The 53,554-nt window shown below is 70.0% G+C and carries 66 protein-coding genes (1 of these 66 cut by a window edge); 54 read left to right on the forward strand and 12 right to left on the reverse strand.

Going from position 1 to position 53,554, the window contains the following annotated elements; genetic code table 11:
* Positions 1–277: 277 nt before the first annotated feature.
* On the reverse strand, positions 278–772 hold the full coding sequence (locus ALMP_RS04060) for a helix-turn-helix transcriptional regulator (protein WP_264924682.1): 495 nt from the start codon (positions 770–772) through the stop codon (positions 278–280).
* Positions 773–1,017: 245 nt separating this feature from the next.
* Here ALMP_RS04060 and ALMP_RS04065 point away from each other — a divergent pair, with 245 nt between their 5' ends.
* The 4 genes from ALMP_RS04065 (at position 1,018) to ALMP_RS04080 (ending at position 2,963) form a co-directional block, all read left to right on the forward strand.
* The gene (locus tag ALMP_RS04065; RefSeq protein ID WP_264924683.1) at positions 1,018–1,365 is read left to right on the forward strand and encodes a WhiB family transcriptional regulator; all 348 of its coding nucleotides are present in this window, start codon (positions 1,018–1,020) and stop codon (positions 1,363–1,365) included.
* Between the two features lie 130 nt (positions 1,366–1,495).
* Positions 1,496–2,116, forward strand: a complete 621-nt coding sequence (locus tag ALMP_RS04070; RefSeq protein ID WP_264924913.1) for a hypothetical protein — start codon at positions 1,496–1,498, stop codon at positions 2,114–2,116.
* On the forward strand, positions 2,113–2,322 hold the full coding sequence (locus ALMP_RS04075; RefSeq protein WP_264924685.1) for a hypothetical protein: 210 nt from the start codon (positions 2,113–2,115) through the stop codon (positions 2,320–2,322). The genes ALMP_RS04070 and ALMP_RS04075 overlap by 4 nt, the downstream gene beginning before the upstream one ends.
* Before the next feature lie 155 nt (positions 2,323–2,477).
* Positions 2,478–2,963 (forward strand): DUF1707 and DUF4190 domain-containing protein, encoded by a 486-nt coding sequence (locus ALMP_RS04080; RefSeq protein ID WP_264924914.1) that lies wholly within the window; start codon positions 2,478–2,480, stop codon positions 2,961–2,963.
* A gap of 102 nt (positions 2,964–3,065) precedes the next feature.
* On the opposite strand, the gene ALMP_RS04085 is transcribed toward ALMP_RS04080, so the two are convergent.
* The gene (locus ALMP_RS04085) at positions 3,066–4,343 is read right to left on the reverse strand and encodes a glycosyltransferase family 39 protein (RefSeq protein WP_264924686.1); all 1,278 of its coding nucleotides are present in this window, start codon (positions 4,341–4,343) and stop codon (positions 3,066–3,068) included.
* 129 nt (positions 4,344–4,472) lie between these two features.
* On the opposite strand from ALMP_RS04085, the gene ALMP_RS04090 reads away from it, so the two are divergent.
* The 36 genes from ALMP_RS04090 to truA all read left to right on the forward strand — a co-directional run bounded on the left by ALMP_RS04090 (position 4,473) and on the right by truA (position 28,101).
* Positions 4,473–5,495 (forward strand): glycosyltransferase family 2 protein, encoded by a 1,023-nt coding sequence (locus ALMP_RS04090; protein ID WP_264924687.1) that lies wholly within the window; start codon positions 4,473–4,475, stop codon positions 5,493–5,495.
* Between the two features lie 254 nt (positions 5,496–5,749).
* Positions 5,750–6,121 (forward strand): 30S ribosomal protein S12, encoded by a 372-nt coding sequence (rpsL, locus tag ALMP_RS04095; protein ID WP_003948652.1) that lies wholly within the window; start codon positions 5,750–5,752, stop codon positions 6,119–6,121.
* Between the two features lie 2 nt (positions 6,122–6,123).
* Positions 6,124–6,594, forward strand: coding sequence for a 30S ribosomal protein S7 (gene rpsG, locus ALMP_RS04100; RefSeq protein WP_264924788.1), 471 nt, complete (start codon positions 6,124–6,126; stop codon positions 6,592–6,594).
* Positions 6,595–6,633: 39 nt separating this feature from the next.
* On the forward strand, positions 6,634–8,760 hold the full coding sequence (fusA, locus tag ALMP_RS04105) for an elongation factor G (protein ID WP_264924790.1): 2,127 nt from the start codon (positions 6,634–6,636) through the stop codon (positions 8,758–8,760).
* 155 nt (positions 8,761–8,915) lie between these two features.
* Positions 8,916–10,109: an elongation factor Tu gene (tuf, locus tag ALMP_RS04110; protein ID WP_264924792.1), complete on the forward strand. Its 1,194-nt coding sequence runs from the start codon at positions 8,916–8,918 to the stop codon at positions 10,107–10,109.
* Between the two features lie 610 nt (positions 10,110–10,719).
* Positions 10,720–11,028 (forward strand): 30S ribosomal protein S10, encoded by a 309-nt coding sequence (gene rpsJ, locus ALMP_RS04115; RefSeq protein ID WP_003948644.1) that lies wholly within the window; start codon positions 10,720–10,722, stop codon positions 11,026–11,028.
* A gap of 16 nt (positions 11,029–11,044) precedes the next feature.
* Positions 11,045–11,689, forward strand: coding sequence for a 50S ribosomal protein L3 (rplC, locus tag ALMP_RS04120; RefSeq protein ID WP_014674369.1), 645 nt, complete (start codon positions 11,045–11,047; stop codon positions 11,687–11,689).
* An 8-nt stretch (positions 11,690–11,697) separates the two neighbouring features.
* The gene (rplD, locus tag ALMP_RS04125; protein WP_264924821.1) at positions 11,698–12,363 is read left to right on the forward strand and encodes a 50S ribosomal protein L4; all 666 of its coding nucleotides are present in this window, start codon (positions 11,698–11,700) and stop codon (positions 12,361–12,363) included.
* Positions 12,363–12,782: a 50S ribosomal protein L23 gene (gene rplW, locus ALMP_RS04130; protein WP_264924822.1), complete on the forward strand. Its 420-nt coding sequence runs from the start codon at positions 12,363–12,365 to the stop codon at positions 12,780–12,782. The genes rplD and rplW overlap by 1 nt, the downstream gene beginning before the upstream one ends.
* A gap of 40 nt (positions 12,783–12,822) precedes the next feature.
* Entirely contained in the window at positions 12,823–13,659 is an 837-nt protein-coding gene (gene rplB / locus ALMP_RS04135; RefSeq protein ID WP_264924823.1) for a 50S ribosomal protein L2, read from the forward strand.
* Between the two features lie 12 nt (positions 13,660–13,671).
* The gene (gene rpsS, locus ALMP_RS04140) at positions 13,672–13,953 is read left to right on the forward strand and encodes a 30S ribosomal protein S19 (protein ID WP_023547380.1); all 282 of its coding nucleotides are present in this window, start codon (positions 13,672–13,674) and stop codon (positions 13,951–13,953) included.
* A gap of 45 nt (positions 13,954–13,998) precedes the next feature.
* The gene (gene rplV / locus ALMP_RS04145) at positions 13,999–14,346 is read left to right on the forward strand and encodes a 50S ribosomal protein L22 (RefSeq protein WP_003998827.1); all 348 of its coding nucleotides are present in this window, start codon (positions 13,999–14,001) and stop codon (positions 14,344–14,346) included.
* Complete coding sequence (rpsC, locus tag ALMP_RS04150; protein WP_189933361.1) at positions 14,346–15,170, forward strand: 30S ribosomal protein S3; 825 nt, start codon at positions 14,346–14,348, stop codon at positions 15,168–15,170. Before rplV ends, rpsC begins: the two co-directional genes overlap by 1 nt.
* Positions 15,171–15,175: 5 nt before the next feature.
* Positions 15,176–15,595: a 50S ribosomal protein L16 gene (gene rplP, locus ALMP_RS04155; RefSeq protein WP_009190136.1), complete on the forward strand. Its 420-nt coding sequence runs from the start codon at positions 15,176–15,178 to the stop codon at positions 15,593–15,595.
* On the forward strand, positions 15,595–15,819 hold the full coding sequence (gene rpmC / locus ALMP_RS04160) for a 50S ribosomal protein L29 (protein ID WP_003974259.1): 225 nt from the start codon (positions 15,595–15,597) through the stop codon (positions 15,817–15,819). The genes rplP and rpmC overlap by 1 nt, the downstream gene beginning before the upstream one ends.
* Complete coding sequence (gene rpsQ, locus ALMP_RS04165) at positions 15,819–16,106, forward strand: 30S ribosomal protein S17 (RefSeq protein ID WP_030641193.1); 288 nt, start codon at positions 15,819–15,821, stop codon at positions 16,104–16,106. The genes rpmC and rpsQ overlap by 1 nt, the downstream gene beginning before the upstream one ends.
* 96 nt (positions 16,107–16,202) lie before the next feature.
* The gene (rplN, locus tag ALMP_RS04170) at positions 16,203–16,571 is read left to right on the forward strand and encodes a 50S ribosomal protein L14 (RefSeq protein WP_003998823.1); all 369 of its coding nucleotides are present in this window, start codon (positions 16,203–16,205) and stop codon (positions 16,569–16,571) included.
* A gap of 2 nt (positions 16,572–16,573) precedes the next feature.
* On the forward strand, positions 16,574–16,897 hold the full coding sequence (rplX, locus tag ALMP_RS04175; RefSeq protein ID WP_055517275.1) for a 50S ribosomal protein L24: 324 nt from the start codon (positions 16,574–16,576) through the stop codon (positions 16,895–16,897).
* Positions 16,897–17,454, forward strand: a complete 558-nt coding sequence (gene rplE / locus ALMP_RS04180; protein ID WP_007494758.1) for a 50S ribosomal protein L5 — start codon at positions 16,897–16,899, stop codon at positions 17,452–17,454. The genes rplX and rplE overlap by 1 nt, the downstream gene beginning before the upstream one ends.
* A 5-nt stretch (positions 17,455–17,459) precedes the next feature.
* Positions 17,460–17,645, forward strand: a complete 186-nt coding sequence (locus ALMP_RS04185; RefSeq protein WP_003948630.1) for a type Z 30S ribosomal protein S14 — start codon at positions 17,460–17,462, stop codon at positions 17,643–17,645.
* Positions 17,646–17,857: 212 nt separating this feature from the next.
* Positions 17,858–18,256, forward strand: a complete 399-nt coding sequence (gene rpsH / locus ALMP_RS04190; protein ID WP_116148541.1) for a 30S ribosomal protein S8 — start codon at positions 17,858–17,860, stop codon at positions 18,254–18,256.
* Positions 18,257–18,280: 24 nt separating this feature from the next.
* Positions 18,281–18,820: a 50S ribosomal protein L6 gene (gene rplF, locus ALMP_RS04195; protein WP_264924824.1), complete on the forward strand. Its 540-nt coding sequence runs from the start codon at positions 18,281–18,283 to the stop codon at positions 18,818–18,820.
* A gap of 3 nt (positions 18,821–18,823) precedes the next feature.
* Entirely contained in the window at positions 18,824–19,207 is a 384-nt protein-coding gene (gene rplR, locus ALMP_RS04200) for a 50S ribosomal protein L18 (RefSeq protein ID WP_019980869.1), read from the forward strand.
* A 36-nt stretch (positions 19,208–19,243) separates the two neighbouring features.
* Entirely contained in the window at positions 19,244–19,849 is a 606-nt protein-coding gene (gene rpsE, locus ALMP_RS04205) for a 30S ribosomal protein S5 (protein WP_014674381.1), read from the forward strand.
* 2 nt (positions 19,850–19,851) lie between these two features.
* Positions 19,852–20,034: a 50S ribosomal protein L30 gene (rpmD, locus tag ALMP_RS04210; RefSeq protein WP_009190145.1), complete on the forward strand. Its 183-nt coding sequence runs from the start codon at positions 19,852–19,854 to the stop codon at positions 20,032–20,034.
* Between the two features lie 2 nt (positions 20,035–20,036).
* The gene (gene rplO / locus ALMP_RS04215; protein ID WP_067018996.1) at positions 20,037–20,492 is read left to right on the forward strand and encodes a 50S ribosomal protein L15; all 456 of its coding nucleotides are present in this window, start codon (positions 20,037–20,039) and stop codon (positions 20,490–20,492) included.
* A gap of 243 nt (positions 20,493–20,735) precedes the next feature.
* Positions 20,736–22,049: a preprotein translocase subunit SecY gene (gene secY, locus ALMP_RS04220; protein ID WP_264924825.1), complete on the forward strand. Its 1,314-nt coding sequence runs from the start codon at positions 20,736–20,738 to the stop codon at positions 22,047–22,049.
* Positions 22,049–22,711, forward strand: a complete 663-nt coding sequence (locus ALMP_RS04225; RefSeq protein WP_264924826.1) for an adenylate kinase — start codon at positions 22,049–22,051, stop codon at positions 22,709–22,711. Before secY ends, ALMP_RS04225 begins: the two co-directional genes overlap by 1 nt.
* Before the next feature lie 135 nt (positions 22,712–22,846).
* A complete protein-coding gene (gene map, locus ALMP_RS04230; RefSeq protein ID WP_264924827.1) occupies positions 22,847–23,683 on the forward strand; it encodes a type I methionyl aminopeptidase in 837 nt (278 codons plus the stop codon).
* A 152-nt stretch (positions 23,684–23,835) separates the two neighbouring features.
* Complete coding sequence (gene infA / locus ALMP_RS04235; RefSeq protein WP_003948620.1) at positions 23,836–24,057, forward strand: translation initiation factor IF-1; 222 nt, start codon at positions 23,836–23,838, stop codon at positions 24,055–24,057.
* 70 nt (positions 24,058–24,127) lie between these two features.
* Positions 24,128–24,241 carry a 50S ribosomal protein L36 gene (gene rpmJ / locus ALMP_RS04240; RefSeq protein ID WP_003998809.1) on the forward strand — a complete coding sequence of 38 codons (114 nt, stop codon included), beginning with the start codon at positions 24,128–24,130 and terminating at the stop codon, positions 24,239–24,241.
* Between the two features lie 200 nt (positions 24,242–24,441).
* A complete protein-coding gene (gene rpsM / locus ALMP_RS04245; RefSeq protein ID WP_030788235.1) occupies positions 24,442–24,822 on the forward strand; it encodes a 30S ribosomal protein S13 in 381 nt (126 codons plus the stop codon).
* Between the two features lie 68 nt (positions 24,823–24,890).
* Positions 24,891–25,295: a 30S ribosomal protein S11 gene (gene rpsK, locus ALMP_RS04250; protein WP_010354218.1), complete on the forward strand. Its 405-nt coding sequence runs from the start codon at positions 24,891–24,893 to the stop codon at positions 25,293–25,295.
* A 123-nt stretch (positions 25,296–25,418) separates the two neighbouring features.
* Positions 25,419–26,441: a DNA-directed RNA polymerase subunit alpha gene (locus ALMP_RS04255; protein ID WP_003966937.1), complete on the forward strand. Its 1,023-nt coding sequence runs from the start codon at positions 25,419–25,421 to the stop codon at positions 26,439–26,441.
* A gap of 182 nt (positions 26,442–26,623) precedes the next feature.
* Positions 26,624–27,154 carry a 50S ribosomal protein L17 gene (gene rplQ, locus ALMP_RS04260; protein WP_264924828.1) on the forward strand — a complete coding sequence of 177 codons (531 nt, stop codon included), beginning with the start codon at positions 26,624–26,626 and terminating at the stop codon, positions 27,152–27,154.
* An 89-nt stretch (positions 27,155–27,243) separates the two neighbouring features.
* On the forward strand, positions 27,244–28,101 hold the full coding sequence (truA, locus tag ALMP_RS04265) for a tRNA pseudouridine(38-40) synthase TruA (RefSeq protein WP_264924829.1): 858 nt from the start codon (positions 27,244–27,246) through the stop codon (positions 28,099–28,101).
* 6 nt (positions 28,102–28,107) lie between these two features.
* Here truA and ALMP_RS04270 read toward each other — a convergent pair whose 3' ends face one another.
* Positions 28,108–28,986 carry a hypothetical protein gene (locus ALMP_RS04270; RefSeq protein ID WP_264924830.1) on the reverse strand — a complete coding sequence of 293 codons (879 nt, stop codon included), beginning with the start codon at positions 28,984–28,986 and terminating at the stop codon, positions 28,108–28,110.
* A gap of 456 nt (positions 28,987–29,442) precedes the next feature.
* On the opposite strand from ALMP_RS04270, the gene rplM reads away from it, so the two are divergent.
* From rplM to glmM, 3 genes are all read left to right on the forward strand, one after another.
* Positions 29,443–29,886 carry a 50S ribosomal protein L13 gene (rplM, locus tag ALMP_RS04275; protein WP_019329618.1) on the forward strand — a complete coding sequence of 148 codons (444 nt, stop codon included), beginning with the start codon at positions 29,443–29,445 and terminating at the stop codon, positions 29,884–29,886.
* Between the two features lie 42 nt (positions 29,887–29,928).
* The gene (gene rpsI, locus ALMP_RS04280; RefSeq protein ID WP_030173946.1) at positions 29,929–30,441 is read left to right on the forward strand and encodes a 30S ribosomal protein S9; all 513 of its coding nucleotides are present in this window, start codon (positions 29,929–29,931) and stop codon (positions 30,439–30,441) included.
* Between the two features lie 215 nt (positions 30,442–30,656).
* Positions 30,657–32,015, forward strand: coding sequence for a phosphoglucosamine mutase (gene glmM / locus ALMP_RS04285; RefSeq protein ID WP_264924831.1), 1,359 nt, complete (start codon positions 30,657–30,659; stop codon positions 32,013–32,015).
* 136 nt (positions 32,016–32,151) lie between these two features.
* Here glmM and ALMP_RS04290 read toward each other — a convergent pair whose 3' ends face one another.
* From ALMP_RS04290 to ALMP_RS04300, 3 genes are read right to left on the reverse strand one after another with little or no spacing between them, the layout of a single operon-like run.
* A complete protein-coding gene (locus ALMP_RS04290; protein WP_264924832.1) occupies positions 32,152–32,964 on the reverse strand; it encodes an ABC transporter permease in 813 nt (270 codons plus the stop codon).
* Positions 32,961–33,917 carry an ATP-binding cassette domain-containing protein gene (locus tag ALMP_RS04295; protein ID WP_264924833.1) on the reverse strand — a complete coding sequence of 319 codons (957 nt, stop codon included), beginning with the start codon at positions 33,915–33,917 and terminating at the stop codon, positions 32,961–32,963. The genes ALMP_RS04290 and ALMP_RS04295 overlap by 4 nt, the downstream gene beginning before the upstream one ends.
* Positions 33,918–33,946: 29 nt before the next feature.
* Entirely contained in the window at positions 33,947–34,618 is a 672-nt protein-coding gene (locus ALMP_RS04300; protein ID WP_264924834.1) for a DUF4097 domain-containing protein, read from the reverse strand.
* Between the two features lie 224 nt (positions 34,619–34,842).
* On the opposite strand from ALMP_RS04300, the gene ALMP_RS44305 reads away from it, so the two are divergent.
* Positions 34,843–35,580: a GbsR/MarR family transcriptional regulator gene (locus tag ALMP_RS44305; protein WP_375803426.1), complete on the forward strand. Its 738-nt coding sequence runs from the start codon at positions 34,843–34,845 to the stop codon at positions 35,578–35,580.
* Here ALMP_RS44305 and ALMP_RS04315 read toward each other — a convergent pair.
* On the reverse strand, positions 35,577–36,518 hold the full coding sequence (locus ALMP_RS04315; protein ID WP_264924835.1) for a DUF389 domain-containing protein: 942 nt from the start codon (positions 36,516–36,518) through the stop codon (positions 35,577–35,579). The genes ALMP_RS44305 and ALMP_RS04315 overlap by 4 nt on opposite strands.
* 16 nt (positions 36,519–36,534) lie before the next feature.
* Positions 36,535–37,524: a type I pantothenate kinase gene (gene coaA, locus ALMP_RS04320; RefSeq protein WP_264924836.1), complete on the reverse strand. Its 990-nt coding sequence runs from the start codon at positions 37,522–37,524 to the stop codon at positions 36,535–36,537.
* 181 nt (positions 37,525–37,705) lie between these two features.
* Here coaA and glmS point away from each other — a divergent pair, with 181 nt between their 5' ends.
* Positions 37,706–39,553, forward strand: coding sequence for a glutamine--fructose-6-phosphate transaminase (isomerizing) (gene glmS / locus ALMP_RS04325; RefSeq protein WP_264924837.1), 1,848 nt, complete (start codon positions 37,706–37,708; stop codon positions 39,551–39,553).
* 61 nt (positions 39,554–39,614) lie between these two features.
* On the opposite strand, the gene ALMP_RS04330 is transcribed toward glmS, so the two are convergent.
* The 3 genes from ALMP_RS04330 to ALMP_RS04340 all read right to left on the reverse strand — a co-directional run bounded on the left by ALMP_RS04330 (position 39,615) and on the right by ALMP_RS04340 (position 44,961).
* Positions 39,615–41,351: a pitrilysin family protein gene (locus ALMP_RS04330; RefSeq protein WP_264924838.1), complete on the reverse strand. Its 1,737-nt coding sequence runs from the start codon at positions 41,349–41,351 to the stop codon at positions 39,615–39,617.
* A gap of 13 nt (positions 41,352–41,364) precedes the next feature.
* Positions 41,365–42,324, reverse strand: a complete 960-nt coding sequence (locus ALMP_RS04335; RefSeq protein ID WP_264924839.1) for a hypothetical protein — start codon at positions 42,322–42,324, stop codon at positions 41,365–41,367.
* A gap of 177 nt (positions 42,325–42,501) precedes the next feature.
* Positions 42,502–44,961 carry a hypothetical protein gene (locus tag ALMP_RS04340; protein WP_264924840.1) on the reverse strand — a complete coding sequence of 820 codons (2,460 nt, stop codon included), beginning with the start codon at positions 44,959–44,961 and terminating at the stop codon, positions 42,502–42,504.
* Between the two features lie 131 nt (positions 44,962–45,092).
* Between ALMP_RS04340 and ALMP_RS04345 the strand changes: the two genes are divergently transcribed.
* From ALMP_RS04345 to ALMP_RS04370, 6 genes are all read left to right on the forward strand, one after another.
* Positions 45,093–45,464, forward strand: coding sequence for a holo-ACP synthase (locus ALMP_RS04345; protein WP_264924841.1), 372 nt, complete (start codon positions 45,093–45,095; stop codon positions 45,462–45,464).
* 22 nt (positions 45,465–45,486) lie between these two features.
* Positions 45,487–46,920, forward strand: a complete 1,434-nt coding sequence (locus ALMP_RS04350; RefSeq protein ID WP_264924842.1) for an NAD(P)H-hydrate dehydratase — start codon at positions 45,487–45,489, stop codon at positions 46,918–46,920.
* 109 nt (positions 46,921–47,029) lie between these two features.
* Positions 47,030–48,226, forward strand: coding sequence for an alanine racemase (gene alr / locus ALMP_RS04355; RefSeq protein WP_264924843.1), 1,197 nt, complete (start codon positions 47,030–47,032; stop codon positions 48,224–48,226).
* A gap of 154 nt (positions 48,227–48,380) precedes the next feature.
* A complete protein-coding gene (locus ALMP_RS04360; protein ID WP_264924844.1) occupies positions 48,381–49,634 on the forward strand; it encodes an alpha/beta fold hydrolase in 1,254 nt (417 codons plus the stop codon).
* Positions 49,600–50,112, forward strand: a complete 513-nt coding sequence (gene tsaE / locus ALMP_RS04365; protein WP_264924845.1) for a tRNA (adenosine(37)-N6)-threonylcarbamoyltransferase complex ATPase subunit type 1 TsaE — start codon at positions 49,600–49,602, stop codon at positions 50,110–50,112. The genes ALMP_RS04360 and tsaE overlap by 35 nt, the downstream gene beginning before the upstream one ends.
* A gap of 140 nt (positions 50,113–50,252) precedes the next feature.
* Entirely contained in the window at positions 50,253–50,438 is a 186-nt protein-coding gene (locus ALMP_RS04370) for a hypothetical protein (RefSeq protein WP_264924846.1), read from the forward strand.
* A gap of 241 nt (positions 50,439–50,679) precedes the next feature.
* Here the strand turns inward: ALMP_RS04370 and ALMP_RS04375 are convergent, their stop codons facing one another.
* Positions 50,680–51,228 carry a hypothetical protein gene (locus ALMP_RS04375; protein ID WP_264924847.1) on the reverse strand — a complete coding sequence of 183 codons (549 nt, stop codon included), beginning with the start codon at positions 51,226–51,228 and terminating at the stop codon, positions 50,680–50,682.
* Positions 51,229–51,393: 165 nt separating this feature from the next.
* On the opposite strand from ALMP_RS04375, the gene tsaB reads away from it, so the two are divergent.
* The 3 genes in view from tsaB to tsaD are tightly spaced (at most 44 nt apart) and all read left to right on the forward strand, a layout consistent with a single transcriptional unit that may run on beyond the window.
* The gene (gene tsaB, locus ALMP_RS04380; RefSeq protein ID WP_264924848.1) at positions 51,394–52,050 is read left to right on the forward strand and encodes a tRNA (adenosine(37)-N6)-threonylcarbamoyltransferase complex dimerization subunit type 1 TsaB; all 657 of its coding nucleotides are present in this window, start codon (positions 51,394–51,396) and stop codon (positions 52,048–52,050) included.
* A 44-nt stretch (positions 52,051–52,094) separates the two neighbouring features.
* Positions 52,095–52,568, forward strand: coding sequence for a ribosomal protein S18-alanine N-acetyltransferase (gene rimI, locus ALMP_RS04385; RefSeq protein ID WP_264924916.1), 474 nt, complete (start codon positions 52,095–52,097; stop codon positions 52,566–52,568).
* On the forward strand, positions 52,561–53,554 hold the 5' portion of the coding sequence (gene tsaD, locus ALMP_RS04390) for a tRNA (adenosine(37)-N6)-threonylcarbamoyltransferase complex transferase subunit TsaD (protein WP_264924849.1). 110 nt of this gene lie beyond the right edge of the window; only the first 994 of its 1,104 coding nucleotides appear in the window; it begins with the start codon at positions 52,561–52,563; the stop codon falls past the right edge of the window. Before rimI ends, tsaD begins: the two co-directional genes overlap by 8 nt.

Below are 53,554 nucleotides of genomic sequence, written 5' to 3' on the forward strand. Positions count from 1 at the left end.
GGGGGAGGGGGGAGGCCGGCTGCGGGGAGGGGGCTGCGGGCTGTGCCGGCCGGCTGTGGAGATCGGGGGCTGGGGGGGGGCGGCGTACTGCGGTGAGGGATGAGCGGCGCCGCGACTACAAGGGGCACCCGTCGGCCCACGGGTGCTCGTAGTCGGCGTCTTCGCCGGCGGAGTCGGTCGACCTCGTCGTTCGCCGGCGTCGGTCGACAGCCTCGGTCAACGGCGTCGGTCAACGGCGTCGGTCGACAGCGTCGGTCAACGGCGTCGGCCGCCGGGGTCAGTCGACGCCGTGGGACGCCGCGGTCGCGGCCTCCACCGGCACCCGCCGGTCCTCGCGCTCCGGCTGCGCCGCGATCTCGTCGTCGTTCGGCAGGAACTGCTCCACGACTCTGACGAACATCTCCCGCCGGTCTGCGGGTACTCCCAGGAGATCGGCGACCTCCTCCAAGGTGGGGCGGCGGCCGAACTCCGCGCTGGGCGCGGGGGCGGCCGGATGGTCGTGCGGGTCGGCCAGTTCCTCGGCGGTCAGCCGGCCGGAGCGGATGAGCATGTCGCGAACGGGGACACCGAGCACGCGCGCGAGGCGGCGTGTGGTCTCCAGGTCGGGCATGCTCTGCCGTTGCAGCAGACGGGTGACGGCTGCGCGGTGAACGCCCGCCTCGTCCGCGATCCGGGACTTCCCGCCGCCGCGTGGGCTGTCGATGTCGTAGCCGCGGTCGCGCATCAGGTCTTCGACCCACGCGGCGAACGCGTCCAGATCCTGGGTGGTCATCTCTGCTCGCTTCCTTCGGGGGTGGCAAGAGTTTAGCTTGCTTGCGCGCGCGGTATTACGTGCTCTCGTGCAAGCACTGCGCAAAGTGCGGGCCCTTCATGGAGATTCGTGGAGATTTCGGGAGGGCGGCGGAGCGTCGAAGTCCGGAAGTTTGTTGCGTGCACGCACGCAATCTGTACTCTGGAGTGCGTTCACTTCGTACGGCTCGTTCACCGGACCGTCTTCCGAACCGACAGGGGGGTCCCATGCCCATGCCCGACATCAGCTCCTGCCCGCCGGACCGCCCACGTCCGTCGCGCCCCGCCGGCTGGCAGACCGCCGCCGCCTGCGCCGGGCTCCCCCCGCGCGTCGTCTTCTCCAAGAAGGCCAAGGAGGCCGCCCCCGCCCTGCGCGCCTGCGTCGCCTGCACGGTGCGCCGCGCCTGCGAGGAAGCGGTGGCCCCGGCGGAGAGCTGGTTCGACGGCGTCTGCGGCGGCCGCCTCTGGCGCTCGGGCCGCCCGGTCCCACACATGCCCCCGACCACCGCCATGCCCGCCCCCACCGCCCTGCCCACCCCCATCGCCCCCACCGCCCAAGGAGGCCTCCTTGGCTGAGAACCGATCGAGGCAGGGGCGGCCCGGCGTGCGGCGAGTGAGCGGGGGGCACCCCGCTGACGCCGATCTCGTCAAGGAGCACCCCACCAACACCCACCTCTCCGACACCCACCCCGTCACCCAGGCCGCCCTGTGGATCACGCAGCTGCTCCAGCAGCTCCCCGAGCTCTCGGCGGAGCTGGTGCCCGGCCGCGCCGCGCCCGCCCAGCGGCCGTCGCCGCCGCCCCCGGCCGGTCTCGGCGCGCGGATCCGCGAGGAGCGCGAGGAGGCGCTGCTCCTCCAGCAGCACGGCCTCGTCGCCCCCGGCCACAGCGCCGCCCCCCTCCGCCTGTACGTGTCCGACGCGCTGCGCGACATCTCCGACGGCGTGGTCGAACTGGAGGAGGCCGTCCGTGACCGTCTCCGCCTGCCCCGCCCGCGCCGGGCGCCGGTGCCCGAGCGGCTCAAGCGGATCGCGGCCCTCCTCGACCGCGTCGCCGCAGACCCCGTCCTGGCCGCCCATGTGCGCGACGAGACCCGGCGGATGGCACGCCGCTGCGCCCGCGCCCTGGGCGACACCGAGACCGTCGTACGGATCTCCGGACGCTGCCCCTGGTGCGACTCGGTGTCGCTGCGGGCCTTCCCCGACCGCGGGGCCGTCCTGTGCGTCAACCCGGCCTGCCGCTGTTCCGAGCGGGACTGCGGCTGCCACGACGACCCTGCCTACCGGCACACCTGGGACGAGCGCGAATGGGAGGCGACGGCACGATGAGCGACGACAGGCAGCAGCGACCGACCCTGATCCCCGGCCCGCTGGCCGCCCAGGAGGTGGGCGTCGCCCCCGCGACCATCCGCAAATGGGTCCAGCTCGGCCACCTCCGACCCGCGGGCAAGGCGGGTCGGGCCCAGCTCTTCCGCCTGGAGGACGTCTTCGCGGCCGAACGCGCGGCACGGGGCACGAACCGCCGGACGCGGTGAGGCACCGGCGCCACAAGAGAAGCGAGCGGAGGGGGAACCGCTGCCGTCCACGGAGCGTTGGGGAATGATGGAGGCAATCACGCCATCCGGGGGAGGTGTCCGTGTCCTATCCAACGCCATGGCAGCCGTGGCAGGGGCAGAGCAGTGCGTCGTCCATGCTCGCCTCCCACGCGGATCGTGAGCGCGCCGTGGACGTGCTCAGAGCGGGTTTCAGCGAGGGGCGCCTCCAGCAACCCGAGTTCGACCGCCGGGTCGCCCGCGCGTACGAGGCCCGTACGGTCGGTGAGCTGTCCCTGCTCGTCGCCGACCTGCCGCAGGGCCCGCTGGGCATGCAGCCGTCGGCACAGCCGGTGCCGACGTTCGGCCCGGCCGTGCCGCGTACGTTCCTGCCCGCCCCTCCGCCGCCCACGAACGGCAAGGCGATCGGCTCCATGGTCTGCGGTGTCCTCACCACCATGACCATGGGGCTCACCGGCATCCCGGCGGTGATTCTCGGCCACTCGGCCCGCGCCGAGATCCGCCGCACCGGCGAGGGCGGTGACGGCTTCGCCATGGCCGGCCTGGTCCTGGGCTGGCTCTCCGTCGCGGGCTGGGCGGTCCTGATCGCCCTCCTGACCCTGGCCTCGATCGGCTCGGGCTGACCCCCGCCCCGATCGGCTCGGGGTGACCCCGGCCACGATCGGGCCCCCGCCCACGATCGGCTCCGGCCGACCCCTGCCCACGGGCGGCCGGAACCCGCTCCGCTACGGAATGCCCAGCTCGAACATCACAAAGTGCGCGTACCACCCCGACGCCAGAGCCGCCGTGGAGAAGAACACCGCCAGGCTCGGCCACTTCAGGCGGCCCATCGCCGCCGCCGGAGCGAGCAGGAGAGGGAAGCAGGGCAGCAGATAGCGCGGGGTGTTGCCGAAGATCTGCTGCGTGCCCAGCACGGTGACGATGCTCGCCAGCGTGTACGCCACCAGCACCAGCGGCGGCCTCTTGCGCAGCATCAGCGCGATCAGGAACGGCAGCGCCAGCACCACCTGGACGGCGATCAGGTCGGGCACGGAGAAGGCGAACAGGTAGTCGTGCTTGCCGATCGCCGTGTTGCCCAGCACGTCCAGCGTGTACTTGCCGAAGTCGAAGTAGTGCGCCCACCCCTCCCGCTGGAGTGTGAAGTACGCCGTCAGGTCGCCCATGCTCAGGCCGACCCAGGCGACGTAGGTGAGCAGGCCGAGCGGCGCGACGACCATGGCGTACACCGGGCCGACGACGCCGTGTTCGCGTCGGCTCTCCCGCCGGGCCAGCGTCACCAGCGCGGCCAGCCCCACCGCCCCGATCAGCGCGGCCGACGTCGGCCGGTTCAGCCCGGCGACGAAGGCGAGCAGCCCCGCCGCCACCCAGCGGCGCTTCATCACGCAGTAGCAGCACCAGGCCGCGATCGCCACGAACAGCGACTCCGAGTAGACCGCCCACTCGACACCCGCGCCGGGCACCACCGCCCACAGCCCGGCGGCGATCGTGCCCGCCCGGACCCCCGCGAGCAGCGAGATCACGGCGTAGATGCCGGCGGCCGCGACGAAGGAGGCGAGGACCGAGACGAGGATCCCGGAGCCGAGCAGGCTCAGCCCCGTCACCTCCGACACCCCCCGGATCAGACCCGGGTACAGCGGGAAGAAGGCGACGGAGTTCTGCTTGACCGTGAACAGCCCGCCCGGGTCGAGCCGCTCCAGCGGACTCGGGTCGTAGCCCTTCTCGGCGACCTGGAGATACCACCAACCGTCCCAGGTGGCGAGCACGTCCCACCAGTGGGCACCGCCGCCGAAGCGCGGATTCTTCTTCTGGTACTCGTCGGCCGCCTCCAGCAGGAACACGAAGACGGTGAGACCGACGAGCTTCAGGGTGCCGTACAGGAGCAGCGGGGCAAGGTACGGTCGTAGACCGGCCGGCACCGTGAGGCGGCGGACCCCTCGGGGCCGCTCCTCCTGCCCGCCGGGCACGGCGGGATCCGTCGCCGCGTCGCTGGAAGCCGTGCTCATGAGTGTGGACCCCCCTCGGCCCCGATCGCCGGACCTCCGGGGAGGAACCACTGTCCGGATGATCGTGAAGTGTCAGTCATAAGATCACAACAGAGTCGCACACGCGCACCACAGGTTGGGGGAGGGCGGGTGGCTGGAGCAGAGCCGACCGTCTTGTCGGTCGTCATACCGATGTACAACGAGGAAGAGGTCCTTCCCGCGTTGGTCAGCAGGCTGCGTCCGGTCCTCGCCGACCTCGGTGTCGCCTACGAGGTCGTCGCCGTCGACGACGGCAGCACCGACCGCACCGCCGAACTGCTCAGCGCGTTCCGGCTGGGCTGGCCGCAGCTGCGCGTGATCGGCCTGCGCCGCAACTCCGGCCACCAGGCCGCCCTCACCGCCGGCCTGGACCGCGCCGTCGGAGCGTACGTCGTCAGCCTCGACGCCGACCTCCAGGACCCGCCGGAGAAGATCCCCGAGATGCTCGCGCTGGCCCGCGGTGAGGACCTGGACATCGTCTACGGCATCCGGGCCGACCGCGCCAGCGACACCGGCTTCAAACGGTGGACGGCCGGCGTGTACTACCGCCTGGTCCGCCGCCTGGCAGGCCCTGCGGTCCCCGCGCAGGCGGGCGACTTCCGGCTGCTCAGCCGAGCCGCGGTGGACGCCCTGAAGGCCCTGCCGGACCAGCAGCGGGTCTACCGCCTGCTGGTGCCCTGGCTCGGTTTCCCCAGCGGCCAGGTCACCTATGAGCGCGCCCCGCGCCCGGCCGGCCAGAGCAAGTACCCCCTCGGCCGGATGATCCGCCTCGCCGTCGACAGCGTCACCGGCTTCTCCGCGGCGCCCCTGCGCATCGCCACCTGGCTCGGCGGCTTCGCCTTCCTGGTCTGCATCGGGCTGATGGTCTACACCCTCAGCGCCCACGCCTTCGACCACACGGTCCCCGGCTGGACCTCCCTCTTCACCGGCGTCCTGTTCATCGGCGCGGTCCAGCTGGTCTGTGTGGGTCTCCTCGGCGAGTACGTGGGCCGCATCTACACGGCCGTCCAGAACCGCCCGACGTACTTCATCGGCCATGACACCGCCCAGGAGACCGCCCCGGACACGGCCCGGAAGCCCGAAGGGGCCCCCGACGTCCCGCTACCACACCCCTCGACGACTTCGCGGACGTAACCGCTGCGTGTCGGGGCTGCGCCTTTTGTTTTGACCGGAGTCATTGCGCTGGGTACGCTCAGACCTTGTGCCTGGGGTGTGCCCTGGCCCTCGTGCGTGCCTGCAAACCGCATCGGGGTCCGTGAGCGGCCACCGTAATCTGCGCCTCTTTCTGCCTGGCGGCGGGAGTCCGCGGGATTCGACACACCCGACCGCGTGGGTCGGCAAAGTTCCAGGTTAGCTGTACCCATCGGCACACAGAAACCGGAGAAGTAGTGCCTACGATCCAGCAGCTGGTCCGCAAGGGCCGGCAGGACAAGGTCGAGAAGAACAAGACGCCCGCACTCGAGGGTTCCCCTCAGCGTCGCGGCGTCTGCACGCGTGTGTTCACGACCACCCCGAAGAAGCCGAACTCGGCCCTGCGTAAGGTCGCGCGTGTGCGTCTGACCAGCGGGATCGAGGTCACCGCTTACATTCCGGGTGAGGGACACAACCTGCAGGAGCACTCCATCGTGCTCGTGCGCGGCGGCCGTGTGAAGGACCTGCCGGGTGTTCGCTACAAGATCATCCGCGGCTCCCTCGACACCCAGGGTGTCAAGAACCGCAAGCAGGCCCGCAGCCGTTACGGCGCCAAGAAGGAGAAGTAAGAATGCCTCGTAAGGGCCCCGCCCCGAAGCGCCCGGTCATCATCGACCCGGTCTACGGTTCTCCTCTGGTGACCTCCCTGATCAACAAGGTGCTGCTGAACGGCAAGCGCTCGACCGCCGAGCGCATCGTCTACGGCGCCATGGAGGGCCTGCGCGAGAAGACCGGCAACGACCCGGTCATCACGCTCAAGCGCGCTCTCGAGAACATCAAGCCGACCATCGAGGTCAAGTCCCGCCGTGTCGGTGGCGCCACCTACCAGGTCCCGGTCGAGGTCAAGCCCGGCCGTGCCAACACCCTGGCGCTGCGCTGGCTCGTCGGTTACTCCCGCGCCCGTCGCGAGAAGACCATGACCGAGCGTCTGCTGAACGAGCTCCTCGACGCGTCCAACGGCCTCGGCGCCGCTGTGAAGAAGCGCGAGGACACGCACAAGATGGCCGAGTCCAACAAGGCCTTCGCGCACTACCGCTGGTAGTCGCAGTCCACATCGAGACCGAGAGAAGACTGAAGCCTTATGGCTACCACTTCGCTTGACCTGGCCAAGGTGCGCAACATCGGCATCATGGCCCACATCGACGCGGGCAAGACGACCACCACCGAGCGGATCCTGTTCTACACCGGTGTCTCGTACAAGATCGGTGAGGTCCACGACGGCGCTGCCACCATGGACTGGATGGAGCAGGAGCAGGAGCGTGGCATCACGATCACCTCTGCTGCCACCACCTGCCACTGGCCGCTGGAAGACGTCGACCACACCATCAACATCATCGACACGCCGGGCCACGTCGACTTCACCGTCGAGGTGGAGCGTTCCCTGCGCGTGCTCGACGGTGCCGTGACGGTGTTCGACGGCGTCGCCGGCGTCGAGCCCCAGTCCGAGACCGTGTGGCGTCAGGCGGACCGCTACGGCGTTCCGCGTATCTGCTTCGTCAACAAGCTCGACCGCACCGGTGCCGAGTTCCACCGCTGCGTCGACATGATCGTCGACCGCCTGGGCGCGCAGCCGATCGTCATGCAGCTCCCGATCGGTGCCGAGGCCGACTTCCAGGGTGTCGTGGACCTGGTCCGCATGAAGGCCCTGGTCTGGTCCGCCGAGGCGACCAAGGGCGAGATGTACGACGTCGTCGACATCCCGGCCACCCACACCGAGGCTGCCGAGGAGTGGCGCGGCAAGCTGCTCGAGGCCGTCGCCGAGAACGACGAGGAGCTCATGGAGCTGTACCTCGAGGGCACCGAGCCCTCCGAGGAGCAGCTCTACGCGGCGATCCGTCGGATCACCATCGCGTCCGGCAAGGGCGGCGGCACCACCGTCACCCCCGTGTTCTGCGGTACCGCGTTCAAGAACAAGGGTGTCCAGCCCCTGCTCGACGCGGTCGTGCGCTACCTGCCGTCGCCGGTCGACATCGAGGCCATCGAGGGCCACGACGTCAAGGACCCGGAGACGGTCGTCAAGCGCAAGCCCTCCGACGATGAGCCGCTGTCGGCGCTGGCGTTCAAGATCATGAGCGACCCGCACCTCGGCAAGCTCACCTTCGTGCGCGTCTACTCCGGCCGCCTCGAGTCCGGCTCCGCCGTGCTCAACTCGGTCAAGGGCCGCAAGGAGCGCATCGGCAAGATCTACCGCATGCACGCCAACAAGCGTGAGGAGATCGAGTCGGTGGGCGCCGGCGACATCGTCGCCGTCATGGGCCTGAAGCAGACCACCACCGGTGAGACGCTCTGCGACGAGAAGAACCCGGTCATCCTGGAGTCCATGGACTTCCCGGCGCCGGTCATCCAGGTCGCCATCGAGCCCAAGTCGAAGGGCGACCAGGAGAAGCTGGGCATCGCGATCCAGCGCCTCGCCGAGGAGGACCCGTCCTTCCAGGTCCACTCCGACGAGGAGACCGGCCAGACCATCATCGGCGGCATGGGCGAGCTGCACCTCGAGGTGCTGGTCGACCGTATGCGCCGTGAGTTCAAGGTCGAGGCCAACGTCGGCAAGCCGCAGGTCGCCTACCGCGAGACGATCCGCAAGGCCGTCGAGAAGGTCGAGTACACCCACAAGAAGCAGACGGGTGGTACCGGCCAGTTCGCTCGCGTCATCATCGGCATCGAGCCGATCGAGGGCGGCGACACGTCGTACGAGTTCGTCAACAAGGTCACCGGTGGCCGTGTGCCGAAGGAGTACATCCCCTCGGTCGACGCCGGCGCGCAGGAGGCCATGCAGTTCGGCATCCTCGCCGGTTACGAGATGACCGGCGTGCGCGTCACCCTGATCGACGGTGCCTACCACGAGGTCGACTCCTCCGAGCTCGCCTTCAAGATCGCCGGTTCGCAGGCCTTCAAGGAGGCCGCGCGCAAGGCCAGCCCCGTGCTGCTCGAGCCGATGATGGCCGTCGAGGTCACCACGCCCGAGGACTACATGGGTGAGGTCATCGGCGACATCAACTCCCGCCGTGGCCAGATCCAGGCCATGGAGGAGCGGGCCGGTGCCCGCGTCGTCAAGGGCCTCGTGCCCCTGTCGGAGATGTTCGGCTACGTCGGCGACCTCCGCAGCAAGACGTCGGGTCGCGCAAGCTACTCGATGCAGTTCGACTCCTACGCCGAGGTTCCGCGGAACGTCGCCGAGGAGATCATCGCGAAGGCCAAGGGCGAGTAACGCACCCCGTTCACACGCTTTAGGCTTGACTCCGGAGCCTCGCGGGGCGAACACCCGCCGACGCGGGTGTTCGTCCCGAGGCCCGGGCTTTCCAGCAAAGATCACCTGGCGCCGATGAAGTAAGGCGTACAGAACCACTCCACAGGAGGACCCCAGTGGCGAAGGCGAAGTTCGAGCGGACTAAGCCGCACGTCAACATCGGCACCATCGGTCACATCGACCACGGTAAGACGACCCTCACGGCCGCCATTACCAAGGTGCTGCACGACAAGTACCCGGACCTGAACGAGGCCTCGGCCTTCGACCAGATCGACAAGGCTCCTGAGGAGCGTCAGCGCGGTATCACCATCTCCATCGCGCACGTCGAGTACCAGACGGAGGCGCGTCACTACGCCCACGTCGACTGCCCGGGTCACGCGGACTACATCAAGAACATGATCACCGGTGCCGCGCAGATGGACGGCGCGATCCTCGTGGTCGCCGCCACCGACGGCCCGATGCCGCAGACCAAGGAGCACGTGCTCCTGGCCCGCCAGGTCGGCGTGCCGTACATCGTCGTCGCCCTGAACAAGGCCGACATGGTCGACGACGAGGAGATCCTGGAGCTCGTCGAGCTCGAGGTCCGTGAGCTCCTCTCCGAGTACGAGTTCCCGGGCGACGACGTCCCGGTCGTCAAGGTCTCGGCGCTGAAGGCGCTCGAGGGCGACGCCGAGTGGGGCCAGTCCGTCCTGGAGCTGATGGACGCCGTCGACAGCGCGATCCCGGAGCCGGAGCGCGACGTCGACAAGCCGTTCCTCATGCCGATCGAGGACGTCTTCACGATCACCGGTCGCGGTACGGTCGTCACCGGCCGTATCGAGCGTGGTGTCCTGAAGGTCAACGAGACCGTGGACATCATCGGCATCAAGACCGAGAAGACCTCCACCACGGTCACCGGCATCGAGATGTTCCGCAAGCTGCTCGACGAGGGCCAGGCCGGTGAGAACGTCGGTCTGCTGCTCCGCGGCATCAAGCGCGAGGACGTCGAGCGCGGCCAGGTCATCATCAAGCCGGGCTCGGTCACCCCGCACACCGAGTTCGAGGCGCAGGCCTACATCCTCTCCAAGGACGAGGGTGGCCGCCACACGCCGTTCTTCAACAACTACCGCCCGCAGTTCTACTTCCGTACGACGGACGTGACCGGCGTCGTGACCCTCCCCGAGGGCACCGAGATGGTCATGCCGGGTGACAACACCGAGATGAAGGTGGAGCTCATCCAGCCCATCGCCATGGAAGAGGGCCTGAAGTTCGCCATCCGTGAGGGTGGTCGTACCGTGGGCGCCGGCCAGGTCATCAAGATCACGAAGTGATCTTGACCTGGTAGCTCCAGCTGCGAGCTCCTGAGGGGGCCCGTACGACTCCGGTCGTACGGGCCCTTTCGCGTGGGCGCCGAGGGCCCGGCTGCGCTTCGTGCCGGGGCGGCGCGAGGTGCGGTGCCGGAGGCGCGGTGGGAGGCCTCTGGAGCGGCGCGTTCCGCTGGTGAGCCGCCGTGGACTGCCGGGCGCCCGGGTTTGACCTACGTCACTCCCGGGGTATTCTCTCCGGCTCGATTGGCGGAGCGCCTGCCCTGTATGGCAGACTAGCGGGGTTGCTCGGTCGAGTGTTGATGCTGCGCGCCTCCCGCCGGGAGGACCGGAAGCGAGTCCCACAGTACTCGTCGCCCTAACTGCCTGCGGGCAGCACTGGGGCGGACGTACGGGAATCTTCCGGGAAGCGTGGGCGCGGCACCGGCCAGGCACCCGGTGGGCCTTCCGCCCCCGGCTTGCGGTACCGGAAGGGCCGTGTGCATTCCGCAGGGATGTTCGAACAAGGGACATCTGTGTCAGCGGAAGCGCGACACGCCCGACCGCGTGGGTCGGAGGGGCGGGTAGGGGAACACCAGGTTCCAGAGCGTAAGAGAGACAGGACTACTGAGTAGCCATGGCGGGACAGAAGATCCGCATCCGGCTCAAGGCCTACGACCACGAGGTCATCGACTCCTCGGCGAAGAAGATCGTCGAGACGGTGACCCGCACTGGTGCGTCGGTCGCGGGCCCGGTGCCGCTGCCCACTGAGAAGAACGTGTACTGCGTCATCAAGTCGCCGCACAAGTACAAGGACTCGCGCGAGCACTTCGAGATGCGCACGCACAAGCGCCTGATCGACATCCTCGACCCGACCCCCAAGACCGTTGACTCTCTGATGCGACTCGACCTCCCGGCCGGTGTCGACATCGAGATCAAGCTCTGAGGCCGGTGATCTGAGAATGGCTAAGCAGATCAAGGGCATCCTGGGCGAGAAGCTCGGCATGACGCAGGTGTGGGACGAGAACAACCGCGTTGTTCCCGTCACCGTCGTCAAGGCCGGTCCGAATGTCGTGACCCAGGTCCGCACCAACGACGTCGACGGTTACGAGTCCGTCCAGATCGCCTTCGGCGAGATCGACCCGCGCAAGGTGAACAAGCCCCTCAAGGGCCACTTCGCCAAGGCCGACGTCACCCCCCGTCGCCACCTCGTCGAGATCCGCACCGCGGACGCCTCCGAGTACACGCTGGGCCAGGAGATCACCGCTGAGGTGTTCGAGGCCGGCGTGAAGGTCGACGTGACCGGCAAGAGCAAGGGCAAGGGCTTCGCCGGTGTCATGAAGCGCCACAACTTCCGTGGCCTCGGCGCCGGACACGGCACCCAGCGCAAGCACCGCTCCCCCGGTTCCATCGGCGGCTGCGCCACCCCGGGTCGTGTGTTCAAGGGCCTCCGCATGGCGGGTCGCATGGGCAACGAGCGGGTCACCACCCAGAACCTGACCGTCCACGCCGTTGACGCGGAGAAGGGTCTGCTGCTCATCAAGGGCGCGGTTCCCGGTCCGAACGGCGGCCTCGTCCTGGTCCGCACCGCGGCCAAGGGGGCCTGAGGTAACCGATGAGCACTGTTGACATCCTTTCGCCTGCCGGCGAGAAGACCGGTAGCGTCGAGCTCCCCGCGGAGATCTTCGGCGTGGAGAAGGTCAGCATCCCGCTGATCCACCAGGTCGTCGTCGCGCAGAACGCGGCTGCCCGCCAGGGCACGCACAAGACCAAGACCCGCGGTGAAGTCCGTGGTGGCGGCAAGAAGCCGTACCGCCAGAAGGGCACCGGCCGCGCCCGTCAGGGCTCGACCCGCGCGCCGCAGTTCGCCGGTGGTGGCGTCGTGCACGGTCCCGTGCCGCGCGACTACTCGCAGCGGACCCCGAAGAAGATGAAGGCTGCCGCCCTGCGTCACGCCCTCACCGATCGGGCCCGTCACAACCGCATCCACGTCGTCACCGGCGTGGTCGAGGGCGAGACCCCCTCCACGAAGGCCGCCAAGACGCTGTTCGGCAAGATCTCGGAGCGCAAGAACCTGCTCCTGGTCGTCGACCGCGCCGACGAGGCCGCGTGGCTGTCCGCCCGCAACCTGCCCCAGGTCCACATCCTGGAGCCGGGCCAGCTGAACACGTACGACGTGATCGTCTCGGACGACGTGGTCTTCACCCAGGCCGCTCTCGAGTCCTTCGTCGCCGGGCCGTCGACTGGCCGGTCTAACGACACCGAAGGGAGTGACGCCTGATGGCTACGCGTCACCCGAGCATCGCCTCCAAGGCCGCCAAGGCCGCCAAGGCCGCGCGCGTCGCCAAGGCGCGCCGCCACGCCGCCGAGGGCAAGAACACCGTCGTCACCGCTCCCAGCAAGGCGTACACGGACCCCCGTGACGTTCTGCTGAAGCCGGTCGTGTCGGAGAAGAGCTACGCGCTCCTCGACGAGAACAAGTACACGTTCATCGTCGACCCGAACGCCAACAAGACCCAGATCAAGCAGGCCGTCCAGGCGGTCTTCTCGGTCAAGGTCACCGGGGTCAACACGATCAACCGCCAGGGCAAGCGCAAGCGGACCCGCACCGGTTTCGGCCAGCGTGCCGCCACCAAGCGCGCGATCGTGACCCTTGCCGAGGGCGACCGTATCGACATCTTCGGCGGTCCGACCGCCTGAGGGCGGTCCGGATCGTCCGATATCGGACGAGGACTGAGAAATGGGAATCCGCAAGTACAAGCCGACTACGCCGGGCCGTCGTGGTTCCAGCGTCGCCGACTTCGTCGAGGTCACGCGGTCCACGCCGGAGAAGTCGTTGGTCCGCCCCCTGCACAGCAAGGGTGGCCGTAACAACTCCGGTCGTGTGACCGTCCGCCACCAGGGTGGTGGCCACAAGCGCGCCTACCGCGTGATCGACTTCCGTCGTCACGACAAGGACGGCGTGCCGGCGAAGGTCGCGCACATCGAGTACGACCCCAACCGCACCGCGCGCATCGCGCTCCTGCACTACGCGGACGGCGAGAAGCGCTACATCATCGCGCCGCGTGGCCTGAACCAGGGCGACCGCGTCGAGAACGGTGCCGGGGCCGACATCAAGCCGGGCAACAACCTGGCCCTCCGCAACATCCCGGTCGGTACCACGATCCACGCGATCGAGCTCCGTCCCGGTGGCGGTGCCAAGTTCGCCCGCTCCGCCGGTGCCTCCGTGCAGCTGCTCGCGAAGGAGGGCTCGATGGCCCACCTCCGCATGCCGTCCGGTGAGATCCGCCTGGTCGACCAGCGCTGCCGCGCCACGGTCGGCGAGGTCGGCAACGCCGAGCAGAGCAACATCAACTGGGGCAAGGCCGGCCGCAAGCGCTGGCTGGGCGTCCGCCCGACCGTTCGCGGTGTGGCGATGAACCCGGTTGACCACCCGCACGGTGGTGGTGAGGGCAAGACCTCCGGTGGTCGCCACCCGGTCTCCCCGTGGGGTCAGAAGGAAGGTCGTACTCGTTCGCCCAAGAAGGCGTCGAACAAGTACATCGTCCGCCGCCGCAAGACGAACAAGAAGCGCTAGGAGCGGGTTTAGATGCCGCGCAGTCTCAAGAAGGGGCCCTTCGTCGACGACCACCTGATCAAGAAGGTGGACGCCCAGAACGAAGCCGGCACCAAGAACGTCATCAAGACCTGGTCCCGTCGCTCCATGATCGTGCCGGCCATGCTCGGCCACACGCTCGCGGTGCACAACGGCAAGACCCACATCCCGGTGTTCGTCACCGAGTCGATGGTCGGTCACAAGCTCGGCGAGTTCTCGCCGACGCGCACCTTCCGGGGTCACGTCAAGGAAGACCGGAAGTCGAAGCGCCGCTAGTAGCGGATCGCATTCAGACACGTAAGTAACTCTGAAGGGACAACCATGGAAGCCAGGGCCCAGGCGCGGTACATCCGCGTCACGCCCATGAAGGCCCGCCGTGTGGTGGACCTCATCCGTGGCATGGACGCCACGGAGGCCCAGGCTGTTCTGCGATTCGCTCCGCAGGCAGCCTCCGTGCCGGTCGGCAAGGTGCTCGACAGCGCCATCGCCAACGCCGCGCACAACTACGACCACACGGACGCCTCGTCGCTGTTCATCAGCGAGGCGTACGTCGACGAGGGTCCGACCCTGAAGCGGTTCCGTCCGCGCGCCCAGGGCCGTGCCTACCGGATCCGCAAGCGGACCAGCCACATCACCGTGGTCGTCGCCAGCAAGGAAGGAACCCGGTAATGGGCCAGAAGGTTAACCCGCATGGGTTCCGGCTCGGTGTCACCACGGACTTCAAGTCCCGCTGGTACGCCGACAAGCTGTACAAGGACTACGTCAAGGAAGACGTCGCCATCCGTCGGATGATGACGTCCGGCATGGAGCGCGCCGGCATCTCCAAGGTCGAGATCGAGCGCACCCGTGACCGCGTCCGCGTGGACATCCACACCGCGCGTCCGGGCATCGTCATCGGCCGCCGTGGCGCCGAGGCCGACCGCATCCGCGGCGACCTCGAGAAGCTCACGGGCAAGCAGGTCCAGCTGAACATCCTCGAGGTCAAGAACCCCGAGACGGACGCTCAGCTCGTGGCCCAGGCCGTCGCCGAGCAGCTCTCCTCCCGCGTCTCCTTCCGCCGCGCCATGCGTAAGAGCATGCAGTCGGCGATGAAGGCCGGCGCCAAGGGCATCAAGATCCAGTGCGGTGGCCGCCTCGGCGGTGCCGAGATGTCCCGCTCGGAGTTCTACCGCGAGGGCCGCGTGCCCCTGCACACGCTCCGCGCGAACGTGGACTACGGCTTCTTCGAGGCCAAGACGACCTTCGGCCGCATCGGTGTGAAGGTCTGGATCTACAAGGGCGACGTGAAGAACATCGCCGAGGTCCGCGCCGAGAACGCTGCCGCCCGTGCGGGTAACCGCCCGGCCCGCGGTGGCGCCGACCGCCCGGCCCGTGGTGGCCGTGGTGGCGAGCGGCGCGGTCGCAAGCCGCAGCAGCAGGCTCCCGCCGCCGAGGCCCCCCAGGCCGAGGCCGGTGCCGCCGCTCCGGCTGAGAGCACCGGAACGGAGGCCTGACCACCATGCTGATCCCCCGTAGGGTCAAGCACCGCAAGCAGCACCACCCCAAGCGCAACGGTATGTCGAAGGGTGGAACGCAGGTTGCGTTCGGCGAGTACGGCATCCAGGCGCTGACCCCGGCCTACGTGACGAACCGCCAGATCGAGGCGGCCCGTATCGCGATGACCCGTCACATCAAGCGTGGCGGCAAGGTCTGGATCAACATCTACCCGGACCGTCCCCTCACCAAGAAGCCGGCCGAGACCCGCATGGGTTCCGGTAAGGGTTCTCCGGAGTGGTGGATCGCGAACGTCAAGCCCGGACGTGTGATGTTCGAGCTGTCGTACCCCAACGAGAAGATCGCCCGTGAGGCGCTGACCCGTGCGGCCCACAAGCTGCCGATGAAGTGCCGGATCGTCAAGCGCGAGGCAGGTGAAGCGTGATGTCGGCCGGTACCAAGGCGTCCGAGCTGCGCGAGCTGGGCAACGAGGAGCTTCTGGCGAAGCTCCGCGAGGCCAAGGAAGAGCTGTTCAACCTCCGCTTCCAGGCGGCGACGGGTCAGCTCGAGAACCACGGTCGGCTGAAGGCCGTCCGCAAGGACATCGCGCGGATCTACACCCTGATGCGTGAGCGCGAGCTGGGCATCGAGACGGTGGAGAGCGCCTGATGAGCGAGAGCAACGTGACTGAGCAGAACACCGAAGCCCGAGGCTTCCGCAAGACCCGTGAGGGTCTGGTCGTCAGCGACAAGATGGACAAGACCGTCGTCGTCGCCGTCGAGGACCGTGTGAAGCACGCGCTGTACGGCAAGGTCATCCGCCGTACCAACAAGCTCAAGGCCCACGACGAGCAGAACGCCGCGGGTGTCGGCGACCGCGTCCTCCTCATGGAGACCCGGCCGCTGTCCGCGACGAAGCGCTGGCGCGTCGTCGAGATCCTCGAGAAGGCCAAGTAATTCCTGCGGGGCAAACCCCGCAGGTCAGTTCCGCCAGGCTCCGGGGGCCGCTGAAAGACGGCCCCCGGGGAACCGGCAGACGATCAGGAGATAGACGTGATCCAGCAGGAGTCGCGACTGCGTGTCGCCGACAACACTGGTGCGAAGGAGATCCTTTGCATCCGTGTGCTCGGTGGCTCCGGTCGCCGCTACGCGGGCATCGGTGACGTCATCGTCGCCACCGTCAAGGACGCGATCCCCGGTGGCAACGTGAAGAAGGGTGACGTCGTCAAGGCGGTCATCGTTCGCACCGTCAAGGAGCGCCGCCGTCCGGACGGCTCGTACATCCGCTTCGACGAGAACGCCGCCGTCATTCTGAAGAACGACGGCGACCCTCGCGGCACCCGCATCTTCGGCCCGGTCGGCCGTGAGCTGCGCGAGAAGAAGTTCATGAAGATCATCTCGCTCGCGCCGGAGGTGCTGTAAGCATGAAGATCAAGAAGGGCGACCTGGTCCAGGTCATCACCGGTAAGGACAAGGGCAAGCAGGGCAAGGTCATCGCGGCCTTCCCCCGCGAGGACCGCGTCCTGGTCGAGGGTGTCAACCGGGTCAAGAAGCACACGAAGGCCGGCCCGACCGCCAAGGGCTCGCAGGCCGGCGGCATCGTGACCACCGAGGCGCCGATCCACGTCTCCAACGTCCAGCTGGTCGTGGAGAAGGACGGCAAGAAGGTCGTCACGCGTGTCGGTTACCGCTTCGACGACGAGGGCAACAAGATCCGCGTTGCCAAGCGGACGGGTGAGGACATCTGATGGCTACCACCACCACTCCGCGTCTGAAGACGAAGTACCGCGAGGAGATCGCGGGCAAGCTGCGTGACGAGTTCAAGTACGAGAACGTCATGCAGATCCCCGGCCTCGTCAAGATCGTGGTCAACATGGGTGTCGGCGACGCCGCCCGTGACTCGAAGCTGATCGAGGGCGCGATCCGCGACCTGACCACCATCACCGGTCAGAAGCCGGCCGTCACCAAGGCCCGCAAGTCCATCGCGCAGTTCAAGCTGCGTGAGGGTCAGCCGATCGGTGCCCACGTCACGCTCCGTGGCGACCGCATGTGGGAGTTCCTGGACCGCACCCTGTCGCTCGCGCTGCCGCGCATCCGCGACTTCCGCGGCCTGTCCCCCAAGCAGTTCGACGGCCGTGGCAACTACACCTTCGGTCTCACGGAGCAGGTCATGTTCCACGAGATCGACCAGGACAAGATCGACCGCGTCCGGGGTATGGACATCACCGTGGTCACCACGGCGACCAACGACGCTGAGGGCCGCGCGCTCCTTCGTCACCTCGGCTTCCCGTTCAAGGAGGCGTGAGCGAGATGGCGAAGAAGGCTCTCATCGCGAAGGCTGCTCGCAAGCCCAAGTTCGGTGTGCGTGGCTACACGCGCTGCCAGCGCTGCGGCCGTCCCCACTCCGTGTACCGCAAGTTCGGCCTCTGCCGCGTGTGCCTTCGTGAGATGGCTCACCGTGGCGAGCTGCCGGGCGTGACCAAGAGCTCCTGGTAGTCCCCACTTTCGGGGATTTCCCGGGCTCTCGGTAAGCAACTGGGTGGACAGGGGCCCACCCCCGCATGGCTTAGGCTTGTGGGGTTGGGCGCCTGTCGCGCCCGTACGACTTACTACGCCGTAGGTCCACCGCGCCGCACCCGTCCCGTCTCGGATCGGGGAGAGGGATGGCGCATCAGGAAACCCCGGCGAGAGAGGCCACAGGCCAATTCATGACCATGACTGATCCGATCGCAGACATGCTGACGCGTCTGCGGAACGCGAACTCGGCGTACCACGACTCCGTGACGATGCCGGCGTCGAAGATCAAGTCTCACATCGCGGAGATCCTCCAGCAGGAGGGTTTCATCACCGGCTGGCGCGTCGAGGACGCCGAGGTCGGCAAGAACCTCACCCTCGAGCTGAAGTTCGGCCCGAACCGTGAGCGCTCCATCGCGGGCATCAAGCGGATCTCCAAGCCCGGTCTCCGGGTGTACGCGAAGTCCACCAACCTGCCGAAGGTGCTCGGCGGCCTGGGCGTGGCGATCATCTCCACGTCGCACGGGCTCCTCACCGACAAGCAGGCCGGCAAGAAGGGCGTGGGTGGGGAAGTCCTCGCCTACGTCTGGTAGCAGAAGGGAACGGAGGAAACAGCTATGTCGCGCATCGGCAAGCTCCCCATCGCGGTTCCCGCCGGCGTGGACGTCACCATCGACGGCCGTACGGTCGAGGTCAAGGGCCCGAAGGGCACGCTGACCCACACCGTCGTGGCGCCGATCGAGATCGCCAAGGGCGAGGACGGCACCCTGCAGGTGACCCGCCCCAACGACGAGCGTCAGAGCAAGGCCCTGCACGGCCTCTCCCGCACGCTGGTGGCGAACATGATCACCGGCGTGACCCAGGGTTACGTGAAGAAGCTCGAGATCAGCGGTGTCGGTTACCGCGTGACCGCCAAGGGCTCGAACCTCGAGTTCGCGCTCGGTTACAGCCACCCGATCCTGGTCGAGGCCCCCGAGGGCATCACCTTCAAGGTGGAGACCCCGACCCGTTTCCAGGTCGAGGGCATCGACAAGCAGAAGGTCGGCGAGGTCGCGGCCAACATCCGCAAGCTGCGCAAGCCCGACCCGTACAAGGCCAAGGGCGTCAAGTACGAGGGCGAAGTCATCCGCCGCAAGGTCGGAAAGGCGGGTAAGTAAGCCATGGCATACGGGCAGAAGATCCTGAAGGGCGACGCCTACAAGCGCGCCGCGATCAAGCGCCGTCACATCCGGATCCGCAAGCGGATCTCCGGTACGGCGGAGCGTCCCCGTCTCGTCGTGACCCGCTCGAACCGCCACATCGTGGCGCAGGTGATCGACGACCTCAAGGGCCACACCCTGGCTTCGGCGTCCACGCTGGACACGTCGATCCGCGGTGGCGAGGGCGACAAGTCCGCGCAGGCCAAGCAGGTCGGCGCCCTGGTCGCCGAGCGTGCCAAGGCCGCCGGTGTCGAGGCCGTCGTGTTCGACCGTGGTGGCAACCAGTACGCCGGGCGCATCGCCGCCCTGGCGGACGCCGCCCGCGAGGCCGGGCTCAAGTTCTGAGCCGCTTGTAGCTAGCGGAAAGAGAGAGGTAATCCAATGGCTGGACCCCAGCGCCGCGGAAGCGGTGCCGGTGGCGGCGAGCGGCGGGACCGGAAGGGCCGTGACGGCGGCGCTGCTGCCGCCGAGAAGACCGCGTACGTTGAGCGCGTCGTCGCGATCAACCGCGTCGCCAAGGTTGTGAAGGGTGGTCGTCGCTTCAGCTTCACCGCGCTGGTCGTGGTGGGCGACGGTGACGGCACCGTGGGTGTCGGTTACGGCAAGGCCAAGGAGGTGCCGGCCGCCATCGCCAAGGGCGTTGAGGAGGCCAAGAAGCACTTCTTCAAGGTCCCCCGTATCCAGGGCACCATCCCGCACCCCATCCAGGGTGAGAAGGCTGCCGGCGTCGTGCTGCTCAAGCCCGCGTCCCCGGGTACCGGTGTTATCGCCGGTGGTCCGGTGCGTGCCGTGCTCGAGTGCGCCGGTATCCACGACGTGCTGTCGAAGTCGCTCGGCTCCGACAACGCGATCAACATCGTGCACGCGACCGTGGAGGCCCTGAAGGGCCTGCAGCGTCCCGAGGAGATCGCGGCCCGCCGTGGTCTGCCGCTCGAGGACGTCGCCCCCGCGGCTCTCCTTCGTGCGCGTGCCGGGGTGGGTGCGTAATCATGGCGCAGCTCAAGATCACGCAGACGAAGTCCTACATCGGCAGCAAGCAGAACCACCGCGACACCCTGCGTTCCCTGGGCCTCAAGCGCCTGGGTGACGTGGTCGTCAAGGAGGACCGCCCCGAGTTCCGCGGCATGGTGCACACCGTCCGCCACCTCGTGACGGTCGAGGAGGTCGACTGATCATGGCGGAGAACAACCCGCTCAAGATCCACAACCTCCGTCCCGCCCCGGGCGCCAAGACCGCCAAGACCCGTGTCGGTCGTGGTGAGGCGTCGAAGGGTAAGACGGCCGGTCGTGGTACCAAGGGCACGAAGGCCCGCTACCAGGTTCCGGAGCGCTTCGAGGGTGGCCAGATGCCGCTCCACATGCGCCTCCCGAAGCTGAAGGGCTTCAAGAACCCGTTCAAGACCGAGTACCAGGTCGTGAACCTCGACAAGCTGGCCGCGCTCTACCCCGAGGGTGGCGAGGTCACGGTCGAGGGTCTCGTGGCCAAGGGTGCCGTGCGCAAGAACAGCCTCGTCAAGGTCCTCGGCCAGGGCGAGATCTCCGTGGCGCTGCAGGTGACGGTCGACGCCGTCTCCGGCTCCGCCAAGGAGAAGATCACCGCCGCCGGCGGTACCGTCACCGAGCTCGTCTGATCACAGGCGTCTCGATGACTTGAGCGATCCCGACCGGGGATACCCCACAAAATGGGGTATCCCCGGTTGGTCGTTCCTAGGGCGGCAGTCTCGCCGGTAAGGTGGCCTGCACTGCCCACTTTCACAAGGTGCGTCTCATGGGGCACCTTGAGCGGCAGTCGACCGTTACACATGTCGTTGTTCTTATTGGAACCTCAACACCGTCACCCTTGACGCAGATGCGCGGGGGTCGCAGGAGGCACCGTGCTCACCGCGTTCGCCCGGGCGTTCAAGACGCCCGACCTGCGCAAGAAGCTGTTCTTCACGCTCGGCATCATCGTGGTCTACCGGGTCGGCACCCATATTCCGATCCCGGGTGTCGACTACAAGAGCGTCCAGATCTGCGTGGACGAGGCCTCCGGCAACCAGGGCCTCTTCGGTCTGGTCAACATGTTCAGCGGCGGCGCGCTGCTGCAGATCACGGTCTTCGCGCTGGGCATCATGCCGTACATCACGGCGAGCATCATCCTTCAGCTGCTGACCGTCGTCATCCCGCGCCTGGAAGCCCTGAAGAAGGAGGGCCAGGCCGGCACGGCGAAGATCACGCAGTACACCCGTTACCTGACCGTGGCGCTGGCCATCCTGCAAGGCACCGGCCTGGTGGCCACCGCCCGCAGCGGCGCCCTGTTCTCGGGCTGCACCGTCGCGTCGAACATCGTCCCGGACCGCGCGATCTTCACGACCATCACCATGGTCATCTGCATGACCGCCGGTACCGCCGTCGTCATGTGGCTCGGTGAGCTGATCACCGACCGCGGCATCGGCAACGGCATGTCGATCCTGATGTTCATCTCGATCGCCGCGACCTTCCCCTCCGCTCTGTGGGCCATCAAGAAGCAGGGCACCCTGGCGGGCGGCTGGATCGAGTTCGGCACCGTCATCGCCGTCGGCCTGGTCATGGTCGCGCTGGTCGTCTTCGTCGAGCAGGCCCAGCGCCGCATCCCCGTCCAGTACGCGAAGCGCATGATCGGCCGCCGTTCCTACGGCGGTACCTCGACGTACATCCCGCTGAAGGTGAACCAGGCGGGTGTGATCCCCGTCATCTTCGCGTCGTCGCTGCTCTACATCCCGGCGCTGATCGCGCAGTTCTCCAACGGTGACTCCGCCTGGAAGTCCTGGATCGAACGGCACCTGGTCACGGGCAACCACCCGTACTACATCGTTTCGTACTTCCTGCTGATCGTTTTCTTCGCGTTCTTCTACGTGGCGATCTCGTTCAACCCCGAGGAAGTCGCCGACAACATGAAGAAGTATGGTGGCTTCATCCCGGGCATCCGGGCTGGCCGACCGACCGCTGAGTACCTCTCCTACGTGCTCAACCGGATCACTTGGCCGGGTTCGCTGTATCTGGGGCTGATCGCTCTTGTACCGACGATGGCGTTGGTTGGTTTCGGGGCAAACCAGAACTTCCCGTTCGGTGGTACCAGCATCCTGATCATCGTGGGTGTCGGTCTCGAGACGGTGAAGCAGATCGAGAGCCAGCTTCAGCAGCGCAATTACGAAGGGTTCCTCCGCTGATGCGAATCGTCCTCGTCGGGCCGCCGGGCGCCGGAAAGGGAACGCAGGCCACTCGCCTGGCCGAGAAGCTGCGCGTCCCGCACATCTCCACGGGCGACCTGTTCCGCGCCAACATCAGCCAGCAGACGGAACTCGGGAAACTCGCGAAGTCCTACATGGACGCCGGCAACCTCGTCCCCGACGAGGTGACCATCGCCATGGCCAAGGACCGCATGGAGCAGCCGGACGCCGAGCGCGGCTTCCTGCTCGACGGCTTCCCGCGCAACGTCTCGCAGGCCGAGGCGCTGGACGAGCTCCTCGAGACCGAGGGCATCAAGCTGGACGCGGTGCTGGACCTGGAGGCCCCCGAGGAGGAGGTCGTCAAGCGGATCGCCGGCCGGCGTATCTGCCGCAACGACTCCTCGCACGTCTTCCACGTGACGTACAAGAAGCCCGCGAAGGACGGCGTCTGCGACGTCTGCGGCGGTGAGCTCTACCAGCGCGACGACGACTCCGAGGAGACGGTCCGTACGCGGCTGGAGGTCTACCACACGCAGACCGAGCCGATCATCGACTACTACAAGGCGCAGGGCCTGGTCGTCACCATCGAGGCCATGGGCCCGGTGGACGAGGTGACCGCCCGCGCGCTGAAGGCGCTCAAGCGCGAGGACAGCGCCGAGTAGCCGCTCGTAGGCCCCGTAGCCGCGGTTCCCCGGGAGGGGGGCCGCGGCTGCTGCGTGGGGGCCCTGGCCGCCCGCGCAGCCACGTATCGTTGAAGCGTTCGTCTTCCCCTCCGGTCCAGAAAGGCCGTAGTCCCCATGGTGCAGATCAAGAGCCCCGAGCAGATCGCCAAGATGCGTGCGGCGGGGCTGGTCGTCGCGGCCATCCACGCGGCGACCCGGGAGGCGGCCGTGCCGGGGGCGACGACGAAGGACCTGGACGAGGTCGCCCGCAAGGTGATCGCCGAGCACGGCGCGAAGTCGAACTTCCTCGGGTACGGCGGTTTCCCCGCGACCATCTGCACGTCGGTGAACGAGGTCGTCGTCCACGGCATCCCGTCCGACGAGGTCGTCCTCAAGGACGGCGACATCATCTCCATCGACGCCGGCGCGATCGTCGACGGCTGGCACGGCGACGCCGCCTACACCGCGTTCGTCGGCTCCGGTCACTCGCCGGAGCTGGTCGAGCTCTCCCGGGTGACCGAGGAGTCGATGTGGGCCGGTGTCGCGGCGATGAAGCAGGGCAACCGTCTCGTGGACGTGTCGCGGGCCATCGAGACCTATATCCGCCGTCAGCCGAAGCCCGGCGGCGGCCGCTACGGCATCATCGAGGACTACGGCGGCCACGGCATCGGCACCGAGATGCACATGGACCCGCATTTGCTGAACTACGTCGACCGCCGCCGTGGCAAGGGCCCCAAGCTGGTGCCCGGCTTCTGCCTGGCCATCGAGCCGATGGTGTCGTTGGGCACCCCGCGCACCGAGGTCCTCTCGGACGACTGGACCGTCATCACGACGGACGGCACCTGGTCCTCCCACTGGGAGCACTCGGTGGCCCTGACCGAACAGGGCCCGCTGGTCCTGACCGCCCCCGACTGCGGCAGGGCGAAGCTCGCCGAGTACGGCGTCGAAGCCGCGCCGGATCCCCTTGCGTAATGATCTCCGCGGTGGGGCAGGCTGTCTCGATTCGTGTTTCCGGGTGCGCTGACGTAGACTGACTCGTCGGCTCTTGTGCACCCGCATGTCCGCATGCGCCCCTCGGGGAAAGCCCAGGAGTCGATCAAGGTAGTCGATTCGAAGGGCGAAGCGTGGCCAAGAAGCAAGGTGCCATCGAGATCGAGGGCACTGTCGTCGAGTCTCTGCCGAACGCCATGTTCAAGGTCGAGCTCCAGAACGGCCACCAGGTCCTGGCACACATCAGCGGCAAGATGCGTATGCACTACATCCGCATCCTCCCTGACGACCGGGTCGTGGTGGAGCTGTCTCCGTACGACCTGACGCGTGGCCGGATCGTCTACCGCTACAAGTAGATCTTGCCCCAGGCCCCGCCCGTCGTTCGTGCGGGGCCGTCGGCAACTGACCCGGAGAACCTCACATCCCATGAAGGTCAAGCCGAGCGTCAAGAAGATCTGCGACAAGTGCAGGGTGATCCGCCGTCACGGTCGGGTCATGGTCATCTGCGAGAACCCGCGCCACAAGCAGCGCCAGGGCTGATCGCACACAGATCGCACCCCTCTGCCTTCCGCAGAAACTTCGCGCGACGCGAGCTGAATATGTTCATACGCAGGACCCAGGCGGGGATTTTTTTCTGCCTGACACCCCCGGTTCGGAGGCCGGGGACCCAGTTCGTACCTCATACGGCGGCTGGGAGCCGGTTCTGCGGAAGACCTCCGAAGATCACCAGGAGCCATTGAATGGCACGCGTTTCCGGTGTTGACATCCCGCGCGACAAGCGCGTGGAGGTCGCCCTCACCTACGTGTTCGGCATCGGCCGGACCCTCTCGCAGGAGACGCTGGCTGCGACCGGCGTCGACCCGAACACCCGCGTTCGCGACCTCTCCGAGGAGCAGCTCGTCGCGATCCGCGAGTACGTGGACAACAACATCAAGACCGAGGGTGACCTCCGTCGCGAGATCCAGGCCGACATCCGCCGCAAGGTCGAGATCGGCTGCTACCAGGGCCTGCGTCACCGTCGCGGCCTGCCCGTCCGCGGTCAGCGCACCAGCACCAACGCCCGCACCCGCAAGGGCCCGCGTCGCGCCATCGCCGGCAAGAAGAAGCCGGGCAAGAAGTAGTCCGCAGCGGACTCGCCGTCCAGCGGTCTTCGCTGTAGGACCGACCACCTCCCGTAGGAGTTTTCGACATGCCCCCCAAGGGACGTCAGGGCGCTGCCAAGAAGGTGCGCCGCAAGGAAAAGAAGAATGTCGCGCACGGCCAGGCGCACATCAAGAGCACGTTCAACAACACGATCGTGTCCATCACGGACCCGGCCGGCAACGTGATCTCCTGGGCCTCCGCCGGCCACGTCGGCTTCAAGGGCTCCCGCAAGTCCACGCCGTTCGCCGCGCAGATGGCCGCCGAGTCGGCTGCCCGCCGCGCTCAGGAGCACGGCATGCGCAAGGTCGATGTCTTCGTCAAGGGCCCGGGCGCCGGTCGTGAGACCGCCATCCGTTCCCTGCAGGCCACGGGCCTCGAGGTCGGCTCCATCCAGGACGTCACCCCGACCCCGCACAATGGCTGCCGTCCGCCGAAGCGTCGTCGCGTCTGACACGCGGTCGCTCTCGACCGGCTTTCGGTCCGGGCGGTACGGCTCTTTCAGGTCGTGCCGCCCGTACTCTTGTAGTACCTCAGGGCGTCAAATAGCGGGCGCCCCTGACAGAAGGATCGCAACATGCTGATCGCTCAGCGTCCCTCGTTGACCGAAGAGGTCGTCGACGAGTTCCGCTCCCGGTTCGTGATCGAGCCGCTGGAGCCGGGCTTCGGCTACACCCTCGGCAACTCCCTGCGTCGGACCCTCCTCTCCTCGATCCCCGGTGCGGCTGTCACCAGCATCCGGATCGACGGCGTCCTGCACGAGTTCACCACCGTGCCGGGCGTCAAGGAGGACGTCACCGACCTGATCCTCAACATCAAGCAGCTGGTCGTCTCCTCGGAGCACGACGAGCCGGTCGTGATGTACCTGCGCAAGCAGGGCCCGGGTCTGGTCACCGCCGCCGACATCGCGCCCCCGGCCGGTGTCGAGGTGCACAACCCCGACCTGGTCCTCGCCACGCTCAACGGCAAGGGCAAGCTGGAGATGGAGCTCACGGTCGAGCGTGGCCGTGGTTACGTCTCCGCCGTGCAGAACAAGCAGGTGGGCCAGGAGATCGGCCGTATCCCGGTCGACTCGATCTACTCGCCGGTGCTCAAGGTCACGTACAAGGTCGAGGCCACGCGTGTCGAGCAGCGCACCGACTTCGACAAGCTGATCGTCGACGTCGAGACCAAGCAGGCGATGCGTCCGCGTGACGCCATGGCCTCCGCCGGTAAGACCCTGGTCGAGCTGTTCGGTCTCGCCCGCGAGCTGAACATCGACGCCGAGGGCATCGACATGGGTCCGTCCCCGACGGACGCCGCGCTCGCCGCCGACCTGGCGCTGCCGATCGAGGAGCTGGAGCTCACCGTTCGGTCGTACAACTGCCTCAAGCGTGAGGGCATCCACTCCGTGGGTGAGCTCGTCGCGCGTTCCGAGGCGGACCTCCTCGACATCCGCAACTTCGGTGCGAAGTCGATCGACGAGGTCAAGGCGAAGCTGGCCGGCATGGGCCTGGCCCTCAAGGACAGCCCGCCCGGATTCGACCCCACGGCCGCTGCGGACGCCTTCGGCGCGGACGACGACGCGGACGCCGGGTTCGTCGAGACCGAGCAGTACTGAGACGCTCCGCGGGGAGGGCAGTACTGCGCCTGCGGGCCGGCCGCGGCTGGTCACGCAGTTCCCCGCGCCCCTTCCGGGAGCGCCCCTTCGGGGACGCTCCCGGATCTCCGACGGGCAACCGCTCGCTCGGATACTGACCCCGGTACCTGATACGGCCGGGGCAGACACACAGGAGAAGAACCATGCCGAAGCCCACCAAGGGTGCCCGTCTGGGCGGCAGCGCCGCGCACGAGAAGCTGCTCCTCGCGAACCTCGCGAAGGCGCTCTTCGAGCACGGCCGTATCACCACCACCGAGGCGAAGGCCCGCCGCCTGCGCCCGTACGCCGAGCGTCTGATCACCAAGGCGAAGAAGGGCGACCTTCACAACCGCCGTCAGGTGCTCCAGGTCATCACGGACAAGGGCATCGTCCACACGCTCTTCACCGAGATCGGCCCGCGCTACGAGAACCGTCCGGGTGGCTACACCCGCATCACCAAGGTCGGTAACCGCCGTGGCGACAACGCGCCCATGGCCGTCATCGAGCTGGTCGAGGCGCTGACCGTGGCGCAGCAGGCGACGGGTGAGGCCGAGGCCGCCACCAAGCGCGCCGTCAAGGAAGACGCCCTGAAGAAGGACGAGGCCGCCGAGGCCAAGTCCGACGAGGTCGTCGTCGAGGACGCCGCCGAGGCGAAGGCCGACGAGGCTCCGGCCGAGGAGTCCAAGGACGCCTGAGGCTCTGTCTCGCTGTGAACGGGTCCGCCCTCAGGGGCGGGCCCGTTCCACGTTTCCGACGAGGACGCGGCCGCTGGGAGGACGCAGAGGTGAGTGACGAAGTACAGCCCGGGTCCGTGCGCGTGCGCCTGGACCTCTCCTACGACGGGACCGAGTTCTCCGGGTGGGCCAAGCAGGCCGGCGGGCGGCGGACCGTCCAGGGGGAGATCGAGGACGCCCTGCGGACCGTCACCCGGTCCCGGGAGACGTACGAGCTGACGGTGGCCGGGCGGACCGACGCCGGCGTGCACGCCCGGGGGCAGGTCGCCCATGTCGATCTGCCGCGCGAGGTGTGGGTCGAGCACCACGAGAAGCTGCTCAAGCGGCTCGCCGGGCGGCTGCCCAAGGACGTCCGGGTGTGGGCCCTCAGAGAGGCGCCCAGCGGCTTCAACGCCCGGTTCTCGGCGATCTGGCGGCGGTACGCCTACCGGGTCACCGACAATCCGGGCGGTGTGGATCCGCTGCTGCGCAACCATGTGCTGTGGCACGACTGGCCGCTGGACGTCGACGCCATGAACGAGGCCGCGCGGCGGCTGCTCGGGGAGCACGACTTCGCCGCCTACTGCAAGAAGCGGGAGGGGGCGACGACGATCCGCGCGTTGCAGGAGCTGAGTCTGCGGCGCGGCGACGACGGGATCGTCACCGCGACCGTCCGGGCGGACGCCTTCTGCCACAACATGGTGCGCTCGCTCATCGGGGCGCTGCTGTTCGTGGGCGACGGGCACCGGCCGCCGGACTGGCCGGGCAAGGTCCTCGCCGCGGGCGTCAGGGACTCGGCGGTACACGTCGTACGGCCGCACGGGCTGACTCTGGAGGAGGTCGGCTACCCGGCCGACGAGCTGCTGGCCGCGCGCACCAAGGAGGCGCGGAACAAGCGGACGCTGCCCGGGGCCGGGTGCTGCCGGTAGCCGGGGCTACTGGTTCGCCGCCGCCGAGGCCTGGGTCTCGCCGCGGCGGCGGATCTGCTGGAAGGCGAACTCGGCGAGGTCGTCACCGGTGGTGAAGACCTGCGTGTCCTTCGTGGTGACGTCCTTGCCGTCGGTGAAGCCGGTGAGGGTGAAGTAGGCGTACCGGCCGTAGGAATTGGTCGTCGAGCGGCAGATCGCGGCGTTGCAGAAGGCCTTGACGCCGTCGCCGGCGAGGGCCTTGACGATGCTCTTCTTGTCGGCGTCGGCCTTGGCCTTGAGGGCCTGGGCCTCGGTGTCGAAGACGGCCACGCCGACCGTCGCCGCGACGCCGTCCTTGACGTAGGTGACGCGCATGAACCGGGTGCAGCCGTTGGCGGTCAGGACCTTGGGCAGGGTGCCCTGGGCGGCGGTGACACAGCTCGTGGTGTCGGCCTTCGCGGCCTTCTTGTAGACCGCCGAGCCCATCGTCAGCTGCGTGCCCGGGAAGAGGATGTCCGGCCCGTTGGGGGCGGTGTCCTTGTCCTTGCTGGAGACGAACTCCTTCGGGTCCAGCGGCGGCGGGGCGCTGGTCGGGGCGAAGGACGGGTCGGTGGACGCGCTCGGCAGGTCCCCGGAGGCGGGCAGCGAGGAGGTCGGCCGGTTGTCCGCCTCGTCACCGTCGTTCGCCGACACCACGGCCATGGCCACGGCCGTGCCGACGGCGATCGTCGCGAGCGCGCCCCCGCCTATGAGGAACAGCCGACGGCGCTTGTTGCGCGTCTCGGACGCCTCGGCGAGCGCGGCCCAGTCCGGTGCCGGATCCGTTGCGCCGCTGCTCCACGGCTGCTGGGAGTTCGGTTTCCACGGATCCCACTGGGACGGAGGTCCCCCCTGCCCATAGCTCATGGGCCGCATCTTAGACGGGGCCGCGGGTGTGCTGTTCCGCCTCAACGGGCCCCGCCGCGCCCCGCGTTCCGGGGAAGAGTGCGGGCAAAGACGACATGTCCGGGTGGTTGGTACGGCGTTCCCGCTGGCCACCGCGACCGGGCCGGGCGGCGGGGCCGGCCGGGCGGCCGCACATGTGGCGCGGGCCACCTCCGGGCGTGGTCACGGGGGGTGTTCCCGCGGTGACACGGACGGGCCGGCCGGGCTCGTTTTGACCCGGCCGACGCGCCACGGGTATCCTGCATCTTCGTTGTGTATTGGCTTGCTCATTCTCACGGGACGGGCCCTTACACCGGTCCACCGGGCCGATGACCAGCGACCAGCACGCGGTTTGCGTCACCGCGGTGCGGTCAGGGCTGTCGTGATCGTCTTCGGTGACCTGTCAGGACCACTCACTCGAAGCGAAGGCTACGAACCGTGCGTACGTACAGCCCCAAGCCCGGCGATGTGACGCGCCAGTGGCACGTCATCGACGCTCAGGACGTCGTCCTGGGCCGTCTGGCCACCACCGCCGCCACCCTGCTCCGCGGCAAGCACAAGCCGATCTACGCGCCGCACGTCGACGCTGGTGACTTCGTCATCATCATCAACGCCGACAAGGTGCACCTCTCCGGCAACAAGCGGACCCAGAAGATGGCGTACCGCCACTCCGGCTACCCGGGTGGTCTGCGCTCCGTCCGCTACGACGAGCTGCTGGACAAGAACCCCGAGAAGGCCATCGAGAAGGCCGTCAAGGGCATGCTCCCGAAGAACTCGCTGGGCCGTCAGATGCTCTCGAAGCTGAAGGTCTACAAGGGTGACCAGCACCCGCACGGCGCGCAGCAGCCGCAGCCGTTCGAGATCACCCAGGTCGCGCAGTAAGTCCGGCCACCCACCCCAAGCCAAGAGAATCTGAGGAGAACCGTGGCCGAGACCACTGCCGAGCAGCCGCTCGAAGAGCTTGACATCGACAGCTACACCACCGAGTCCGAGGTCCCCGTCGAGGGCGAGTACACCTCGGAGTCCCTGGCCTCCCGCTTCGGCGAGCCCCAGCCGGCCGCCGGCCTGGGCCGCCGCAAGAACGCCATCGCCCGCGTCCGGATCGTCCCGGGCTCCGGCAAGTGGAAGATCAACGGTCGCACCCTCGAGGACTACTTCCCGAACAAGGTGCACCAGCAGGAAGTCAACGAGCCGTTCAAGGTCCTCGAGCTCGAGGGTCGCTACGACGTCATCGCCCGCATCGCCGGTGGCGGTGTCTCCGGCCAGGCCGGTGCCCTCCGTCTCGGTGTGGCCCGCGCGCTGAACGAGGCCGACGTCGACAACAACCGCGGCCCGCTGAAGAAGGCCGGCTTCCTCCGCCGCGACGACCGTGCGGTCGAGCGCAAGAAGGCCGGTCTGAAGAAGGCCCGTAAGGCGCCGCAGTACAGCAAGCGCTGATCAGAGCTGCCTGCACGTACTCCGAACGCCCCGGTGGCACGCAACGTGCCGCCGGGGCGTTCGTCTTATCTCAGCCATGGGCGTATAACGGCACAAGGTGCTCAGACGCTTGTGTGATCGGATGTTCAGGGCATCAAATGCCCGGATGCGGGAGCCGCGCCGACCATCCGAGACGCCGAACGGCTACCGAAACTGACGCTTCCTCAGGAGGACAAGTGGGACGACTCTTCGGCACGGACGGCGTGCGCGGTGTCGCCAACGCGGATCTCACGGCCGAGATGGCGCTCGGTCTGTCCGTCGCGGCGGCGCATGTGCTGGCCGAGGCGGGCACCTTCGAGGGCCACAAGCCGACGGCGGTGGTCGGACGGGACCCGCGCGCGTCCGGGGAGTTCCTGGAGGCGGCCGTGGTCGCCGGCCTGGCCAGCGCGGGTGTGGACGTGCTGCGCGTGGGCGTGCTGCCCACCCCGGCCGTCGCGTACCTGACCGGCGCGCTCGGCGCCGACCTCGGCGTGATGCTCTCCGCCAGCCACAACGCCATGCCCGACAACGGCATCAAGTTCTTCGCCCGCGGTGGCCACAAGCTCGCCGACGAGCTCGAGGACCGGATCGAGTCCGTCTACGAGGAGCACCGCACCGGCGCGCCCTGGGACCGGCCGACCGGCGCGGGCGTGGGACGGGTGCGCTCGTACGACGAGGGGTTCGACCGGTACGTCGCCCACCTCATCGCCGTCCTGCCCAACCGGCTCGACGGGCTGAAGATCGTCCTCGACGAGGCGCACGGCGCCGCCGCGCGGGTCTCGCCGGAGGCGTTCGCCCGGGCCGGCGCGGAGATCGTCACCATCGGCACGGAGCCGGACGGCCTCAACATCAACGACGGCTGCGGCTCCACCCACCTGGAGAAGCTGAAGGCCGCCGTCGTCGAGCACGGGGCCCACCTCGGTATCGCGCACGACGGGGACGCCGACCGCTGCCTGGCCGTGGACCACACCGGCGACGAGGTGGACGGCGACCAGATCCTGTCCGTGCTCGCGCTGGCCATGCGGGAGCGGGGGGTGCTGCGCTCGGACACCGTGGTCGCGACCGTCATGTCCAACCTCGGCTTCAAGCTGGCCATGGAGCGGGAGGGCATCCAGCTGGTGCAGGCCGCCGTCGGTGACCGGTATGTGCTGGAGGAGATGAAGCAGCACGGGTACGCGCTCGGCGGTGAGCAGTCCGGGCATGTGATCATCCTGGATCACGCGACGACCGGGGACGGCACGCTGACGGGGCTGATGCTCGCGGCTCGGGTCGCCCAGAGCGGGAAGTCGCTGCGGGAGCTGGTGTCCGTCATGGAGCGGTTGCCGCAGGTACTGATCAATGTGCCCGACGTGGACAGGTCCCGGGTGTCCTCCTCCGCCGAGCTGGCCGCCGCCGTCGGTGAGGCCGAGCGGGAGCTGGGGTCGACCGGGCGGGTGCTGCTGCGGCCGTCGGGGACCGAGCCGCTGGTCCGGGTGATGGTCGAGGCTGCGGACATCGAGCAGGCGCAGTCGGTCGCCGGGCGGCTGGCCGACGCGGTGAAGTCGGCGCTGGGCTGACGGCTGCGGGGCTGGGGGCTGTGGTCCGGGGGGCCGGCCGACCCGCACACGAACAGGGCGGCGGACTCCGACGGGGTGTCGGTGTCCGCCGCCCTGGGGTGGACGGTTTGCGGGGTGGCCCGCGCTGTCACGGCGGTTACTTCGGGTCGCGGTTGAACGTCGAGGTCGACCAGAAGTAGCCGAGCACCGCGAGGCCCAGGCACCAGACGACCGCGAGCCATCCGTTGTGGCCGATCTCGCTGCCGAGCAGCAGGCCCCGGAGGGTTTCGATGGCGGGCGTGAAGGGCTGGTACTCGGCGATCGGCTGGAACCAGCCGGGCATGGAGTCGACCGGGACGAAGGCGCTGGACAGGAGCGGCAGCAGGATCAGCGGCATCGCGTTGTTGCTGGCGGCCTCGGCGTTCGGGCTGACCAGGCCCATGCCGACGGCGATCCAGGTGAGCGCCAGGGCGAAGACCACCAGCAGCCCGAAGGCGGCCAGCCACTCCACGACCGTGGCGTCCGTGGAGCGGAAGCCGATGGCCACGGCGACGGCGCCCACGAGGACCACACTCATGATCGACTGGAGCACGCTGCCGACGACGTGCCCGACGAGCACCGAGGGGCGGTGGATCGCCATGGTGCGGAAGCGGGCGATGATGCCCTCGTTCATGTCGTTCGAGACGGACACCGCGGTCCCGATCACGGTGCTGCCGATGGTCATCAGCAGCAGGCCCGGGACGATGTAGGCGATGTAGTCGGAGCGGCCCCCGCCGCCGACGCCCGCGCTCATCGCGCCGCCGAAGACGTAGACGAAGAGCAGCAGCAGCATGATCGGCGTGAGCAGCAGGTTCAGGGTGAGGGACGGGTAGCGCCGGGCGTGCAGCAGGTTGCGGCGCAGCATCGTGGCCGAGTCGCGGACGGCGAGGGAGAGCCGGGACGGGTGGGCGGGAACCTGCGCGGTGCTCATCGGACGGTCTCCTTGGGCTGGTCGGGGATGTCGGTGCCGCCGGTCAGGGCGAAGAACACGTCGTCGAGGTCGGGGGTGTGCACGGTCAGTTCGTCCGCCTCGACGCCGGTCGAGTCCAGCCGGTCGAGAAGCGAGCGCAGTGCGCGCTGGCTGCCGTCGCTGGGGATCTGGAGCGCGAGGGACTCGTCGTCGCGGGTGGCTTCGCGGAGCGCGCCGGTGGCGCTCCGGTAGGCGGCCGGGTCGGTGAAGCGGAGCCGGACGTGCCCGCCGGGGACGAGCCGTTTGAGTTCCTCGGCGCTCCCCTCGGCGGCGATCTTCCCGTCGTTGAGCACGGCGATGCGGTCGGCGAGCTGGTCGGCCTCCTCCAGGTACTGGGTGGTGAGGAAGACGGTGACGCCGTCGGAGACCAGTTCGCGGATGATCTGCCACATGGTGTGGCGGGAGCGGGGGTCCAGGCCGGTGGTCGGTTCGTCGAGGAAGATGATCCGCGGGTCGCCGACCAGGGTCATGGCGATGTCGAGGCGGCGTTTCATGCCGCCGGAGTAGGTGGAGGCGGGCTTCTTCGCGGCGTCGACCAGGTCGAAGCGCTCCAGCAGCTCGGCGGCGACCTGTCGGCCCTCCCTGCGGGAGAGGTGGTGCAGGTCCGCCATGAGCCACATGTTCTCCTCGCCGGTGATCAGGCCGTCCACGGCGGAGAACTGGCCGGTGACGCCGATGGTGGCGCGGATCGCCTGGGGGTCGGTGGCGAGGTCGTGGCCCGCGACCCGCGCCCGGCCGCCGTCGGCGGAGATCAGCGTGGAGAGGATCTTGACGGCGGTGGTCTTGCCGGCGCCGTTCGGGCCGAGCAGGGAGAAGATCGTCCCTTCGGGGACCGTCAGGTCGATGCCGTCGAGGACGGTCTTCTCGCCGTAGGACTTGCGCAGCCCGCTCGCCGCGATGGCCGGGTTCGTCATGGTGGGTGCTCCTCTGTACAGGCTGCGGGTCACAGGCTGCGGGCGGTGATGTCGCCGTGGCCGGTGGTGGCGCGGATGGCCAGGCCGGCGGCGGCGCCTTCGGTGTTCTTGAGCGCGTTCTGGACGCGGCCGTAGCCGGTGCCGGCGTCCAGGGAGGCGGAGACTCCGCGGGCGGCGCCGACCGACACGTCGCCCATCTGGGTGGTCAGCACGACCGTGCCGCGCACCGCCTCGGTGATCCGGATGTCGCCCTGCTGGGTGCTGATCTCCGCGGAGCCGCCCAGGCGGCCGACCGAGACGTCACCGGCGAGGGCGGTGAGGCGGGCGCTCGCGGCCTCGTCGATCTTGACCGAGCCGTGCGCGCCCTCGAAGGTGACGTCGCCGAATCGTCCGACGCCCCGGAACTCCGCGGCGGCGGCCTTCGCCTCGATGTGGGATCCGGTGGGCAGCTGGACCGTCACCTCGATGGAGCCGGAGGGGCCGAGGTACTGGTTCTTCGGCATCGGGACCTCGATCCGCAGGACGCCGTCGTCGTATGCGACCTTGGCCTGGTCGGCCGCCTTCACATCGCGGCTCTTCGCGGCGTTCGCGGGCAGGACCTCGACCGTGGTGTCGCTCCGGTCGGCGGCGATGAACTGCACGCGCCCGGCGGGGATGTCCAGGACGGCGGAGATCGGGGCGGAGGTGTCGAACTTCTGCATGGTGTGCTCCTGCGCTCGGCGTCGTTTCTGACAGTGGAAAAGCTACGTTGCATTCAGGGATCCATCAACAGGCTCGTTGCATGCCATTGGCGTTGTTGCAGGTGAGAGGAGGAATTTCATTGCAATGACGTTAGATCTAACGCAACAATCGGGGCGTGGTCGTTGCAATGGATGGCGAGTGAACGCTATGCTGGAGGCATCCGGGAGCACGAAAGGGGACAGCGATGCCAGGGGGCAGGCTCACCCAGCAGGAACGCCAGCAGATCGCACTCGGGCTGGCCGACGACCTCTCCTACGCGGAGATCGCCAGACGTCTCGACCGCCCGACCTCGACGATCACGCGCGAGGTCATGCGCAACGGTGGCCCGACCGCCTACCGCGCCGACCTGGCCCACCGCGCCACCGAGCGCCGCGCCCACCGGCGCAGGCAGGCCGCGCCCAGAGGGCAGCAGACGCCCGCACAGGCCGACGGGCGCGACACCGAGGCCGTACGCGAGTACGAGGAGACGTTCACCACCCTCTTCATGCAACAGGGCCTGCCCAAGATGACGGCCCGGGTGCTGACCTGCCTCTTCACCACCGACGCGGGCAGTCTCACCGCGTCCGAACTCGTCCAGCGCCTCCAGGTCAGCCCGGCGTCCGTCTCCAAGGCGATCGCGTTCCTCGACAGCCAGGGCCTCATCCGCCGGGAACGCGACGAACGCCGCCGCGAGCGCTACGTCGTCGACAACGACGTCTGGTACCAGTCGACGATGGCCGCCGCCCGGTCCAGCGCCCAGCTCGCCGAGATCGCGCGGCAGGGCGTCGACATCCTCGGCCCCGACACCTCGGCCGCCGTCCGCCTCGAGAACATCGCCCGCTTCTCCGACTTCATCAGCGAGAGCATCACCCGCGCCGCGGAGCAGGCCCGCGAGGTCCTCTTCACCAAGGCCGAGCCGACTGCGGACCCCGGACGGAACTAGGAGACCGGCGCCCTTCTCACGCGCCGGCGGGACCAGAGCCACTTCTGCGTCAGCAGGGTCGCGGTGCCCGCCAGGATGATGCCGAGCAGGTTCAGCAGGAGCTGCTGCGTGGAGCCCCAGGTCTGTCCGGTGTCGCCGTAGCTGAGGGCCACCGCCGCGTTGGCGGCGGCCGGCACCGTCGTCACCGAGATGGCCACGCCCACCAGGGCGCCCGACTTGGCGGACGTCAGGGAGAGCGTGCCGGCCGCGCCGGCGAGGACCGCCACGATGAACGAGAAGGCGTCGGGGGCGTAGACGAAGGCGGTCTGGGGACGGTCGGCCTCCAACCGCTCCATGCTGAACAGGTCGATCGCGTCCATGAAGAGGCTGAAGCCCACCGTCGCCGCCATGGCCACGGCGAAGCCGACCAGCAGGGCGATCAGTGAACGCAGCGCCAGCCGCGGGGCCCGCTGGACGATCGACGTGAACACGCCCGCCAGCGGGCCGAACTCCGGGCCCACCGCCATGGCGCCCACGATCAGGATCGCGTTGTCCAGGACCACACCGCAGGCCGCGATCATCGTGGCGAGGGTGATGAACGCGATGTACGTGACGGAGAGCGTCGACTCCTCGTGGGTCTCGTCCGCCAGGTGCTCCCAGAGCACCGCGTCCGCGCCCTCGCCCGGGGCCTCCGCCCGGGCCTTGGCAGCGCGCTTGGACAGCGACAGGTCGATGTTCTCCACGGCGATCGAGCCATTGGTGTCCAGGCCGAACTCCTGGAGCGCTGAGAGGAGTCCGTCGCCCGCCTCACGTGCCACGTCGCACAGCACGACGTCGCCGGCCGGGTTGCGGGCGGCGCCCGGCAGCACCACCAGGTGGGTGGTGCCGACGGTGTTCTCGATCAGGCGGACCACGTCGTCGGTCTCCGCCGACGGCGTGATCAGGCGCAGATGCAGCATGCAGGCAGGGTAGCGGTCACAGTTTGCGCAGGCTGAGGCGCTGCACCTTGTGATCGGGGCCCTTGCGGACGACCAGGGTGGCCCGGCCCCGCGTGGGGGCGATGTTCTCGACGAGATTGGGCTTGTTGACGGTGCGCCACATCGTGCGGGCGTAGTCGAGGGCCTCCTCCTCGGAGACCTGGGTGTACTTGCGGAAGTAGGACGAGGGGTCCTGGAAGGCCGTCTCGCGCAGCTTGCGGAAGCGGTTGAGGTACCAGCGTTCGACGTCCTCGGTGCGGGCGTCGACGTACACGCTGAAGTCGAAGTAGTCGGCCAGACCGACGCGGGTGCGGCCGTCCTTGCCGGGGAGGGCGGGCTGCAGGACGTTCAGGCCCTCGACGATGAGGATGTCGGGGCGGCGGACGGTGAGCCGCTGGTCGGGGACGATGTCGTAGATGAGGTGGGAGTAGACGGGCGCCGACACCTCGTCCTTGCCGGCCTTGATGTCGGCGACGAAACGGGTCAGGGCGCGGCGGTCGTAGGACTCGGGGAAACCTTTCCGCGACATCAGGCCCCGGGCTTGCAGTTCCCGGGTGGGCAGCAGGAAGCCGTCGGTGGTGACGCGTTCCACGCGGGGGTGCTCCGGCCAGCGGGAGAGCAGGGCCTGGAGCAGTCGGGCGACGGTGGACTTGCCCACGGCGACCGAGCCGGCGACGCCTATGACGAACGGGGTGCCGGACTGGGAGCCCTGCTCGCCGAGGAAGGTGTTCAGGGCGCCGCGCAGGCCGTCGGTGGCGCCGACGTAGAGGTTGAGGAGGCGGGAGAGCGGCAGATAGATGTCACGGACCTCGTCGAGGTCGATGACATCGCCCAGGCCGCGCAGTCTCTCGACCTCCTCGGCGGTCAGCGGCAGCGGTGTCTTGTCGCGCAGCGCGCTCCACTCGGGGCGGGTGAGGTCGACGTAGGGAGTCGCCTCCGGCCGGTGCCGGTGGGCGCTCTGGGGGATCGAGGAGACCGGAGAGATCACAGTCCATTGTTAACGGAGTTCGAACGGGATGGCGGGTGGGGTCCGTCACCTCTTTCCGTGGGCGACCAGGGGCGTACGGGCGTGGAGAGGGACGTACAAGGCGTCGTACGGCCGTGGGAATTTCCGAATTCGGGCACGCGCGGGCCTTTTTGAGCCGCGATCGCGCCGTAGGCTGCGGCGCATGTGCGGAATCGTGGGATACGTGGGGTCGCAGTCGGCGCTCGAGGTCGTGATGGCCGGGCTGAAGCGACTGGAGTACCGGGGGTACGACTCGGCGGGCGTCGCCGTGCTCGCGGACGGCGGGCTCGCCGCCGCCAAGAAGGCGGGCAAGCTCGTCAACCTGGAGAAGGAGATCGTCGACCGGCCGCTGCCGACCGGGACGACGGGGATCGGGCACACCCGGTGGGCCACGCACGGCGGGCCGACGGACGCGAACGCGCATCCGCATCTGGACAACGCGGGCCGGGTCGCCGTCGTGCACAACGGCATCATCGAGAACTTCGCGGTGCTGCGGGCGGAACTGGCCGAGCGCGGGCACGAACTGCTCTCCGAGACGGACACCGAGGTCGTGGCCCATCTGCTCGCCGAGGAGTTCTCCGTCACGGCCGACCTGGCGGAGGCCATGCGGCTGGTGTGCCGGCGGCTGGAGGGCGCGTTCACACTGGTCGCGGCGCACGCGGACGAGCCCGACGTGGTCGTGGGCGCGCGACGGAACTCGCCGCTGGTGGTGGGCGTTGGAGAAGGCGAGGCCTTTCTCGCCTCGGACGTCGCCGCGTTCATCGCCCACACGCGGTCGGCGATCGAGCTGGGTCAGGACCAGGTGGTGGAGCTGCGGCGGGACGGGGTGACGGTCACCGGCTTCGACGGCGCCCCGGCCGAGGTGCGCTCCTACCACATCGACTGGGACGCGTCGGCCGCGGAAAAGGGGGGTTATGACTACTTCATGCTCAAGGAGATCGCCGAGCAGCCCAAGGCGGTCGCGGACACCTTGCTGGGACGCATCGACGCGAACGGCTCGCTGACGCTCGACGAGCTGCGCATCTCGGCGGCCGAGTTGCGCGAGGTGGACAAGGTCGTCATCGTCGCGTGCGGTACGGCCTTCCACGCGGGGCTGATCGCCAAGTACGCCATCGAGCACTGGACGCGCATCCCGTGCGAGGTGGAGCTGGCCAGCGAGTTCCGCTACCGGGATCCCATCCTCGGGGCGCGGTCACTGGTCATCGCCATCTCGCAGTCCGGCGAGACCATGGACACGCTGATGGCGCTGCGGCACGCCCGTGAGCAGGGCTCCAAGGTGCTGGCGATCTGCAACACCAACGGCTCCACCATCTCGCGCGAGTCGGACGCGGTGCTGTACACGCACGCCGGGCCGGAGGTCGCGGTCGCCTCGACGAAGGCGTTCCTGACCCAGCTGGTGGCCTGCTACCTGGTCGCGCTCTATCTGGGCCAGGTGCGCGGCACCAAGTGGGGCGACGAGATCCGGGCCGTGATCCGTGACCTCGCGCAGATCTCCGGTGAGGTCGATCGGGTCCTGGAGACCATGGAGCCGGTACGGGAGCTGGCGCGCTCGCTCGCCGACAAGGACACCGTGCTGTTCCTGGGGCGGCACGTGGGCTACCCGGTGGCGCTGGAGGGCGCGCTGAAGCTGAAGGAACTGGCGTACATGCACGCCGAGGGCTTCGCGGCGGGCGAGCTGAAGCACGGGCCGATCGCCCTGATCGAGGAGGACGTGCCGGTGGTGGTGGTCGTGCCGTCGCCCCGGGGGCGGTCGGTGCTGCACGACAAGATCGTGTCCAACATCCAGGAGATCCGGGCGCGGGGGGCGCGGACGATCGTGATCGCGGAGGAGGGGGACGAGGCGGTCGTTCCGTACGCGGACCATCTGGTGCGGGTGCCGGTCACGCCGACGCTGCTTCAGCCGCTGGTGGCGACCGTGCCGTTGCAGGTGTTCGCCTGTGAGCTGGCGACGGCCCGGGGCAACGACGTGGACCAGCCGCGGAACCTGGCCAAGTCGGTGACGGTCGAGTAGGGGCTCCGAGGGGCCCCCGGCGGTGGGGCCGTGTTCTGACACGGCCCCACCCCCCTGAGCCTTACCGCCGTCGGCGCTTTCGGGCCGCGTACAGCTTCCAGGTCACCAGTGCCAGCGGGACCTCCATGATCCACACGCCGATCACCGCGTCCCACTCCGGGGCCGTCGCGGCCGCCTCGTCCGCTGTGACCACCGCGCAGAGCAGCCCCCAGCACGCGGCCAGCAGGCCCACCAGCCACAGGCCCACGGTCCACGGCCAGGTGGAGCGGGCGGGGCCGGTGGCGGCGCGGGCGCGGGCGCGGGGCTGGGGGACCTGGTCCGGGGCGCGGGGCGGCATGCGCACGACCGCGTGGGCCGGGACGGCCGCGTCCAGCGCGGCGATCCGCTCCGGGGTGATCCCCTTGTACAGGGTCGGCTCCACGGTGACCGAGAAGCCGTCGTGGCCGGTGAGGGCGCGGCCGCCGTCCGGGCGGGCGGTCATCGCGGCGCAGGCGTCGTAGCGCACGGTGACGGGGCCTTCGGGCGTCAGCAGGGTCACGCCCTCGGTGCCGATGACCAGGGTGACCCGTTCGTCCTCCAGGGACTGGTGGCGGGTACCGGCGACGGCGGCCGAGGAGTACTGGGGGGCCAGGGTCAGGCCCGCCCAGTCCACGCCCCGCCCCGGCACCTGGAGCAGCCCGGCGTCCCACGCCTCCCGGGCCACCTCGCGCAGATCGGCGAGGGTCACCGCGTGCAGCTCGGCCTTGTGCTGCTCGGGGGAGAGGATCCGGTGCCCGAGCAGCAGGCTCAGCGCGTACGACGGCAGCGTGGCCGCCCCGAGGTCGGGAGTGTCGTACATCTTGAGGAGCTTGGCGCGGACGGAGTCCAGTTCGGACTGCTCGATACGGCCCACGCGCAGGCGGGCGAGGGTGTCGATGAAACCGCCGACGACCGCGCCCTGCTTCTGCGGCAGCGCGTCGGCGTACGCGGTGAGGGTGGCGAAGTCGGCGTCGCGCGGGGAGTAGTCGGCGTCCGCCGAGTAGGAGTAGCCGCCCTCCTGGCGCAGGTCCTGGAAGAGCGCCCGGGCGAGGACGTCCGCGAAGACGGAGGCCGCGGTGGAACGGCGCAGCACCGAGGTGAAGACCACCTGGCCGTCGTCGCCCCGGATGTAGGCGGGGGTGACCGGCAGGGCGCTGGTCGCGGCGGGGGCCGGGAAGCGGGTGCCGGCGGGCAGCGTGAGGTCGAGGCCGTCCGGAACCCGGTCGCTGGTGATCCACAGCACCGCGTTGTCGCGGGTGAAGCGGGTCCCGGCCCAGTGGCGGACCTGTTCCGGGGTCAGGCTCCAGGTGCCGAGTTCGCTGTAGCTGGACAGGCCGTAGCCCTGGGCGCCGTAGCGCCACAGCGGCATCTGGTGCTGGGGGCCGCCGCCGCGGCCGGCGGCCTCCGTGCGCAGGATCTCCTTCTCGGTCTCCAGCCGGTCCATCGGCAGGTCGCGCAGGCCCGCGCAGACGCTGTTGAGGTACGAGACGACCTCCTCGGCGCTGCCGGTGACGTGGAAGAGCGTGTACGCGTTCGCGGTCGCGCCGTTGTAGTGCAGGTCGGACAGGCCGAGGCGGTGCAGCGCGAGGTGTTCCACGAGGTGGGTGATCCCGGCGGTGGCCAGGGTCTCGTCGGCGCGGCCCACCCGGAAGAAGAGGCCGGCGGTGATCTCGTTGCCGGAGGCCGGGGCGTAGAGGGTGGGGATGCCCTGGACGGTGGTGTGGGAGACCAGGCCGTCGAGGGCGGTGAGGTCGTCGTGGCCGTGCAGTTCGGTCGTCATGTGCCCTGCCCCCTCAGGCTTCCGTCGCGGACTTGCGGAACTTCAGGAACGCGGCCTTCTTGTCGCTCATGTAGTCCCACGGGAACTCGGAGGCGCGGTCGCCGAGGAAGGCGAAGTGCGGCGCCGCGTCCGCGAAGTGGCCGCCGAGCGAGAAGGCCAGCGCGAACGCGCTGTGCGCGCCGACGGAGGACCAGTCGGGCCGGTAGGCGGGGTGCAGGACGGAGACCTGGGCGGCGAAGCGCAGGTCGTCGCGGACCGGTATGCCCCGCATGTAGGCGCTGTCGGAGCCGCCGTCCAGGTCGAGCCAGTGCTCGATGTGGGCGAGCGCCACCAGCGCGCCGGTGTTCGAGCCGTCGGGGGCGGCCTTGGTGCACTCCGCGGCGAAGCCGTGCGCGTCCTCCCAGGAGCCGCTCCACTTGGGGCACAGCTGCTGGAGCAACTGCGTCTGCGCGCGGTAGTGGTGGGGGTGGTGGGCGGACAGCCGGTCGTAGCGGCGGCGTGTCTCGGCCTGGCCCAGTTCCAGGCCGCGCGCGGTCGTCAGCCGGACCGTCCAGGCCGGGGCGTACGCGGGCTGCTCGGCGCAGACGTCGATCAGGATCTGCTCGGCGCGGCGCAGCCAGGCGTGGAACTGGTCGAACTGCTCCCGCGAGACGTGCTTGGCGCGGGCGGCGCTGCGGATGCCCCAGCCGATGTGCACGTACCGCTCGGCGAGGAGGGTGCGCGGCAGCGGGTCGCCGGGCAGTTCGGCGACCGCCCGCTCCAGGAGGTTCTCCACGCCGGGGATGTCGGCGAGGAGGGAGGAGGCCGCGCAGACCTTGTCGGCGGAGTCGAGGCCCGCGAAGAAGGCCCGGACGGCGGGCCAGTGGCCGGCCTGCGCGGCGCTGCGCAGCGGGATCAGCTCGGGTGTGTTGTCGTACGGGTCGAAGGTCGGCCCGGCGGAGCCCATGGGTCTGCCGCTGCTGGTACTGCTCATTCCTCCGCCCCCTGGCGTGGCCGGCCGCGGCGCGCGGGCTGGCCCCCCAGGGCGCGCGGCGGTTGCTGGTGTGACTGCTGTTGCTGTGTGTGGCTGCTGTGACTGGTGACTGTTCTGACCTTTGTGACCGAGTCGCCGCAGGCTAGCAGGCAGCTGTGACAGTGCCGTCGAGGGGCGTCATTCGGCTTCGGCCGGGCGGGGCGGCTGTGCCGGAGGGGCGTTCAGGCGGTCGAGGAGCGGCTGGAGTTCCGCGCGCAGGCGCAGCAGCTCCTCGTGGCGGGTGAGACCGGGTTCGACGGGGCGGAAGCGGAGCAGGGCGGGCGTCCAGTCGTCGGTGAAGTGGACGGCTGCGAGCAGCGCGGGTTCCCGGAGGCCTTCGGGCACGTCGGCGGGCGGTGCGGCGGGCAGGCGGAGGGGGTGGGGGAGGGCGGCGAGCGCGGTGTCGGCGGCGGCGCGGAAGGCGTCGTAGGCCTCCTCGGCGTTCTCCGTCGTGGGCAGGAGGAGGAGCAGCCGGTGCGGCGGGACGAGGCGGACGGCTTCGGTCAGCTGCCGAAGCGTGTCGGGGGCGGTGCCGCAGGCGGGGAACAGGACGAGGTGGGCCAGGGGGAGGGCGGTGGTGAGGGTGGCCTGCCAGGTGGCCGACGGGAGGGGGAGCCGGGCCAGGCCGGGAGGCGGAGGCGGCCCCTCGACGCAGGAGGTGACCCGCAGCGTCGCCGTGGGGGAGAAGACGGCGTCCAGGTCGTCGTCGAGGGGGCCCGACCAGACGGAGGCGGGCGGACCGTCGTCGGACCGGGGGCGGAGGTAGAGCGTGTACGGAGTCCGCCGCAGGTCGGACGGGACGCGCGGACGCTGGTAGATCTGGGCCACCTGCCGGAAGTCCCGGACCGCGCCGGTCAACAGCCATGACGCCGGCAGGGCGACCCCCGCCGTGTACGGGAGGGCGTGGCCGGCGACGCGCCCCTGGACGACGGCGATGACGGCACCGATGCCGCAGCCCAGGACGCCGGACAGGCGGACACAGCCCCGCAGGAAGAGTTGCACCGGTGTCCGCCCGGGCGCCCGCTGCCACTCCTCGACCCGCAGGACGTCCGCCCGGATGCTCATGAGCGAGAACCGTCCCGGAACGGTGCTGGTGTGGATCCGTACCAGCCGCAGGCGCCGGGGCTGCCACGGACGGCGGCGCGGCGGGGCCTCCACATAGGCACCGGTCTCGTCCCGGTGCCGCAGTCCGACCCAGAGGCGGAGGCCGAACCGGCCGGGCCAGCGCCCGACACTCCGGGTGACGATGCGCTCGCCCAGGAACGGGTAGGCCGCACCCGTCTGCTCGCCGCCCTCCCGGCGGGGCAGCCGGACCTGCACGTCGGACCGGCTCACGTCGTGTGCGGAGGTGGCGATCCGGGCCGCGGTCAGCAGCGAGTACACGAACGTCCCGCACAAGGCCGCCCTCTCCGACACCAGGAGGCGGTCCCAGTTGGGGATCAGGGCGAGCCAGATGAGCAGGCCGTAACCGAGGACCAGGAGGGCGGCGAGGTGCCAGTGCCAGCGGAACCTCGTGGGACGCACCGTCTCGCCGGGCAGTGAGCGCTCCACCGTGTCCAGGAAGGGGTCGACCACGGTCCGGACCGTCGCCTTCCAGCGGGCGCGCTGGGTGGCCCCGGGCTGGGCGGTGGGGTCGAACGGCGTGAGACGCGCCCTCCAGTGATCGTCGAAGTGGACGACTCCGCGGACCGGGAAGCCGTCCCGCAGCTTGGCGGGACGGCTCAGCCGCGGGTACTCGGGGAGGGCGGGCGCCGGGGGCAACACGGTGATCTCGGCGTTCTCGGCGTTCTCGGCGGTCTGGGCGGTCCGGGCGTTCTCGGCGCGCAGCCGGGCGCCCCGCCGGGCGAAGTGCTCGCGGGCCCCGGCGCGGAACCGCTCGTAGCCCGCGCGTTCGTCGCAAACCACGAGCAGCAGCCGGGAGGGCGGCAGGAGGCGTACGGCCTCGGTGTACTCCCACAACGTGCCCGCGGCCCTGGACGCGTCCCGGCCGGCGGCCGCGACGAGCACCACCAGCCGGGCCCGTCGGATGGCCTTGCTGACCTCCCCCTTCCAGTCCTCTCCGGCGTCGGGCAGATAGAAGCGCCGGGCACCGGGCAGCGGATAGGGCTCCCCCGGGCGGCCGACCGCGACCACCTGGCCGAACCGCCAGAACAGCCGCACGAGCCGGTCCTCCCAGGTCTCGTTCCGATCGGACTCCGAATACGCGAAGTAACTCGCCAGCGAACTCGCGATGTTGCCGCCGCCGGGACGGTCCGTGTGGAACAGCACGCCGTCGACTCCGAACGGGCGCAGATACAGGACGTATCCGTGCTCCTCCAGCGGTTCGTCGGCGCTCAGGCGGGTGCGCATGCGGGCGACCATGTGCTTGCCCGCGGTCCTGTTCACGCCGACCGCGTACACCAGGCTGACGGGAGCGAGAACCGTCAGCGCCACCACGTACCAGGACGCCGAGCCCCGCTCCAGGCTCCCCGCCAGCCAGAAGGGGATCACCGAGAGGGTGATCCCGGTGGAGATCCCCATCCAGCCACCGATCACCCCGAACAGCCTGGGCCTGCGAACCTTGGCCAGGAACTCACGCTCGTCATGACGCCGCGTCATCCGGTCATTACCCCAGATGAGTGACCATATGCCAATAGGGTGAGCAACCATCAGATCATGGACATGCGTTCGTCGCATCCCGCTGCGACACCGCCGCGTCGCAAGGGGCGGGAGGTCCGTAAGGTGCGCCTATGAGCATCATCGGGGTCGGTATCGACGTGGCCGAGATCGACCGGTTCGCGGCGTCGCTGGAGCGGACGCCCGGGCTGGCGCAACGGCTGTTCGTGGAGAGCGAGTTGCTGCTGCCGAGCGGTCAGCGGAGGGGGCCGGCCTCACTGGCGGCGCGCTTCGCGGCGAAGGAGGCGCTCGCCAAGGCGCTGGGGGCGCCGGCGGGGCTGCTCTGGACGGACGCGGAGGTATGGGTGGAGGACAGCGGACAGCCCCGGCTGCGGGTGCGGGGGACCGTCGCCGCGCGGGCGGCCGAACTGGGCGTCCAGTCCTGGCACGTGTCGCTGAGTCACGACGCCGGAGTGGCTTCGGCGGTGGTGGTGGCGGAGGGGTAGGAGTGGGGGTAGGGGTAGAGCCATGCGTACTGCCTACTGTGTGGACACCGTCAGGGCCGCCGAGCGGGAGCTGATGGCTCGGCTTCCGGAAGGGGCGCTCATGCAGCGGGCCGCCGCCGGGCTCGCCGCCGCCTGCGCGGACCTGCTGGGCCGGGTGTACGGGCGTCGGGTCGTGCTGCTGGTCGGCAGCGGGGACAACGGCGGTGACGCCCTGTACGCGGGAGCACGGCTGGCCCGGCGCGGGGCCGGCGTGACGGCCGTGCTGCTCGCGCCCGGGCGGACGCACGCCGGCGGGCTGGCCGCGCTGCGGCGGGCGGGCGGCACCACCGTCGCGCCCGACGCGGCCGAGGCGCCCGTGCGGCGGGCCGACCTCGTCGTCGACGGCATCGTCGGGATCGGCGGCAGAGGCGGGCTGCGGCCGGACGCCGCCGCGCTGGCCGCCGTCGCCGAGGAGTCCCGGGCCGCCGTGGTCGCCGTCGACCTGCCCAGCGGGGTGGAGGCGGACACCGGTGAGGTGCGCGGCGCGGCCGTACGGGCCGATCTCACGGTGACCTTCGGGACGCACAAGCCGGGCCTGCTGATCGATCCGGCGCGGGAGTACGCCGGGTCGGTGCGGCTCGTCGACATCGGCCTCGAACTGCCCGCCGAACCCGAACTGGAGGCCTTGCAGCACGCCGACGTGGCGCGCCTGCTGCCGGTGCCGGGCGCCGAGAGCGACAAGTACCGGCGCGGGGTCGTCGGGATCGCCGCCGGGTCGGCGCGCTATCCGGGGGCCGCCGTGCTGGCGGTGGCCGGCGCGCTGCGGGGCGGCGCGGGGGCCGTACGGTACGTCGGGCCCGCCGGGGACGCCGTCCTCGCGCGCTTCCCCGAGACCCTCGTGTCGGACGACGGGCCCCGGCGGGCCGGTCGGGTGCAGGCGTGGGTCGTCGGGCCGGGGGCCGGGGACGACGCCGGGGCCGTGGCGGAGGTGCTGGAGACGGACGTGCCCGTGCTGCTCGACGCGGACGGGCTGCGGCTGGCGGAGGTCGACGCGGTGCGGGGGCGTACGGCGCCGACGCTGATGACACCGCACGCGGGCGAGGCGGCCGCGCTGCTGGGCGTGGCGCGCGAGGAGGTGGAGGCGGCCCGGCTGGCCTCCGCGCGGGAACTGGCGGCACGGTACGGGGCGACGGTGCTGCTGAAGGGGTCCACGACCGTGGTGGTGGGCGCGCGGGGCGGGGCCGCCCGGGTGAACTCCACCGGCACACCCTGGCTCGCCACGGCCGGAAGCGGTGACGTGCTGTCGGGGCTGGCCGGATCGCTGCTGGCGGCGGGCCTGTCGGCCTTGGACGCGGGCAGCGCGGGAGCGTATCTGCACGGGCTCGCCGGGCGGTTCGCGGCGGACGGGGCACCGGTGGGCGCACATGACGTGGCGTCGGCTGTGCCGGGGGCGTGGCGGGACGTGCTGCGGGGGTAGGGGCGCCGGCCGGGCGCCCTGCCCCCCGGGGAGCGGTCGGCTCGGGGCCGGGGGAGGGGCGCGGCACGGCTCTTAGGGGGTGTTCGAGGGCTCTGAGACACTGGGCGCGATGAGTGAGACTGCACAGCCGCCCGCCGCCGCGTCGCCGCGTGCCCGCGCCGAGATCGATCTGTCCGCGCTGCGGGCCAACGTCCGGGCCCTGCGCGCCAAGGCGCCGGGCGCGGCGTTCATGGCCGTGGTCAAGGCCGACGGATACGGCCACGGCGCGTTCCCGTGCGCCCGGGCCGCCGTCGAGGCGGGCGCCCCCTGGGTCGGCACCGCCACGCCCGAGGAGGCCCTGGCGCTGCGCGCCGAGGCCGGGCTGCCGGACGACGTCAGGATCATGTGCTGGCTGTGGACGCCCGGCGGGCCCTGGCGGGAGGCCGTCGAGGCCGGTCTGGACGTGTCACTGAGCGGGATGTGGGCCCTGCGGGAGGTCGTCGAGGGCGCCCGGCTCGCCGGGCGGACCGCGCGCGTGCAGCTCAAGGCCGACACCGGCCTCGGGCGCAACGGCTGCCAGCCCGCCGACTGGCCGGAACTGGTCGCCGAGGCGCTGCGGGCTGAGGCCGAGGGGCTGGTGCGGATCACCGGGCTGTGGTCGCACTTCGCGTGCGCCGACGAGCCCGGCCATCCGTCGAACGCCGCCCAGCTCTCCCGTTTCCGCGAGATGGTGGCGTACGCCGAGCAGCGGGGCGTGCGGCCCGAGGTGCGGCACATCGCCAACTCCCCGGCCACGCTCACCCTCCCGGGGTCCCACTTCGACCTCGTCCGCCCGGGTGTCGCGATGTACGGGCTCACGCCGAACACGCAGATCGGCTCCCCGGCCGACCTGGGGCTGCGCCCGGTGATGACGCTCGCCGCCTCGCTCGCCCTGGTCAAGCACGTCCCGGGCGGACACGGCGTGAGCTACGGCCACCACTACACGACCCCCGGCGAGACCACCCTCGGCCTGGTCCCCCTGGGCTACGCCGACGGCGTCCCCCGCCACGCCTCCGGGGCCGGCCCGGTCCTGGTCGGCGGCAAGTGGCGGACGGTCGCGGGGCGGATCGCGATGGACCAGTTCGTGGTCGACCTCGGCGGCGACGAGCCCGAGGAGGGCACGGAGGCGGTGCTCTTCGGGCCCGGCGACCGCGGCGAGCCCACCGCGGAGGACTGGGCGCAGGCCGCGGGCACCATCGGGTACGAGATCGTCACGCGCATCGGAGCGCGCGTTCCGCGCGTCTATGTGGACGAGGGCCACACCCTCCCTTCGGACGGGTCCCGGTGAACTTCCGTCGCTGAGCGCGCCACGGAGCGCGACCCCTGTGAAGGTACGTATGCGTGGGCATGCGTTCATGTGAACGAGGAACAACAAGACGGACGACCCGCCGGTGGGGCAGTGCCCGTGGCACCATCCGGCACCCGGTGAAGAGGAGCGGTTCGTGAGCGAGAGCAGTGCGGAGGCAGTGGCGAGTGCCGCCTCGGCGGCCGTCGCCGCCTCCGCCTCGGGGGCGGCTGGAGGCTGGCGCCGGGCGACCGGTATCGCCGGCGCCGCGATAGGCGTGCTCGCCGCGGGCGCCGCGGCCGGGGTCGCCCTGGAGCGGATGACCGTGGGCCGCGGCATGCGGGCGAAGGCCCGGCTCGCCCTCGACGCGGCAGGGCCGTACGGCGCGCTGCGCGGCACCCCCGGCAGGGCACCCGCCGACGACGGCACCGAGCTGTACTACGAGGTCGACGACGTCGAGCCGGAAGGCGGCCCGGCACCCCGCCGACGGCGGCTCTTCGGCCGCAAGGCACCCCTGCCCGTCACCGTCGTCTTCAGCCACGGCTACTGCCTCAGCCAGGACTCCTGGCACTTCCAGCGGGCGGCCCTGCGGGGCGTCGTACGGACCGTGCACTGGGATCAGCGCAGCCACGGGCGGTCGGCGCGCGGGGCCGCCCAGCTGCGGGACGAGACGCCGGTCACCATCGACCAGCTCGGGCGCGATCTGAAGGCCGTCATCGACGCGGCCGCGCCCGAGGGGCCGATCGTGCTGGTCGGTCACTCGATGGGCGGCATGACGGTGATGGCGCTGGCCGCGCAGTACCCCGAGCTGATCCGCGAGCGGGTCGTCGCCACCGCGTTCGTCGGTACGTCGTCCGGGCGGCTCGGGGAGGTCAACTTCGGGCTGCCGGTCGCGGGCGTCAACGCGGTGCGGCGGGTGCTGCCGGGCGTGCTGAAGGCGCTGGGGCAGCGGGCGGAGCTGGTGGAGAAGGGGCGGCGGGCCACCGCCGATCTGTTCGCCGGGATCATCAAGCGGTACTCGTTCGCGTCCCGGGACGTCGACCCGGCGGTCGCCCGGTTCGCGGAGCGGATGATCGAGGGCACGCCCATCGACGTGGTCGCCGAGTTCTACCCGGCCTTCACCGACCACGACAAGACCGAGGCGCTCGCCTGCTTCCAGGACATGCCGGTGCTGGTGCTGGCCGGGATCGGTGACCTGGTCACGCCCAGTGAGCACAGCGAGGCCATCGCGGACCTGCTGCCCGAGGCCGAGCTGGTGCTCGTGCCGGACGCCGGGCACCTGGTGATGCTCGAACACCCGGAAGTGGTCACCGACCGCCTCGCTGACCTGCTCACCCGCGCGGGTGCCGTGCCCGCAGGGGCTACGGTGGGTGGTTATGGAAGCACCAGCAGCACCGCACAACCCGGCTGAGACCGAGCTGATCGTCAACTCCCCCGAACAGATGCGGGAGTTGGGCCGCCGCCTGGCCAAGCTGCTGCGCGCCGGCGACCTCGTGATGCTCAGCGGGGAGCTCGGCGCGGGCAAGACGACGCTGACTCGTGGGCTCGGTGAGGGGCTCGGGGTCCGGGGGGCCGTCACCTCCCCGACCTTCGTGATCGCCCGCGTCCATCCGTCCCTGGGGGACGGTCCGCCGCTCGTCCACGTCGACGCCTACCGGCTCGGCGGCGGGCTCGACGAGATGGAGGACCTCGACCTCGATGTGTCGCTGCCCGAGTCGGTGGTCGTCGTGGAGTGGGGCGAGGGCAAGGTCGAGGAGCTGGCCGACGAGCGGCTCCAGGTCAGGATCCACCGGGCGGTCGGGGACACGACGGACGAGGTGCGGCAGGTGACCGTCACCGGTCTGGGGGAACGGTGGGCGTCGGTGGATCTGGGCGTGCTGGTGGCCTGAGGGCCGGATGGGCATCGGATGAAGGTTCCGACAAGACGTCGGCAAGATGTTGCGTTCGGTGTCTCGCGCGTGGTCACATGGTATCCAGTCTGTAGTTAGGTGTACCTAACTACGCCCGCCCCGGTCCTCAGGAGGCGTCCATGTCGGCCACCGAGCCCAAGGTCGAGGTCCAGCCGCGGCCGTTCGTACTCGCCGGGGTGTCCATGCGTGACCTGCTGGCGTCCTGCGCGGCGGCGGACGCCGTGTCCCGGCCGCCGCGTGCGCCGGAGTCGCCGGCGGCGGTGGAGCAGCGGGTACGGCGTCGGCGGCACCGGGAAGCCGCGTAGCGCGTAGGCCGCGCGGCCGGTGTCGGAGGCGTTGGGGTTGGGCGCGTGGCCCGGTGGGCGGGGTCGGTGCTGGGGGCTTGGTCGCGCGGCCCGGCGCTGACGGGGTGCCGCCCGCGCCCACCCGTGCCGCCCTGGGCGGCACGTATGCCCGCGGCTTGCGGATACGCGTGGCCGTGGGTCGGCGGCGGGCGTGCTCGCGGGTTGCGGATGTGCGTGCTCGCGGCTTGCGGATGGCTGGGGGTCAGGGGGTTACCACGACGCGTTGGCCGATGGTGGCGAAGGTCCACATCGCGGCGCCGTCGGGGCGGGATTCGCGAATGCCGCCGGTGCGCGGCTTCGGGGTCGTGGGCCGGGTCGTGCCGTCCACCGCCGCGCTGAAGCCGATGGCCACGCCGTCCACGTCGGTGAAGCGCACCACGTGCTCCACGGGCGTGCCGTCGGTGCCGATGACGGAGCTGGAGCGGGACGTGACGGCGTAGCTGCCCGGCGTGGGGTCGACGCTGCCGGGGGTGACCGCGAACGTCCGCTGCACCTTGCCGCTGTCACCCACCAGCCACACCCGGTCGGCCCCCACCGAGTACACGACCCGCCGGCCCGAGCCGGAGCCCGCCGGCGGGGCGACGGACCGCGCCTGGTCCCGGGAAACCTGCTGCCCGGCCGGGGACGCCTGGGCCCGCGCCCGGCTGAAGCCCTCGGGTGCCTTCGCCGACGCCTGGAAGGCCAGGTACGCGACCGCCGTGAGGGCCCCCGCGGTGAGCCCGGCCACCATCATCGAGCTGCTGCCTGCCACCGGCGCCCACCTTTTCGTCCCATTTACGTGCGTTACGTCCGTTTCGCGGTGACGTTAGCAGTCGGCGGTGCGTCGGCCGGGGCGGCCGGGCGGGGAGGTCGGCCGTGTCGGGTCACCGCCGCCGCGGGCGTCCGGCATCCGGTCGGGGAGCCGTAGGCTGTTGGCGTGCTCTTGCTCGCTCTGGATACCGCCACCCCCGCCGTCACCGTCGCGCTGCACGACGGCACGGACGTCATCGCCTCCTCGAGCCAGGTGGACGCGCGCCGGCACGGTGAGCTGCTGCTGCCCGCCGTCGACCGTCTCCTCGCCGAGGCGGGGCAGGGACTCGACGCCGTCACCGGGATCGTCGTGGGCATCGGCCCCGGCCCCTACACCGGGTTGCGCGTCGGCCTGATGACCGCCGACACCTTCTCCCTCGCGCTCGGCGTCCCGGTGCACGGCCTGTGCACCCTCGACGGCCTCGCGTACGCCGCCGACATCGACAGCGGCCCCTTCGTCGTGGCGACCGACGCCCGCCGCAAGGAGGTCTACTGGGCGCGTTACGCCGACTCCCGCACCCGGGTCACCGACCCGGCCGTGGACCGTCCGGCGGACATCGCCGACCGGGTCGCCGGACTGCCGGCCGTCGGCGCGGGCGCGCTGCTCTACCCCGACACCTTCCCGAACGTGCACGAGCCGGAGCACGTCTCCGCCGCCGCCCTCGCCCGTCTGGCCGTCGAGAAGCTGGCGGCGGGCGAGGAACTGCCGGCCCCGCGCCCGCTGTACCTGCGCCGGCCGGACGCCCAGGTCCCCAAGAACTACAAGGTGGTCACCCCCAAGTGACCGATCCCGACGTTCCCGCGCCCGACGTTCCCGCGCTGCGCGAGATGCGCTGGTGGGACATCGATCCCGTCCTGGAACTGGAGAAGGGCCTCTTCCCCGAGGACGCCTGGTCGCGCGGCATGTTCTGGTCCGAGCTGGCGCACTCCCGCGGCCCCGAGGCCACCCGCCGTTATGTGGTCGCCGAGCGGGCCGGGCGGGTGGTCGGCTACGCGGGCCTGGCCTCCTCCGGCGACGTCGCCGACATCCAGACGATCGCCGTCGCACGTGACCACTGGGGCACCGGCCTCGGTGGCCGGCTGCTCACCGAGCTGCTGCACGCGGCGAGCACCTTCGAGTGCGCCGAGGTCATGCTGGAGTGCCGGGTCGACAACGTCCGCGCCCAGAAGCTCTACGAACGGTTCGGCTTCGAGCCCATCGGCTTCCGGCGCGGCTACTACCAGCCGGGCAACGTCGACGCGCTCGTGATGCGCCTGACCGACCCCGCAACCTCCGTACAAGGAACCGAGAACAATGGCTGACGAACCCCTGGTCCTGGGGATCGAGACCTCCTGCGACGAGACCGGCGTCGGCATCGTCCGCGGTACCACCCTGCTGGCGGACGCCGTCGCCTCCAGCGTCGACGAGCACGCCCGCTTCGGCGGGGTCGTGCCGGAGGTCGCCTCCCGGGCACATCTGGAGGCGATGGTCCCGACCATCGACCGGGCGATGAAAGAGGCGGGTGTCTCCGCCAAGGACCTCGACGGCATCGCCGTCACCGCGGGGCCCGGCCTCGCGGGAGCCCTGCTCGTCGGCGTCTCGGCCGCCAAGGCGTACGCCTACGCGCTGGGCAAGCCGCTGTACGGCGTGAACCACCTCGCCTCCCACATCTGCGTGGACCAGCTGGAGCACGGCCCGCTGCCGGAGCCGACGATGGCGCTGCTGGTGTCCGGCGGCCACTCCTCCCTGCTGCTCTCCTCGGACATCACCTCCGACGTCCGCCCCATGGGCGCCACCATCGACGACGCGGCGGGCGAGGCCTTCGACAAGATCGCCCGCGTGCTGAACCTCGGCTTCCCCGGCGGCCCCGTCATCGACCGGTACGCCCGCGAGGGCGACCCTGAGGCGATCGCCTTCCCGCGCGGTCTGACCGGCCCGCGCGACCCGGCGTACGACTTCTCCTTCTCCGGGCTGAAGACGGCCGTGGCCCGCTGGATCGAGGCCAAGCGGGCGGCGGGCGAGGAGGTCCCGGTGCGGGACGTGGCGGCCTCCTTCCAGGAGGCGGTCGTCGACGTCCTCACCCGCAAGGCCGTACGGGCCTGCAAGGACGAGGGCGTCGACCATCTGATGATCGGCGGCGGGGTGGCCGCCAACTCCCGGCTGCGGGCGCTGGCCCAGGAGCGCTGCGAACGGGCCGGCATCCGGCTGCGCGTCCCGCGCCCCAAGCTGTGCACGGACAACGGCGCGATGGTCGCGGCCCTGGGCGCGGAGATGGTCGCCCGGGGGCGGGCCGCGTCCAGCTGGGACC

It is taken from the genome of Streptomyces sp. A012304, from assembly GCF_026008495.1.
GTDB lineage: Bacteria > Actinomycetota > Actinomycetes > Streptomycetales > Streptomycetaceae > Streptomyces.

Coding starts and splice junctions, on each gene's coding strand:
- ALMP_RS04330 (WP_264924838.1), bottom strand. CDS start 41,351: ATGACGACCGAACTGCACGGCCACGACGACCTCACCGCCCTCGACGGC.
- rplR (WP_019980869.1), top strand. CDS start 18,824: ATGGCATACGGGCAGAAGATCCTGAAGGGCGACGCCTACAAGCGCGCC.
- rplF (WP_264924824.1), top strand. CDS start 18,281: ATGTCGCGCATCGGCAAGCTCCCCATCGCGGTTCCCGCCGGCGTGGAC.
- ALMP_RS04255 (WP_003966937.1), top strand. CDS start 25,419: ATGCTGATCGCTCAGCGTCCCTCGTTGACCGAAGAGGTCGTCGACGAG.
- rpsE (WP_014674381.1), top strand. CDS start 19,244: ATGGCTGGACCCCAGCGCCGCGGAAGCGGTGCCGGTGGCGGCGAGCGG.
- ALMP_RS04370 (WP_264924846.1), top strand. CDS start 50,253: ATGTCGGCCACCGAGCCCAAGGTCGAGGTCCAGCCGCGGCCGTTCGTA.
- rplC (WP_014674369.1), top strand. CDS start 11,045: ATGGCTAAGCAGATCAAGGGCATCCTGGGCGAGAAGCTCGGCATGACG.
- map (WP_264924827.1), top strand. CDS start 22,847: ATGGTGCAGATCAAGAGCCCCGAGCAGATCGCCAAGATGCGTGCGGCG.
- rpsM (WP_030788235.1), top strand. CDS start 24,442: ATGGCACGCGTTTCCGGTGTTGACATCCCGCGCGACAAGCGCGTGGAG.
- rplQ (WP_264924828.1), top strand. CDS start 26,624: ATGCCGAAGCCCACCAAGGGTGCCCGTCTGGGCGGCAGCGCCGCGCAC.
- ALMP_RS04340 (WP_264924840.1), bottom strand. CDS start 44,961: ATGACGCGGCGTCATGACGAGCGTGAGTTCCTGGCCAAGGTTCGCAGG.
- ALMP_RS04185 (WP_003948630.1), top strand. CDS start 17,460: ATGGCGAAGAAGGCTCTCATCGCGAAGGCTGCTCGCAAGCCCAAGTTC.
- ALMP_RS04065 (WP_264924683.1), top strand. CDS start 1,018: ATGCCCATGCCCGACATCAGCTCCTGCCCGCCGGACCGCCCACGTCCG.
- rplP (WP_009190136.1), top strand. CDS start 15,176: ATGCTGATCCCCCGTAGGGTCAAGCACCGCAAGCAGCACCACCCCAAG.
- ALMP_RS04315 (WP_264924835.1), bottom strand. CDS start 36,518: ATGCTGCATCTGCGCCTGATCACGCCGTCGGCGGAGACCGACGACGTG.
- ALMP_RS04080 (WP_264924914.1), top strand. CDS start 2,478: ATGCTCGCCTCCCACGCGGATCGTGAGCGCGCCGTGGACGTGCTCAGA.
- ALMP_RS04295 (WP_264924833.1), bottom strand. CDS start 33,917: ATGACGAACCCGGCCATCGCGGCGAGCGGGCTGCGCAAGTCCTACGGC.
- rimI (WP_264924916.1), top strand. CDS start 52,095: ATGCGCTGGTGGGACATCGATCCCGTCCTGGAACTGGAGAAGGGCCTC.
- tsaE (WP_264924845.1), top strand. CDS start 49,600: ATGGAAGCACCAGCAGCACCGCACAACCCGGCTGAGACCGAGCTGATC.
- ALMP_RS04335 (WP_264924839.1), bottom strand. CDS start 42,324: ATGAGCAGTACCAGCAGCGGCAGACCCATGGGCTCCGCCGGGCCGACC.
- rpsS (WP_023547380.1), top strand. CDS start 13,672: ATGCCGCGCAGTCTCAAGAAGGGGCCCTTCGTCGACGACCACCTGATC.
- rplW (WP_264924822.1), top strand. CDS start 12,363: ATGGCTACGCGTCACCCGAGCATCGCCTCCAAGGCCGCCAAGGCCGCC.
- ALMP_RS04060 (WP_264924682.1), bottom strand. CDS start 772: ATGACCACCCAGGATCTGGACGCGTTCGCCGCGTGGGTCGAAGACCTG.
- rpsJ (WP_003948644.1), top strand. CDS start 10,720: ATGGCGGGACAGAAGATCCGCATCCGGCTCAAGGCCTACGACCACGAG.
- ALMP_RS04300 (WP_264924834.1), bottom strand. CDS start 34,618: ATGCAGAAGTTCGACACCTCCGCCCCGATCTCCGCCGTCCTGGACATC.
- rpmJ (WP_003998809.1), top strand. CDS start 24,128: ATGAAGGTCAAGCCGAGCGTCAAGAAGATCTGCGACAAGTGCAGGGTG.
- rpsK (WP_010354218.1), top strand. CDS start 24,891: ATGCCCCCCAAGGGACGTCAGGGCGCTGCCAAGAAGGTGCGCCGCAAG.
- ALMP_RS04350 (WP_264924842.1), top strand. CDS start 45,487: ATGCGTACTGCCTACTGTGTGGACACCGTCAGGGCCGCCGAGCGGGAG.
- ALMP_RS04225 (WP_264924826.1), top strand. CDS start 22,049: ATGCGAATCGTCCTCGTCGGGCCGCCGGGCGCCGGAAAGGGAACGCAG.
- alr (WP_264924843.1), top strand. CDS start 47,030: ATGAGTGAGACTGCACAGCCGCCCGCCGCCGCGTCGCCGCGTGCCCGC.
- fusA (WP_264924790.1), top strand. CDS start 6,634: ATGGCTACCACTTCGCTTGACCTGGCCAAGGTGCGCAACATCGGCATC.
- rplD (WP_264924821.1), top strand. CDS start 11,698: ATGAGCACTGTTGACATCCTTTCGCCTGCCGGCGAGAAGACCGGTAGC.
- rplX (WP_055517275.1), top strand. CDS start 16,574: ATGAAGATCAAGAAGGGCGACCTGGTCCAGGTCATCACCGGTAAGGAC.
- rpsG (WP_264924788.1), top strand. CDS start 6,124: ATGCCTCGTAAGGGCCCCGCCCCGAAGCGCCCGGTCATCATCGACCCG.
- ALMP_RS04290 (WP_264924832.1), bottom strand. CDS start 32,964: ATGAGCACCGCGCAGGTTCCCGCCCACCCGTCCCGGCTCTCCCTCGCC.
- rpmD (WP_009190145.1), top strand. CDS start 19,852: ATGGCGCAGCTCAAGATCACGCAGACGAAGTCCTACATCGGCAGCAAG.
- rplV (WP_003998827.1), top strand. CDS start 13,999: ATGGAAGCCAGGGCCCAGGCGCGGTACATCCGCGTCACGCCCATGAAG.
- rpsQ (WP_030641193.1), top strand. CDS start 15,819: ATGAGCGAGAGCAACGTGACTGAGCAGAACACCGAAGCCCGAGGCTTC.
- rpsC (WP_189933361.1), top strand. CDS start 14,346: ATGGGCCAGAAGGTTAACCCGCATGGGTTCCGGCTCGGTGTCACCACG.
- rpsH (WP_116148541.1), top strand. CDS start 17,858: ATGACCATGACTGATCCGATCGCAGACATGCTGACGCGTCTGCGGAAC.
- ALMP_RS04075 (WP_264924685.1), top strand. CDS start 2,113: ATGAGCGACGACAGGCAGCAGCGACCGACCCTGATCCCCGGCCCGCTG.
- ALMP_RS04270 (WP_264924830.1), bottom strand. CDS start 28,986: ATGAGCTATGGGCAGGGGGGACCTCCGTCCCAGTGGGATCCGTGGAAA.
- rpmC (WP_003974259.1), top strand. CDS start 15,595: ATGTCGGCCGGTACCAAGGCGTCCGAGCTGCGCGAGCTGGGCAACGAG.
- glmS (WP_264924837.1), top strand. CDS start 37,706: ATGTGCGGAATCGTGGGATACGTGGGGTCGCAGTCGGCGCTCGAGGTC.
- rplE (WP_007494758.1), top strand. CDS start 16,897: ATGGCTACCACCACCACTCCGCGTCTGAAGACGAAGTACCGCGAGGAG.
- ALMP_RS04085 (WP_264924686.1), bottom strand. CDS start 4,343: ATGAGCACGGCTTCCAGCGACGCGGCGACGGATCCCGCCGTGCCCGGC.
- ALMP_RS44305 (WP_375803426.1), top strand. CDS start 34,843: ATGCCAGGGGGCAGGCTCACCCAGCAGGAACGCCAGCAGATCGCACTC.
- ALMP_RS04345 (WP_264924841.1), top strand. CDS start 45,093: ATGAGCATCATCGGGGTCGGTATCGACGTGGCCGAGATCGACCGGTTC.
- rplO (WP_067018996.1), top strand. CDS start 20,037: ATGGCGGAGAACAACCCGCTCAAGATCCACAACCTCCGTCCCGCCCCG.
- rplB (WP_264924823.1), top strand. CDS start 12,823: ATGGGAATCCGCAAGTACAAGCCGACTACGCCGGGCCGTCGTGGTTCC.